The following is a 42,503-nucleotide window of genomic DNA, read 5'->3' on the forward strand; positions in this document are numbered from 1 at the left end:
GCCCCGGTCCGTGAAAGCGCGCCGGACGCCGGGGCCGCCTCGGCCAACGTCAGCGCCACGGTCCCGGCCGCGCCGCCGGCGGTAAGCGCCCCGGCTATCGCCGAACCGGCGCCGCTGGTCGTCCCGCCGCCGGCCGCTCCGGCCCCGGCTACGACCGAACCGTCGGCCCCGATGTAATCTCCCCTCTCCTCCCGAGAGGTCTCAAGAAGAAGGGCGGCTCCGCGAGGGGCCGCCCTTTTCTAGATCACCACCATTTTTCGGCCTTCGCCGTAAAGCCCGCGGCCTTTTCGACCGCGCCGGCGACCGAGAACACCGTCCCCTCGTCGAGGGGCTTGCCGATGATCTGCAGGCCCAGCGGCAGGCCGTTGGCGTCGAGGCCGGCCGGCAAGGACAGGCCCGGCAGACCCGCCAGGTTCGTCGTCACCGTGAAGACGTCGTTCAGGTACATGGCGATCGGGTCGTTGCTGTTCTCGCCCAGGCCGAACGCCGCCGACGGCGCGGTCGGGGTCAGGATCGCGTCGCACTTGGTCCAGGCGTTGTCGAAGTCCTCGGCGATGCGGCGACGCACCTTCAAGGCCTTCAGATAGTAGGCGTCGTAATAGCCGGCCGACAGCACATAGGTGCCGATCAGGATGCGGCGCTTGACCTCGTCGCCGAAGCCCGACGCGCGGGTCTTCTCGTAGATCTCGGTCAGGTTGGCGCCGTCCTCGCGCAGGCCGTAGCGCATGCCGTCGTAGCGGGCCAGGTTCGAGGACGCCTCGGCCGGGGCCACGATGTAGTAGGCCGGCAGGGCGTATTTGGTGTGCGGCAGGCTGATGTCGACGATCTCGCAGCCGGCGTCCTTCAGCCAGGCCACGCCGTCGGCCCACAGCTTCTCGATCTCGGCCGGCATGTTGTCGACGCGGTATTCCTTGGGAATGCCGATCCGCAGGCCCTTCACCGACTTGCCGACGAACTGGGTGAAGTCTGGAACGGCGATATCGAGGCTGGTCGAGTCCTTGGGGTCGTGACCCGACATCGCGGTCAACAGCAGGGCCGCGTCCTCGACGGTCTTGGCGATCGGGCCAGCCTGGTCCAGCGAACTGGCGAAGGCCACGACGCCCCAGCGCGAGCAGCGGCCGTAGGTCGGCTTGATGCCGACGGTGCCGGTGAAGGCGGCCGGCTGGCGGATCGAGCCGCCGGTGTCGGTGGCCGTCGCGCCCAGGCATAGGTCCGCCGCGACCGCCGCGGCCGAACCGCCGGACGAGCCGCCCGGGGTCAGGGCCTTGTTCGAGCTCGTCGAGCGCCACGGGTTGGTGACCGGGCCGAAGTAGCTGGTCTCGTTCGACGAGCCCATGGCGAACTGGTCGAGGTTCAGCTTGCCCAGCATCACCGCGCCGTCGCGCCACAGCTGGCTGGTCACAGTCGACTCGTAGGTCGGCACGAAGTTCTCGAGGATCTTCGAGCAGGCCGTGGTGCGCACGCCGTCGGTGCAGAACAGGTCCTTGACGCCCAGCGGCGCGCCTTCCAGCGGCCCGGCCTCGCCCAGCGCCCGGCGGGCGTCGGACTTGGCGGCCATGTCCAGCGCCTTGTCCGGCGTCTCCAGGATGTAGGCATTCAGGCCGCGCGCGGCCTCGATGGCCTCGATGTGGGCCTGGGTGAGTTCGACCGAGGTGAACTCGCGAGCGGCCAGCCCGTCGAGGGCGGCCTTCAGGGTCAGCTTCGTCAGGCTGCTCATTATTCCACGACCTTCGGCACGACGAAGAAGTTGTTGATCGACTTGGGCGCGTTGCTGGTCACCCGGGCCGGATCGCCGCCCATGGTGACGACGTCGTCGCGCAGCGGCAGGCCGGCGCCGACGACGCTGGTCAGCGGCTCGACACCGTCGGTGTCGACCTCGGCCAGCTGTTCGATCCAGGTCATGATCCCGTTGAGCTCCTGGGCCAGGGCCTCGATGCGCTCTTCGGGTTCGGCGATGCGGGCGAGCCGGGCGACCTTCCGCACGGTGGCGGCGTCAATGGCCATGGGGATCTCCTGAAATTCGAGTGCGTGGGTTAGCGGTCCCGAGACGAGGTTTCAAGCACGCCGGCTCCTGATATGGAGAGCCATGCCCGTTCTCGACATCGCAGACTTCGCCGCCGCCCTCCCCCAGCACGCCCCCGTGGTGGGCCTGGATCCTGGCGAGAAGACCCTCGGGGTGGCCGTCTCCGACGTCACCCGCACGGTCGCCAGCCCGCTGGCCCTGATCGAAAAGACCAAGTTCACCCAGGACGCCGAAGCGCTGTTCAAGCTGATGGACAGCCGCGGCGCGGTCGGGATCGTCATTGGCTTGCCGATGAACATGGACGGCACCGAAGGCGTCCGCTGCCAGTCCAACCGGGCTTTGGCGCGCAACCTGCTGCGCCTGAAGCCCGACCTGCCGATCACCTTCTGGGACGAGCGCCTGTCGACGGCGGCGGTGACCCGCGTGCTGATCGAGGAGCATGACGTGAACCGCAAGCGCCGGGCCGAGGTCGTCGACAAGATGGCCGCCGGCTGGATCCTGCAGGGCGCGCTGGAGCGGATGCGGGGGCTGTAGACCCAAATCCTCCCCCCAGCGGGGGAGGTGTCGGCGCAGCCGACGGAGGGGGAAGTTCTCTCCGTCGTTCAGCCTTACTTCCCCTCCGGCGCTTCGCGCCACCTCCCCCGATAGGGGGAGGACGCAAAGGGCTGAACGCTCGTGCCGCATCATCCCTCTCTCTTTGAGAGAGGGAGGGGCCCATGCGCAGCATGGGAGGGTGAGTGGTTACACCGTTCACCGGCAAACCCACAGATAATCAGTAGCTTGCGCGAAATCCCCAACCGGCTTCGCCTAACCTCTCACCCTCCCACGCCTGCGGCGCGGGCCCCTCCCTCTCTCAAAGAGAGAGGGGTTTGTCCCCGCACCCCGACGAGTGCTTCCCTTCCCCGCCAAAGCCGCCTATGACGCGGGCTCATGACGGCTTCAGCCCATGACCCCGCCCGCGCGGCCATCGATGCGATCCGCGCCCGCGTCTTCGCCTTCCCAAAACGCCATTTCCTGTCCGCTGGCGACCTGAACGCCCCACAGGCGACGGATCTGCTGGACCTGGCCGAGGCCTTCGTCGCCTTCAACCGTCAGACGTCCAAGAGCCTGGACCTGCTGCACGGCCGCACGCTGATGAACCTGTTCTTCGAGAACAGCACCCGGACCCAGAGCTCGTTCGAGCTGGCCGGCAAGCGGCTGGGCGCCGACGTCGTCAACATGAACCCCAAGACCTCGTCGGTGGCCAAGGGCGAGACCCTGATCGACACGGCGGTCACCCTGAACGCCATGCGGCCCGACCTGCTGGTCGTGCGCCACGCCTCGTCGGGCGCGGCGTCGCTGCTCAGCCAGAAGGTCAGCGGCCACGTGGTCAACGCCGGCGACGGCCAGCACGAGCATCCGACCCAGGCCCTGCTGGACGCCCTGTCGATCCGCCGCGCCTTCGGCCGGGTCTCGGGCCTGACCGTGGCGATCTGCGGCGACGTGCTGCACAGCCGCGTGGCCCGCTCGAACGTCGCCCTGCTGCACACCCTGGGCGCCAGCGTCCGCCTGGTCGGACCGCCGACCCTGATGCCAGCCCAGGCCGAGCGCTGGGGCGTCACGGTCCACCACGACATGAAGTCGGGCCTGGCCGGGGCCGACGTGGTGATGATGCTGCGCCTGCAGCTGGAGCGGATGCAGGGCGCCTTCGTGCCCTCGACCCGCGAATATTTCCGCTTCTATGGCCTGGATCGCGAAAAGCTGGCCCGCGCCGCCCCCGGCGCCAAGGTCATGCATCCGGGCCCGATGAACCGAGGCGTCGAGATCGACAGCGATGTCGCCGACGATCCGGCCGTCAGCCTGATCCAGGACCAGGTCGAGATGGGCGTCGCCGCGCGGATGGCGGTGCTGACCAGCCTGGCCGCGCGGATCGACGAGGCGGGACGATGAGCTTCATGTCCTCCGACTTCCTCAGCCTTCCCCGGCAAGATCGGATGTTTGTGTTCGGTTCGCGAGACCTTCAACCATGACGTCCGCCCAGCCCCTCGCCCTCGTCAACGCCCGCCTGGTCGATCCCGAAAGCGGCTATGACGGCCCCGGCGGCGTCATCGTCTCGGAAGGCGTCATTGCCGACGTCGCCAAGGGCCGCGAGTTCGGAAAACTCTCGAAGGCTGTCCGCGTCGTCGACTGCGGCGGCGCCCTGCTGGCCCCCGGCCTGATCGACCTGCGCGTCCGCACCGGCGAGCCCGGGGCCGAGACCAAGGAGACCCTGGCCTCGGCGGCGCGCGCCGCGGCGGCCGGCGGCGTCACCTCGTTCGTGGTCCAGCCCGACACCGCGCCCGCCATCGACGATCCTAGCGTGGTCGACTTCATCCTGCGCCGCGCGCGCGACATCGACAGCGCCCGCATCCTGGTGGCCGGCGCGGCGACCAAGGGCCTGCACGGCGAGCAGATGGCCGAGATCGGCCTGATGCGCGAGGCTGGCTGCGTCTACATCACCGACGCGGGCAAGCCGATCGTCGACAGCAAGGTCATGCAGCGCGTCCTGACCTACGCCAAGGGCTTCGACGCCCTGCTGGCGCACCGTCCGATGGATCCGTGGCTGGCCAAGGGCGGCGCGGCGACCGGCGGCGAGTTCGCCGGCCGCATGGGCCTGCCGTCGATCTCGCCGATGGCCGAGCGGATCATGCTGGAGCGCGACGTCGCTCTGCTGGAGGCGACCGGCGGCAAGCTGCTGGTCGACCAGATCACCTCGGCCCAAGCGTTGGAGACGCTTCAGCGCGCCAAGAAAAAAGGCCTGCGGATCAGCGCCTCGGTGTCGATCAACCACCTGTCGTTCAACGAGCTGGACATCGGCGACTATCGCACCTTCGCCAAGCTGAACCCGCCCCTGCGCGGCGAGGACGACCGCCAGGCTCTGATCGAGGCTTTGGCCTCGGGCCTGATCGACATCGTCGTCTCGTCGCACAGCCCCGCCCCGGCCGAGGACAAGCGCCTACCGTTCGACGAGGCCGCGCCGGGCGCTGTGGGCCTGGAAACCCTGCTGCCGGCCCTGCTGAGCCTGTATCACGACGAGCGCATCGCCCTCGTGGACCTGATCCGCGCCGTCACCCTGGCCCCGGCCGAGCTCTTGGGCCTGCGCGGCGGCCGCATCGCCCCCGGCGCCCCGGCCGACCTCGTTTTGTGCGACATCGACGCCCCGATCATCGTCGACGCCGCGCGCCTGCTGTCGAAATCCAAGAACTCGCCGTTCGACGGCCGCCGGCTGCAGGGCCAGGTGCTGATGACGGTGGTGGATGGGCGGGTGGTGCATCGGGCGGAGGGGTGACCCTTCTGCTCCCCCGCGATGCGGGGGAGCTGTCGCGGAGCGACTGAGGGGGCCAAYKCGGCCTCGATCCAGCTTGCCCCCTCCGGCCCTYCGGGCCACCTCCCCCGCATCGCGGGGGAGGAGATTTGGACACAGTCCGAGTCTGCACTAAACCTACCTTCACAACTCTCGCTTGCGCAGCGGTTGAATTCGCGCGCAACTCGCCTTAGGGTCGAAACGTGCAAGATCTCGCCGCCACCGTCTATCTGACCCTCGCGATCGCCGTCGTCGGCGGCTACCTGCTGGGGTCGATCCCGTTCGGGTTGATCGCCACGCGGCTGGGCGGGGCCGGCGACATTCGCCAGATCGGCTCGGGCAATATCGGCGCGACCAACGTGCTGCGCTCTGGGCGCAAGGACCTGGCGGCCATCACCCTGATCGGCGACGCCGGCAAGGGCGCGGTGGCGGTGCTGCTGGCCCGCTGGCTGACCCACGACACCGCCGCCATCGTCGCCCTGGCCGGCGGCGCGGCGTTCCTGGGCCACCTGTTCCCGGTCTGGCTGAAGTTCAAGGGCGGCAAGGGCGTGGCCACCTTCTACGGCGTGCTGCTGAGCGCCTGCTGGCCCGTGGGCATCCTGGCCGGGGCCACCTGGCTGGCCATGGCCGCCGTCTTCCGGATCAGCTCGCTGGCCGCCCTGACCGCCGCCGTGCTGGCCGCGCCGTTCGCCCTGGCCACCGACCAGCCCTACCCGATGCTGGCCCTGTGCCTGTTCATGGCCGTGCTGATCTTCATCCGCCACCGCGAGAACATCGCCCGCCTGCTGAAGGGCCAGGAGCCCCGGATCGGCAAGAAGAAGAGCGCGGAGGACACGCCTCCCGTTATCGACGCGCCGTGACGCCGGGCCGCCTTTCGGACATCCAGCGCTTCGCCTGGCTGCGCCTGGCGCGCACCGAGACGGTCGGCCCCGTCGCCTTCGACCATCTGCTGACCCGCTACGGCACGCCGGAACGGGCGCTGTCGGCCCTGCCCGACCTCTCCAGACGCGGCGGCCGCGCCGCGCCCCTGTCCCTCGCTTCGCGGGACGAGATCGAGCAGGAGCTGGAGGCGGGCGCGAAACTCGGCGCGCGGCTGATCTGCGGCTGCGAACCCGACTTTCCGCCGCGCCTGGCGGCGCTGGATCCGCCGCCGCCGGTGCTGTGGGCCTTGGGCCGCGCCGAGCTGCTGTCCGAGCCCAGCCTGGCCATCGTCGGGGCCCGCATCGCCTCGGCCGCCGGCCAGCGCTTCGCCCGCCAGCTGGCCACCGACCTGGGGACCTCCGGCTATGTCGTGGTCTCGGGCATGGCGCGCGGCATCGACGGCGCGGCGCACGAGGGTTCGCTGACCACCGGGGCGGTGGCCGTGCTGGGCGGCGGGGTCGGCGACGTCTATCCGCCCGAGCACGGCAAGCTGCACGCCCGCTTGGCCGCCGAGGGCTGCATCGTGTCCGAGAGCGCCCCCGACCGCCGCGCCCAGGCCAAGGACTTCCCACGCCGCAACCGGATCATCTCGGGCCTGTCCTTGGGCGTGGTGGTGGTCGAGGCCGAGCTGAAGTCCGGCTCGCTGATCACCGCCCGCCTGGCCGCCGAGCAGGGCCGCGACGTCTTCGCCGTGCCCGGCTCGCCGCTGGATCCGCGCTCGAAGGGCACGAACGACCTGATCCGCCAGGGCGCGATCCTGTGCGAAGGGGCCGAGGACGTCCTGCGCTCGCTGTCGGGCCAGGCGCATCTGCGCGAACGCGACCGGGGCTACGAGTCCCAGCCGGATCTGGACATCGACCACGACGCCCTGCGCGAAAAGGTCGCCGCCTTGCTGTCGCCCACCCCCGTCTCGCGCAACGACCTGGTCCGCGCCGCCGGCGCCCCGGCCTCGGCGGTGATGGCGGCGCTGGTCGAGCTCAGCCTGGCGGGTCGGGCGGAACTGCTGGACGGCGGCATGGCCGCCGGCGTGTAACCTTCCCCCCGTGTTGTGCGAAGCTCTCCGAGTCGCCGACCCGGAGGAGCATCGATGGACATCCAGGCCGTGGAAGACATGCTGGCCGTCGCCGTGGCGGCCAGCGACGAAGGCCGCTTGGACGACGCCGAAACCGCCTTCCGCGCCGTCCTGGCCCTCAGCCCCGGCCACGGCGACGCCCTGTTCGGCCTTGGCCTGAACCTGATGATGACGCGTCGGTTCCAGGAGGCCGCCGAAACCCTGGCTCTGGCCGCCGAGGCGCCGGACGCCGAGCCGGTCCGCCACCAATGCCTGGCTCACGCCCTGTTCATGACCGGCGCTTTCGCCCGAGCCGCCGAGACCTTCGCGGCCGCCGACACGATGGCTCCCCTGCCCGAGGGCGCGTGCCTGACCTGGGCCCGCGCCGCCGCCTACGCCGCCCTCGACCGATCCTCGGCCGAGGCGGCGCTGGACCTCTACACCCGCGTCGCTGGCGCGTTGGCCGAGCCGTTGGAGACCGTGGCCCGCGAGGGATTCGCCATCCTGGTCGCCTTCCAGCGCCTCGACGCCGCCCGCCGCCTCGGCGCCTGGCTGGAGACGCGCAATCCGGGGGACGCGATCCGAGCGCATGAACTGCGGGTGTTGACCGAGCCGGGTATCGACCGGGCTCCGCCCGGCTATGTCGAGGCCTTGTTCGACGACTTCGCCGAGCGGTTCGACCACCAACTGGTCGAGATGCTGGACTACCAGGCCCCAGCCCTGCTGGCCGAGCTGGTCACCGGTCAGCACGAACGCTTCGAACACATCCTCGACCTGGGCTGCGGCACGGGCCTGGCCGCGCCGCACCTGCGCCCGTTCGGCGGACGCCTGACAGGGGTCGACCTCTCCGCCGGCATGCTGGCCAAGGCGGCCGAGCGCGGCGGCTACGCCAGTCTGGTCCAAGGCGAGGCCGTGGACTTTCTTCTCGCCCATCCCGGCGGCTTCGATCTCGTGTTCGCCGCCGACACCCTGATCTATTTCGGCGACCTCGCTCCGCTGTTCGCCGCCGCGGCATTCGCGCTGCGCCCCGGCGGGCTGCTGGCCATGAGCACCGAACTGGGCGAACACGGCTGGCGGCTGCTGCCAACCGCGCGCTACGCCCACAGCGACGACTATGTGCGCGAGGTCTCCGCGCCCGGGTTCCGGATCGTCGCGCGCCAGGAGATCCCGCTACGCCGCGAGACGACGTCCGTGACCCTCGGCTGTCTCTACGTGTTGACGCGGCTCTAGCCCCCGCGCCGCGCGCCCTTGGCGAACAGCAGGTCCGACCATTTCCAGCGGCCGCCGCCCAGGGCGAAGCGGGCCGAGCGGGGGCCGTCGTTCAAGGAGATCAGGACCAGGCCGCGCATCGGCTCGGCCCGGCAGGCGGCGGGGGCGAAAGCGACCTCCATCATGATCATCTCGCGCAGGCCGGCCAGGCCGTCGCCCTCCTCGCCGATGACACGGGCCCAGTCGCCGCTCCAGACCAGGGGCGCGCGGCCGGCGCCGACCGTCTCGCCGTGGGCCCGCATCAGCGAGGCCCGGGCGCGGGGGTTCTTGCGCAGGCCTTCCTGCAGCAGGCGGACCATGTCGCACCCCTCCCCGCCTCCGCCGCCGCCAGACCCCGAGCCGGCGGTCGCCGCGCCCATGAGTTCGGACTCGCCCAAGCCCAGCACGGGACTGGGCCCGGGGTTTCGGCTGGCGGGGAGCGGCGTCACGTCCTTGGGGGGCGGACGCTTCGACACCCGCAAGGGAGAACGCGGCGCGGCCTTGGGCGCCGCCTTGGGTTTCTCGGGCGACGGCGGCTGTTTCGGCGCCTTCACCGGCGACTTGGGCGCGTCATGGGGCGCTGGCGGCGGCGGAGGGGGTGGCGGCGGAGGCGGAGGCGGCGGCGGCGGATCGACCAGCGAGACCATGACCGACGGCGGTTCTGGCGTCGGCGGCGTCACATGGGCGGCGAGCAGGACCACCAAGGCCGCCACATGCGCGCCGATGCTCACGGCCAGGGCCGCGCCCTTCGCGCCGCGTCGTCTCCAGTGCGACATTAATCCGCCGTGCCACGGGCCGAAGCGCCGACCCAGGGACTCAAGCAAACACGCCCCCGCGTCAGGAACGTGGCGATTGGTGAAGCTTGCCTAGGAAGGCGACTTTGGGGTGGGAAGCGAACCGAGCCTAGACGCTCAGGTCGACCAGCAGGCCCGTACCGGCGGCAGGGGCGGCGCGCACGGCCTGCTTCAGCCGATCGGCGATCTCCGCCCGTTCGGCATTCGAAGTCACGGCCTTGATCGGTTGGATCGGCGAGACGTGGGCCTCGGTGGCGATCCGATTGACGGTCATGTCCATCAGCGGTCACTGCGGTCGAAAAAATAGCCTTCGCACTGTCGCGCAAGGGTCTTAACAACCGCCTACTCGGCGCCCAAGCGATACTGTTTATAGGGGGCCGCGTTGACAGACCCCTATACAAGCCCCCACTTTCCCGGCGCTCGCCTCCAGGGCGATCCGCTTTCCAGCCCAGAGTCATAATGAACGTCGTCGTCGTCGAGAGCCCGGCCAAGGCCAAGACCATCAACAAGTACCTCGGGTCCGACTACACGGTTCTCGCCTCGTACGGCCATATCCGCGATCTGCCGTCCAAGGACGGCTCGGTGGAGCCCGACAACGACTTCGCCATGAGCTGGGAGGTCGACGCCAAGGCCTCCAAGCGGGTGGCCGACATCGTCGACGCCCTGAAGAAGGCCGACCGCCTGATCCTAGCCACCGACCCGGATCGCGAAGGCGAGGCGATCAGCTGGCACGTGCTGGAGGTCCTGAACAAGAAGAAGGCGCTGAAGGACAAGACCGTCCAGCGCGTCACCTTCAACGCCATCACCAAGACCTCGGTGCTCGAGGCGATGGCCAATCCACGCGACGTGGACATGGAGCTGGTCGAGGCCTATCTGGCCCGCCGCGCCCTCGACTACCTCGTCGGCTTCACCCTCTCGCCGGTGCTGTGGCGCAAGCTGCCGGGCAGCCGCTCGGCCGGCCGCGTTCAGTCGGTCTGCCTGCGGCTGATCGTCGAGCGCGAGATGGAGATCGAGCGCTTCAAGACCCAGGAATACTGGACCGTCGACGCCGACGTCTCGGCCGGCGCCGATCCGTTCCTGGCCCGCCTGGTCAAGCACGAGGGCAAGAAGCTCACCAAATTCGACCTCGGCAACGAGGGCTCGGCCCTGGCCGCCAAGGCCGCGGTGGCCAGCGCCGTGTTCAAGGTCGCCGCCGTCGAGAAGAAGCCCGGCAGGCGCTCGCCCGCCCCGCCCTTCACCACCTCGACCCTGCAGCAGGAAGCGTCGCGCAAGCTGGGCTTCTCGGCCCAGCGCACCATGCAGGCCGCCCAGAAGCTGTATGAGGGCATCGACATCGGCGGCGAGACCGTCGGCCTGATCACCTACATGCGGACCGACGGCGTGTCGGTCGAGCCGGAAGGCATCGCCGAGGCGCGCAGCGTGATCGGCAACGTCTACGGCGCGCCCTATGTCCCCGAGAGCCCGCGCTACTACAAGGCCAAGGCCAAGAACGCCCAGGAGGCGCACGAAGCCATCCGCCCGACCAGCCTGGGCCGTAACCCCGGCTCGCTGCGCCTGGAGCCGGACCTGGGTCGCCTGTACGAGCTGATCTGGAAGCGGATGATCGCTTCCCAGATGGAAAGCGCCCGCATCGAGCGCACCACGGTCGACCTGGAAAGCGCCGACGGCCAGACCGGCATGCGCGCCACGGGCCAGGTCGTGCTCTTCCCCGGCTATCTGGCCGTCTACGAGGAAGGCCGCGACGACGAGGGCGACGAAGACAGCGCCCGCCTGCCCATGGTCGAGGAAGGCGCGGCCGCCAAGGTCATCGAGGCCCGCGCCGACCAGCACTTCACCGAACCGCCCCCGCGCTATTCGGAAGCCAGCCTGGTCAAGAAGATGGAAGAGCTGGGGATCGGCCGTCCGTCGACCTACGCCTCGGTCCTGACCGTGCTGCGCGACCGCGAATACGTGAAGATGGAGAAGCAGCGCTTCGTCCCCGAGGACAAGGGCCGCCTGGTCACGGCGTTCCTGGAGCAGTTCTTCAAGCGCTATGTCGAGTATGACTTTACGGCCGCCCTGGAAGAGCAGCTGGACCTGGTGTCCGACGGCAAGCTGGACTGGAAGCAGTTCCTCCGCGACTTCTGGAAGGACTTCCACGCGGCTGTCGGCGAGATCGCCGAGCTGCGCACGACCAATGTCCTGGACGCCCTGAACGAGGCCCTGGGCCCGCACATCTTCCCGGACAAGGGCGACGGCTCCAATCCGCGCCTGTGCCCGACCTGCGGCAGCGGCCAGCTGTCGCTGAAGACCGGCAAGTTCGGGGCCTTCATCGGCTGCTCGAACTATCCGGAGTGCCGCTACACCCGCCAGCTGGGCGTATCGGAAGGCGACGGCGACGCCGAGAACGCCGACAAGGAACTGGGCGTCAATCCCGCGACCGACCGGGCCGTGTGGCTGAAGAATGGACGCTTTGGCCCCTATGTCGAGGAGCTGGCGGCCGCCGACAGCACCGACAAGCCCAAGCGCTCGTCCCTGCCCAAGGGCTGGATCGCCTCGGCCATGGACCTGGAGAAGGCCCTGCGCCTGCTCTCCCTGCCGCGCGAAGTCGGCAAGCATCCGGACGACGGCAAGGTCATCACCGCCGGCCTGGGACGCTTCGGGCCGTTCGTGCTGCACGACGGCACCTACGCCAATCTCGAAAATGCCGACGAGGTGTTCGACGTCGGCCTGAACCGCGCCGTCGCCATCCTGGCCGACAAGCGCGCCGGCGGCGGACGTCCGCAGCGGGCGTCCGCGGCGGCCCTGGCCGAGCTGGGCGCCCACCCCGAGGACGGCAAGCCGGTGCGCGTGCTGTCGGGGCGCTTTGGCCCCTACATCAAGCACGGCGACACCAACGCCAACGTGCCCAAGGGCAAGGATCCGGCGTCCATAACCATGGACGAGGCCGTGGCCCTGATCGCTGAACGCGCCGGCAAGGGCGGCGGCAAGAAGCCGGCCAAGAAGGCCGCCGCACCGAAAAAGGCGGCGACCAAGGCTGAAGGCGACGCTCCGGCCAAGAAGACGGCCGCGAAGAAGCCGGCGGCCAAGAAGCCCGCCGCCAAGAAGGTGGCGCCCAAGGCCAAGGCCGCGGTCGCCGCGTCTTCGGACGACGGCGCCACGCCCTGGGACGACGACACCTAAGCTGTTCAGTCGGCTGATCTTTTCAGTCGAGCGGGAGGGGAGTAAACTTCGAGCATGACGACGCTGGAACGTCCCCTGCCCCTGCATGTCGTGGTGTCCGCGCTGATCCTATGCTGCGTGGGCGGCTTCGCTATGGGCCTGACCAACGCGATGAAGATCGATCGCGGCGGGCCCGAGACCTCCAAGCAGCCGCTAGCCGAGGTTTCCGGCGTCCCCGTCAAGGACGCCGCCCCGGCCCTGGCCTACGAACCGCCGCCGGTCGAGAAACCCAAGCCCAAGGCCGTCGAGGTCCAGACGGTCGAGCAGGAAGCCCCGCTCGCGCCGATGATCGAGGCGCCGCCGACGACCCCGGCCCCGCCGGTGGAAGCCGCGCCCAGGCCCGCTGACCCGCCGCCGCCGAAGTCGATCGAGGATCTGTACTAGGACCTAGGAACGCCCCCTCCGTCACGATGCTACGCATCGCGCCACCTCCCCCGTTTCACGGGTGAGGAGGATGCGGCTCATCCTCCCTCGTGAAACGGGGGAGGTGGATCGGCGCGGATACGCGACGAGACGGAGGGGGCGCTCTCCCCCCAAACCTTGCGCCGCCCGGCGCGTTTCCCTTGGCCATCCGCCCCTCGAACGGGTTAAGGCAGGACATGGCTAAACCTCGCCCGCCCCATACGCCCAAGGCAAAGACCTTCAAACCCAAGCCCGCCGCGGGTCTGCCCGACCGCGAGACGCTGCTGGCGTTCCTGCGCGACGCGGGCGAGACGGGGAAGGCCGACATCGCCCGCCACTTCGGCCTGAAGGGCGGCGACCGTCGGGCGCTGCGCGAGATGATCCGCGAGCTGGAAGCCCAGGGCGCCCTGGCCAAGCGCGGCCGCAAGGGCTTCGCGGAGTCTGGCTCTCTGCCGCCGGTGGGTGTGGCCGACGTCGTCGAGCGCGACGCCGACGGCGACCTCTATGTGAAGCTGACCAAGTCCGACGACGACGTCCCCAACGTCCGCCTGGCCCCCGGCAAGGACGAGGCCGCGGCCGGCGCGCCGGGCCTGGGCGACCGCCTGCTGGTCCGCTTCGAGCGGCTGGAGACCGGCGAGTTCGAAGCCAAGCTGATCAAGCGGCTGGGCCAGAGCGCCCACAAGATTCTGGGCGTCATCCGCAAGCTGCGCCGCGAGATCCGCGTCGAGCCGGTCGACCGCAAGTCCAAGGACAGTCTGATCCTCGACCCCAGCGTCGCCCACGACCTGAAGGATGGCGATCTGGTCGTCGCCCAGGTCGGCACGCACGGTGGCCGCTATGGCCCCAAGCCCGGCAAGGTGCTGGAGGTGGTCGGCAACGAGAACGACCCGCGCGCCGCCTCGCTGATCGCCATCCACAGCCACGGCATCCCGACCGGCTTCTCGGAAGAGGCCGAGCGCGAGGCCAAGGCCGCCGTCGAGCCGACCCTGGCGGGCCGCGAGGACCTGCGCGACCTGCCTTTCGTGACCATCGACCCGGTGGACGCCCGCGACCACGACGACGCCGTCTATGCCCATCCCGACGAGGACGACACTAACAAGGGCGGCTGGGTGGTCTGGGTGGCCATCGCCGATGTGGCCGGCTATGTGCGCCCTGGCTCGGCCCTGGACCGCGACGCCCGCGAGAAGGGCAACAGCGTCTACTTCCCCGACCGGGTGGAGCCGATGCTGCCCGAGACCCTGTCCAACGGCCTGTGCAGCCTGCGTGAGAGCGAGAACCGCGCCACGCTGGCCGTGCGGATGGTGTTCGACAAGTCGGGCCGCAAGAAGGGCCACAAGTTCGTGCGCGGCCTGATGCGCTCGGCCGCCAAGCTCTCGTACGAACAAGCCCAGTCGGCGATCGACGGCCAACCCGACGACAAGAGCGGCCCGTTGCTGGAGCCGATCCTGCAACCCTTGTGGGAAGCCTATCGGACGATGAAGATCGGCCGCGACGCACGGTCTCCGCTGGCCATCGAGAGCGACGAGCGGCGGATCATCATCCGCGAGGGCGAGATCCTCTCGATCACCAAGCGCCCCAGCCTGGRAGCCCACAAGCTGATCGAGGAGATGATGGTGCAGGCCAATGTCTGCGCCGCCGAGAGCCTGGAGGCCAAGCGCTCGCCCCTGATCTACCGGGTGCACGACACCCCCAGCCTGGAGAAGGTCCAGAACCTGGCCGACTTCCTGCAGACGCTGGAGATCCGCTGGGACAAGGGCCAGGCGCCGCAGACGTCGCGCTTCAACAAGCTGCTGGACGAGACCCGCGAGGGGCCCAACGCCACGATCATCAACGAGGTGGTCCTGCGCACCCAGATGCAGGCCCACTACAGCGCCGACAACATCGGCCACTTCGGGCTGAACCTGGCCAAGTACGCCCACTTCACCAGCCCGATCCGCCGCTATGCCGACCTGATCGTGCACCGGGGCCTGATCCGCGCCCTGGGGCTGGGAACCGACGGCCTGACCGACCAGGACATCGCCCAGATCAAGGACACGGCCGAGGTCATCACCCACGCCGAGCGCCGAGCCATGGCCGCCGAGCGCGACGCCACCGACCGCTACATCGCCGCCTTCCTGGCCGACCGGGTGGGCGCGACCTTCGCGGGCCGGATCACCGGCGTCACGCGCTTTGGCCTGTTCGTCAAGCTGGCCGACACCGGGGCCGACGGCCTGGTGCCGGTCTCGACCCTGGGGGCCGAGTTCTTCGTCCACGACGACCGGATGCACGCCCTGGTTGGCGAGCGGACCGGCAAGCGCTGGCCGCTGGGCATGAGCGTCGAGGTCAAGCTGGTCGAGGCCACGCCGGTCACCGGCGGCCTGCTGTTCGAAATGCTCAGCGAGCCGGTCGCGCCCGATCCGAACGCGCCGCGTCCTCGCCTGGGGGCTAGGCGGCAGGCGGCGGTCAAGCCGCGCGGCGGACTGCCGAAGGGCGTTCGGCGGGGGAAGCGGCGCTAGTTCGCGCGGATCGCCGCCTCCAGCCGATCCGCCATCATCTTCTGATCCGCCACCGACGGGTGCCAGTGGCACGCGCCGCGGTCCATGTTGGTGATCCGCACCGCCGTCGCGCCCGCGCGGCCAGCGACCTCGGCGACGTCGTCCGCGAAGGTGTCGCCGGCGATCAGGAAAAAGCGCGCGCCGGAGCGGTCAAGCTTCAGCCCCTGGATGAAGCCGACATAGCTGTCGCGATAGTCCTTGCGCAGCGTCGCCGCGTCGGCCCAGGCCTCGCCGGCGTGTAGCGGCGTCGAGAAGTCGTTGGTCCCCAGGCCGATGACCACGATGTCGGGCCGCCAAGGATCGTTGGCGGCGACGCGCGGCTCGGCCTGGCCCGGGATCAGGCGGGGAAACAGCGCCGGCAGCGGCTCGCCGGCCGCCACGCCGTTGTAGTTCCTGACCACGCCGCGCCCCGAGAAGGCGACGATGCGGTAGTCGGCGTCTAGCCGCGCCGCCAGGATCGGCCCGAAGGCCAGGCTGGTGTCGGTCAGGTCGTGGACCTGCTGCTCGGTGCAGTCGTGGCTGGCCGAGCGGACGCCGTAGCCGGCCGTGTGGGAGTCGCCGATGAACTCGATCCGGCGGGGGCGGGAGGGCGGGGCCAGCGGCTTGCCTTGAGGGCCGACGAAGAAGCCTTCGAACCGCGACGATCCCGTTTGGCTCTCGGTCAGCTTGTCCAGCCGCACGACGTGCTCGCCCGGACCCAGGTGGTCGAGCTTCAGGCGCGTTTCGCCGGACTTGGTCAGCTCGGCCTTGCGGACGCCGTCGAGGCTGACGGCCAGGTGTTCAGCGCCGGTGTCGACCGCAACCTCGACCGACGGCCCCGTGAAGCGTCCCTCGAAATACACGCCCGGCCAGCCGAAGTCGTAGGCGCCGCCCGCCGCCGGCGCGACACGGCCGCCGATGTTCAGCGGTAGGGCCGTCTGGGCCAGGGCGGGCGTGGCGAGGGCCAGGGCGGCGAAGAGAGTCAGCAGGCGCATGACCCCCTTCTCATCCGGGATGCGCGGCGCGTCAAACCCAGCTAAGCAACGGCCATGCGCGCCGAGATCGAACCCTTCCACGCCATCGCCATCAGCCGTCTGGCCCACCAGCTGAAGATGGACGGCGCCTCGATCATCCACATGGAGTTCGGCCAGCCCTCGACCGGCGCGCCCAGCAAGGCGATCGCCAAGGCCCACGAAATCCTCGACGCCGAGGCCATGGGCTATTGGGAGAGCCCGCTGCTGCGCCAGCGGATCGCCGAGCGCTACCAGACCCTCTACGGCGTCACCGTCGAGCCCGAGCGGATCGTCCTGACCTGCGGCGCCTCGCCGGCCCTGGTCCTGGCGCTGTCCAGCGTGTTCCAGCCCGGCGACCGCATCGCCGTCGCCCGCCCCGGCTACGTCGCCTATCGCAACAGCCTGAAGGCCCTGCACCTCGAACCAGTCGAGATCGCCTGCGGGCCGGAAGACCGCTTCCAGCTGACGGCCGCGCACCTGGCCGCGCTGGATCCCGCCCCGGCCGGCGTCATCGTCGCCAGCCCGGCCAATCCGACCGGCACGATCATCGCGCCCGAGGAGCTGGAGGCCATCGCCCGCGTCTGCCGCGAGCGCGGGATCCGCATTATCAGCGACGAGATCTATCACGGCCTCAGCTACACGGGCCGCACGCCCTCGATGCTGGAGTTCGCCCCCGACGCCCTGATCGTCAACAGCTTTTCCAAGTACTTCAGCATGGCCGGCTGGCGGCTGGGCTGGCTGCTGACGCCGCCGGGCGAGGACCTGGAGCGGGCGCGGGCCTATGTCGGCAACCTGTTCCTGACCGCGCCGTCGCTGAGCCAGCACGCCGGCCTGGCGGCCATGGACTGCCTCGACGAGCTGGAAGGCCACATCGACGTCTATCGCGCCAACCGCCAACGGATGCTGGACGCCCTGCCCGCCCTGGGCCTGCGCAAGATCGCACCGCCGGACGGGGCCTTCTACATCTGGGCCGACATCGGCCACCTGACCGACGACTCGCTCGGCTTCTGCCAGCAGCTGCTGCGCGACACCGGCGTGGCGACCGCGCCGGGCGTCGACTTCGACCCGGTCGAGGGCCACCACTTCATCCGCTTCAGTTTCGCGGTCTCGACGGCCGAGGTCGAGGAGGCCCTGCGGCGGATGACGCCGTGGTTCGAACGGCAAGCTCGGCAGGCCCCCACCTGACCTCGCTATGCGAGGTCGTCCGCCCCCGGAGGGGGCAGAAGGTGCTCCTTCTTCCCCCTCCGGGGGAGGAGCGCCGCAGGCGCGGAGGGGGCAAGTGACCCCTACTTCTTCTCCAGATAATCCAGCGCCATGAACACCTCGGCCTTCACGCCGGTCTCCAGCACCGCTTCGTCGATGTCGAAGAACGGTGAGTGGTTGGCCGGGGCGGTGGCGGCCGGGACGTCGGCCTTGCGGCCGCCCAGCTGGACAAACACCGCCGGAACCTTCTGGGCGTACATCGAGAAGTCCTCGGCCCCGGTCACCAGCGGCGCGTTGTCGTCGACCTTGCCGGGCGAGGCCTTCTCCAGGCTGGCCTTCACCCACTTGGACAGGTCCGGATTGTTGTAGGTCACCGGATAGGGCTGGGTGAACACCGCCTCGGCCTTGGCGCCGTAGCGGTCGCCGATCGCGGCCACCGTCTTCTGGACCCGGGCGATCAGGTCCTCGCGGCGCGCGGTCGAGAAGGTGCGCATCGTGCCGCCCATCACCAGGTCCTCGGGGATGATGTTCTGGCGCATGCCCATGTTGATCACGGCGATCGTCACCACCGAGGGCGAGGCGCCGACATCGACCTGGCGGGCGGCGATCTGGTTCATGGCCTGGATGATGTCGGCGGCGACGCTGGCCATGTCGACGCCAGCCCAGGGCCGCGCGCCGTGGGTCTGCTTGCCCTTCACCGTGATCGTCAGCCGGTCGGACGAGGCGTAGAAGCCCTCGGGCCGGTAGTTCAGCAGGTGGGCGTCGGCCGGGCCGATATGGACGCCGAAGATCGCGTCGACCTTGGGCTGATCCAGCGCCCCGTCGCGGATCATCAGCTTGGCGCCGCCCTCCTCGCCCGCCTGCGGGCCTTCCTCGGCGGGCTGGAAGATCAGGACCACCGTGCCCTTGATGTCCTTCTTCATGCCGGCCAGCACCGTGGCGGTCCCCAGCAGCATGGCCACGTGGGTGTCGTGACCGCAGGCGTGCATGACCGGCACGGTGCGCCCTTCCCACGTTGCCTTGACCTTGGAGGCGAACGGCAGGCCAGTCTTTTCCTCGACCGGCAGGGCGTCCATGTCGGCGCGCAGGGCGACGACCTTGCCGGGCTTGCCGCCCTTCAGGATCCCGACCACGCCGGTCTTGCCGACGTTCTCGCGCACGTCGAAGCCCAGGGCCTTAAGCTCCTTGGCGATCAGGGCCGAGGTGCGGACCTCCTGGTTGCCCAGTTCCGGATGCTCGTGGATGTCGCGCCGCCAGGCGATCACCTTGGGCTGCGCCGCCTTGGCGGCGGCGGCCACCTGGGCCTGCGAGGGCGCGGCTAACGCAGGTGCGCCCACAGCCAGGCCGGCGACCAGCGCCAGCGTCGAAACCCGTCCGAACATCCGATATCCCCTCATAAAAGCGGCGCGAGCTTGGGGCGCGTCGCGCGGCGCGGTCAAGCATGCGGCGGCTGACGCCGCGTCCCCCTAGGCAGACGACGGAATGAGGCTACCCTTCCGCCATGAGCCTGCCGCCGATCGACGCGAAATTCGACACGATCAACGACGGCGCCGTGCGCGAGACCGGCGCGGCGTTGAAGCCCAAGCACGCGGCGACCGTGATCATCGTCCGCACCGACGGCCCCGCCCCGCGCCTGCTGATGGGCCGCAGGAACGGCGGCCACGCCTTCATGCCCGACAAGTGGGTGTTCCCTGGTGGCCGGGTCGATCGCACCGACTACGACGCCCCCAGCGCCAGCGAACTCATCCCCGAGGTCGCCGCGCGCCTCGGCCTGGAGTCCCGCCACCCCAGGCCCGCGCGTCTGGCCCGCGCCCTGGCCCTGGCGGCCGTGCGCGAGACCTTCGAGGAGACGGGCCTGCTGCTGGCTCGGGAAGCCCCTGAGCGGCCCGGCGCGGGGCCCTGGCGGCCGTTCCTGGCCCAGGGCGCCCTACCCGACCTGGCGCCGCTCGGCTTCGTGGCTAGAGCCATCACCCCGCCCTACCGCCCGCGCCGCTTCGACGCCCGTTTCTTCATGGCCTCCGCCGAGGCGCTGCTGTCCCTGGAGCGCCGCCCCGACTGTGGCGAGCTGGATGAGATCGCCTGGGTCGACTTCCAGGAGGCCATGGCCCTGGACCTGCCCAACATCACCCGCTTCGTGCTGCACGAAGTGGGACAAAGACTCGCCGACACTGGACGCCCCGCCCCCTTCATGCGTTTCCTGAATGGCAAGCGGCATCTGACCCACCTCTAGGCGGGTCTCCCTCCTTTCTCGAGGGAACTGGGGAGGAGATTCGCATGATCGGTTCCATTCTGGCCTTGGCCCTGGCCGCGACGCCGCCGGCGGCGGTTCCGTCCGAGATCGACAAGCTGGGCTTCATCGGCGGCTGCTGGACCCTGACCCGGCCCAACGGCACGAAGATCGAGGAACAATGGCTGGCCCCGGCCGGCGGCGCGATGATCGGCATGAGCCGCAGCGTCCGCGACGGCAAGCTGCGCGAGTTCGAGTTCATGCGCATCGTTCCCGGCGACGACGGCAAGCTGCGTTACGTGGCGATTCCCTCCGGACAGCCCGAGGCGACCTTCCCGGTGAAGGCGATCGCCGACGGCGCGGTGACCTTCGAGAACCCCGAGCACGATTTTCCCCAGCGGATTCTCTACCGGCTGGTCGACAAGGACACCCTGGTGGCCCGGATCGAGGGCTCCGTCGGCGGCCAGGCCCGTTCGGCGGATTTTCCTTATAAACGGTGCCCCACTGGCAACTGAACTCGAGCAATTGACTTTGAGCTGCCGATCAGTATGTTCCGCGCCTCTCATTTCCAACGCGCGGGAACCTGCGCGACCACCGCAGGGATTCGACCATGGCCAAACCGGCTTCCATTAAGATCCGCCTGAATTCGACGGCGGACACCGGCTTCTTCTACGTCACCAAGAAGAACGCCCGCACCAAGACCGAAAAGATGGTGCTGAAGAAGTACGATCCGGTCATCCGCAAGCACGTCGAATTCCGCGAAGGCAAGATCAAGTAGGATCGCCTTTAGCGCTACGACATCAAGACGCCCGGCTAGCGATAGCCGGGCGTTTTTGATTCTGGGGTCAATGTTGCTCCCCCGCGATGCGGGGGAGCTGTCGCGAAGCGACTGAGGGGGCTAGCTGGGAAAAGCCGCATTGGCCCCCTCCGGCCCTCTGGGCCACCTCCCCCGCTGCACGAGGGAGGATTACGGGATCATTCCCGCCCGCCGCTCCACAGCCAGCGGAAGAAGGCGAAGCCGCCCCACAGTACGGTGATCACCAGCAGGACCGGCCCGACGCAGACGGCGACGAAGGCCGCCAGGATCGCGACGATGGACAGTCCGCCGGACAACTGGTCGGCGGCCAGGCCACCCATCCAGAACAAGATCCCGCAGGTCAAAAGCCCCAGCATGAACAAGCCGGCTGGAAACGACCGCTGCTTGACGCCCACTCTTGATCTCATCGCCACGCCCTCCCGCATAGGATGTATGCAAGAGGATGCTCGGGAGAAGTGTCGAGAAGCTTAAGAAGGCGCCCTAACTGTTGTTAGCAATGCTGGCCGTAGACCAGCGGCCGGCACACGCCGTCCACGTCGGCCGGCGGCGTGACGCCGGTGACGGCGGCCAGGGTCGGGGCGATGTCGACCGTATCCAGCGGCAGGACACGCTCGTGCGGGGTCGCGCCCTTCCACCAGAACAGGATCGGCACCCGGCGGTCATAGTCCCAGGGGCTGCCGTGGGTGGAGACATAGGTCGCCCCCGCCGTGGCCGGTACGCGATTGGGCTTGAACGCCACGACGATGTCGCCGACTCGGCCTGGATAGACGCTGCGGCGCAGGCGCTCGGTCACCGACAGCTCCTCGGGCGAAGTGTCGGCGGGCGCGGCCGCCATCGTCAGCAGGACGTTGGAATCGACGGCCTCGGCCACGGCCGGGTCCTTGTCGATCAAGGCGAGGGCCGCGGCCGTGACGCGGGCGCGGTCAGCGGGCGACGGAGCCTTGCGATCAGGACCGACGACATAGATCTGGTCGATGCCGCCATCAGCGATCAGCGGGTCCCAGGAAAGGCCCAGATCGCCGCGCAGTTGGGCGTTCAGCTTGGCGATCCACGGCTTGCCGATCACGCGCTCGGTTCCGTAACCTTCGCCGGCCAAGCGCTCGGCGAAGTCGGCGCCGCCGTGGTCGGCGGCCAGCACCACCAGGACGCCGCCCTTGACCTTGTCCAGGCTCTTCAGGAACGCGCCCAGGCGCTCGTCGAGACGGGCGATCTGGTCGCACATCTCGGGCCCGCGCGTGCCGTAGCGGTGACCGATGAAGTCGGTGGCCGACAGGCTGACGGTCAGCACGTCGACCTGCGGCCCGTCGCCCAGGCCATAGGTCTCGCGCAGGCTCTGGGCCAGCTCCAAGGTCACTTGGTCGGTATAGGGGCTGGCATAGAGGTCGCGCTGCTGGCCGGCCTCATCGGCGACGGCCGGGATCGGCAGGGCCGAGCGCCATTGGCGGCCGCCGGTCTCGTAGTCGGCCTCCAGCGTCTTGCAGCGCTTGGCCGAGGCCTTGTCGTAGTCCCAGGTAAACGGATGCTTGGTCAGCTCTGCCGCCAGCTTGGCGTTGAACGCGGCCACCGGCTTGAGGCGCTCCGCCGCCGTCTGCCCGTCGCGCACGAAGGTCGTGAAGCCGAAGCCGGGCTGGTACCAGAAGGCGCCGTCGGCCTGGTGGCCCGACATGGTGATCGCGCCCCGGTCCTTGCCCGAGACGCCGAACACCCGGCTCTTGGGCGAGACGGTCTTCAGCCAGTCGCCATAGGTGGTGGCGACCATGTTGGCCGGGCTGACCGCCCTGCCCTTCGGATCGTCGGCCAAGGTCACGGTCGGATCGGCCAGGCAGTAAACCGTCTTGCCCGTGGCGAGGTCGTACCAGTCGTTGGCGCTGATGCCGGTCTTGTTGGGATGCTTGCCCGTCAGCAGGGTCGAATGGCCCGGGCACGTCTCGGTGAAGGCGTGCGACTGGTAGCCGTTCGGATAGACCACCCCCTGACTCAAGGTCGCCAGGCCGCCGACGAATTCGCCCCGGTGCTGCGCGTAGAGATTGGCGCTGAACTGGTCGACTGAGATCACCACGACCAACTTCGGTTCGGGCTTGGCCGCTATGGTCGACGCCTGGACGGCAAAACCGGTCGAAAGGGCGGCGGCGAGGACACCGCAAGTAAGCATCTTCTTCATCCGGGCGATTTCACCCGAACGGCTCGTCTCTGCAAGGAAGGAACGGTTTCAGCGCTGAAATGTAGAGCTTGAAGCCGTTCGAGGCCTCAATTTCAGGCGGCCTTGCCGACCACCGCGTTACGGCCCGAGGCCTTGGCCTGGTAGACGCCCTCGTCGGCCCGCTTCAGCAGGGCTTCGGGGCTGTCGTTCTCCCCGGCCGTGGCCGAGACGCCGATCGAGATGGTCACGGTCAGCATTTCCTGACCCTGGGCCACCTTGAAGGGCGAGCCGGCGACGTGGTTGCGGATCCGCTCGGCGATGCGCAGGGCGTCGGCCAGGGCGGTGTCGGGCATGATCACCACGAACTCCTCGCCGCCGTAGCGGCACGGCAGGTCGATGGCCCGGACGTTGGAGGCCAGGCGCAGGGCGAACTCGCGCAGCACCTCGTCGCCCACGTCGTGGCCGAAGGTGTCGTTGATCTTCTTGAAGTGGTCGATGTCGATCAGCAGGGCCGAGACCGGGTCGCCGCCCAGGCCCGCGCGCTTGACCAGCGAGTCGAGCTGGCCGGTCATGTAGCGGCGGTTGTGCAGGCCGGTGAGCTGGTCGGTGACGGCCAGCTCCAGCGAATGATCGAGGTTGTTGCGCAGATAGTCGGTATAGCGCTTGCGCTGGATCTGGGTCTTGACGCGAGCGGCCAATTCCTGCGGGTCGATCGGACGCGGCAGGATGTCGTTCACGCCGATTTCCAGCGCCTTGACCATGCGGCCGCGGTCATCGGGATCGACCATGGCCAGGACCGGCAGCTGGCGGGTGCGCTCTTCCGACCGCAGCGAGGCGGTGAAGCGCAGGCCGTCGAAGCTCTTGGCCACGGCGTTGACGATGACCAGGTCGACCGGACCGCCGGCGCTGATCTTGGCCTTCTCGGGATCGCTCTCGATCACCGGGCGGTGCTCGACGCCCAGCTCGGCGGCGAGGCGCTGGGCCTGGCGTTCGTTGTCGTCGACGATCAGCACCCGGCCGCCCAGGCCGTCCAGGCGGGCGGCGGCGCCGGCGATCACGCCGATGCGACGGCCCGAGGCCTCGCGCTGGCGCAGTTCGTCGATCACCAACTTGAAGCGGGTCAGGCTGCGCACGCGGGCGAACAGCATGACGTCGTCGATCGGCTTGGTCAGGAAGTCCGAGGCGCCCGATTCCAGGCCCTGGATGCGATCGCCGCGCCCGTCGAGCGCCGTGATCAGCACCACCGGGATGTGACGGGTGGTGGGGTCTTCCTTCAGCTTGCGGCAGACGGTGAAGCCGTCCATGCCGGGCATCATGACGTCCAGCAGGATGATGTCGGGCAGGTCGCGCGCGGCCATGGCCAGGGCCGTCGGGCCGTCCATGGCGGCCGAGACCTCGTAATACTCGGCCGTCAGCTTGGCCTCGAGCAGGCGGACATTGGCCTCGATGTCGTCGACGACCAGGATCCGGGCGCTCATGCGGCGGGGACCTTGTCCAGCAGGCGCTTGATGGTCTCCAGGAAGTGAACCACCGAGATCGGCTTGGAGATGTAAGCCTCGCAGCCGCCCTCGCGAATCCGCTCCTCGTCGCCCTTCATGGCGAAGGCCGTCACGGCCACGACCGGGATGTGCGCCAGCTCGTCGTCTTCCTTGAGCCACTTGGTGACTTCCAGGCCCGAGATCTCGGGCAGCTGGATGTCCATCAGGATCAGGTCAGGCTTGTTGTCACGGGCAATAGACAGCGCAGACAGACCCTCGCGGGTCTGCAGGGTCTCGTAACCCTGGGCTTCGAGCAGATCATGAAAGAGCTTCATGTTCAGCTCGTTATCCTCCACGATGAGGACCTTCTTCGTCATCCTTACCCCGACCAAACGGTCACGTGGCGACGCCTAGGGATTCGCGCCGTCTTCCAGAACCTGATGACACGAATATCCTTAAGCCCGCGCTAATCGCGTTAAGACCCAACGATCCGAGATCATGGAACCGCGTTACTCCGACCTTCAGGCCTGCGCCATCTCGCCCGCCGCGCCGCTGGTCATCGTCGATGTCGACGAGGTGCTGGCCCAGTTCATGCGTGGCTTCGGCGCCTTCATCGAACGCCATGGCTTCGAGCTGAGGGTTGATCGTTTCGCCTTGTTCCAGAACATTTATCGCCCTGGGGAGACGGAACACCTCGATCTGATCGCGGGCAAGGCCCTGTTCGACGATTTCTTCCGCGACGGGGCCGACGACCTGGTTCCGGCGATCGGCGCGGCCGACGCCCTGGCCGATCTTTCGACCCGCGCCGAGGTCGTGATCCTGACCAACGCGCCCGAACACGGACGGCTGGCGCGGATCAAGTGGTTGAAAACCCACGGCTTCGACTATCCGCTGATCATCAATAGCGGCCCCAAGGGCCCGCCGGCGGCGGAGCTGGCCGCCCGCACCTCCGGTCCCGCCGTCTTCATCGACGACCTTTTGCCGCAGCTCGAATCGGTGGCGGAGAAAGCTCCGCATGTCGGCCGGTTCCAGATGGTCAGCGACGAGCGCCTGCGCCCGTTCGCGCCCTGCGCCCCGGACCGTCACGTCCGCATAGACGAGTGGCCCGCCCTGAAGGCCGCCATAGAGGAGCGCCTGTTCATATGATCCGGTTCGGCATCGACTTCGGCGGCACCAAGATCGAGGCGGCGGCCCTCAACGCGGCGGGTGAGTTCGTCGCGCGGGTGCGCAAGCCCAACCCGGGCAGCTACGAGGCGGCGCTGGACGTGGTGGCCGGCCTGGTGGCCGACGCCGAAGCCATGGCCGGCGCGACGTGCGCGCGGCTGGGCGTGGGTCTGCCCGGCTCGATCTCGCCCCGGAGCGGCCTGATCCGTGGCGCCAACAGCGTCTATCTGAACGGCCAGCGCTTCGGCGAGGACCTGGAAAAGCACCTGGTCCGCCCCGTGCGCCTGGCCAATGACGCCAACTGCCTGGCCTTGTCGGAAGCCGCCGACGGCGCGGGGGCCGGCGAGCGCGTCGTGTTCGCCGCCATCCTGGGCACCGGCTGCGGCGGCGGGGTGGTCGTCGACGGCCAGATCGTCGAGGGCCGCAACGGCGTGGCCGGCGAGTGGGGCCACTTCTCCCTGCCCTGGCCCAAGCCCGAGGAATATCCCGGCCCCGACTGCTGGTGCGGCCGCAAGGGTTGCCTGGAGACCTGGATCGCCGGCCCCAGCTTCTCGCGCGACGCCGGGTATACGGACGGCCACGCCACGATGGAGGCGGTCGCCGCCGGAGATCCCGCGGCCCTGGCGGCGCTGGATCGCTATGTGGACCGCCTGAGCCGGTCGCTGGCCGTGGTCTGCGACCTGATCGATCCGGACGTCATCGTGCTGGGCGGCGGCATGTCCAACGTCGAGGCCCTGTACGATCGCCTGCCCGCCGCCATCGCCCCGCACGTGTTCTCCGACATGTTCGAGACGCCGGTGAAGAAGGCCGTCCACGGCGACAGCTCCGGCGTGCGCGGCGCGGTCTGGCTGTGGCCGCCGGAAGGCTAAGAGCGATCCCATGAAGTCCCTGTGCCGCGACTGCGGATGGACGGGCGAGGCCAAGGCCGCGCGCTGCCCGTCCTGCCGTTCGCCGCGCACGCTCTTTCATGAAGAGCTGGGCACGCTGTCGATCGCCCACCTGGACTGCGACGCCTTCTACGCCTCGGTGGAGAAGCGCGACGATCCATCCCTGCGCGACAAGCCGGTCATCGTGGGCGGCGGCAAGCGCGGCGTGGTCACCACCGCCTGCTACATCGCCCGGATGAGCGGTCCCCGCTCGGCCATGCCGATGTACAAGGCGCTGAAGCTGTGCCCCGACGCGGTGGTCATCAAGCCGAACTTCGCCAAGTACAAGGAAGAGAGCCGGCGCATCCACGAGAAGCTCGACAAGCTGACGCCGCTGATCCAGCCGCTGTCGCTGGACGAGGCCTGGATCGACCTGACCGGCACCGAGCGCCTGCACGGCGCGACGCCGGCGCAGATGCTGGCCCGGCTGCAGGCCGAGATCGAGCGCGACATCGGCCTGACCGTCTCGATCGGCCTGGCCCCCAATAAGTTCCTGGCCAAGATCGCGTCGGAGCTGGACAAGCCGCGCGGCTTCTCGGCGATCGGACGGGCCGAGGCTCAGACCTTCCTCTCCGGCAAGCCCGTGAGCATCCTGCCGGGCGTGGGTCCAGCCACGGTGTCGTCGTTGGCGGAAATCGGCCTGCGCACCGTTGGCGACATCGCCGCGGCCGACCTAAAGCTGCTGGCCAACCGCCTGGGTTCCGGCGGCCTGCGCCTGCACCGCCTGGCCCACGGCCAGGACAGCCGCCTGGTCGACCCGGACCAGTCGCGCAAGACGATCAGCGCCGAAACCACGTTCAATGACGACCTGCACAAGCGCGACGCATTGGAGGATGAGCTGTGGCCGCTCTGCGAGAAGGTCGCCAAGCAGGCCCGCAAGGAGGGCGTCGCCGGCCGGGTGGCGACGCTGAAGCTGCGCACCCCCGACTTCAAGATCCACACCCGCCGCCGCACCCTGGCCGTGCCGACCCAGACGGCCCGCACCCYGTTCCAGGTGGCGCGCGAGCTGCTGGCCGCCGAGCCGAAAGGCCTCTCCTACCGCCTGATCGGCGCGGGCCTGACCGAGTTCGTCGACGCTGAGACCGCGGGCTCGGACATGTTCGCCGACGACGAGCGCCGCACCCTGAAGAACGAGACGGCCATCGACGCCCTGCGCGGCAAGTTCGGCGCGGGGGCCGTGGTCAGCGGGCGCGCGCTGAAGGGGCGCTGAGCTCAGGTCGCCGAGCGCCGGACGGTTGACCGAAAGTTCTTATTATGTTCCCATCACGACATTCGAGGGAACCGTTCGCCATGCCCGCGCTGCGCATTATCATCCCGGCCGTCGTGGCGGCCGCGCTGGCGGCTGCTGCTCCTGTCGCCGCTTCACCCATCGCCGAGCAGACCGCCATGCACCACGCCAAGGGCTCCTTCGACGTCAGCACCAAGCCGGTCGAGCAAGACAAGGCCGAGGGCTCGATCCTGGGCCGCTTCTCCCTGGACAAGGTCTATCACGGCGCCCTGGACGCCACCGGCAAGGGCGAGATGCTGACGGTCGGCACGGACGTCCCGGGCTCGGCCGCCTATGTCGCCACCGAACGGGTGGTCGGGACGCTCGACGGCAAGGCGGGGAGTTTCGCGCTCGTCCATCGCGGCGCGATGCGCGGCAAGGACGTCAGCATGGTCATCGACATCGTCCCGGACTCCGGCTCGGGCGCCCTGAAAGGCATCACCGGCCGCCTGATCATCACGGTGGTCGAGGGCAAGCACCAGTACGCGCTGGAATACGCGTTGCCGGAGTAGGCGCCAGCCTCGCCCGTCTTCGAGATCGCCGAAACGGGCGCGCTTCGTGAGGCGCCACCGCCCCTCTTGCGCGGCGCCATGATGGTTACCATTTGGGCCTCTCGCCCCGATCCAGTCGTCCCGTCCGCGGGATGACCGGGTCCCAACCCCTAGAATTCAGAGCGTGGCTGGCGCCAAAATCGCCTACGATTTTCGGCCGCCATGCTCTGGGAACCGTTCGCGCGCGGTCTTCGCTCTCCCAAACGTGAAGCCGATTTCCGAGGCGCCCCTGTGTTAAAGCGGCGCAGCGGCGCATCGGCCTCTTCCAATGCCGGCGCGTTTCCATATCTAATTCAAGTAGGCGGGTGATTTGCTCGCCAGGAGAGAACAAGTCGATGGCCGAGCGGAAGCAAGGCGGACAAAGCAACGGCGCTGGGTCGTCGGTCGTCACGGAAGTGAAGCCGAAGACACAGAAGCCTTCGCTTTATCGAGTTCTGATTCTCAACGACGACTACACTCCGATGGAATTCGTCGTCTACGTTCTCGAACGGTTCTTCAACAAATCGCGTGAAGACGCTACGCGTATCATGCTCCACGTCCATCAGAACGGCGTGGGGGTGTGCGGAGTCTACACTTACGAAGTCGCAGAAACCAAAGTCGCCCAAGTCATCGACTCGGCGCGGCGCCATCAGCACCCCCTGCAGTGCACCATGGAAAAGGACTGAGGAGCCCACATTGCCCTCTTTTTCGCGCCCCCTGGAAGAATCCCTGCATCGCGCCGTCGCTTACGCGAACCAGCGTAAGCACGAGTACGCGACGCTCGAGCATCTCCTGCTTTCCCTGACCGACGACGAGGACGCCGCCGGAGTTATGCGCGCGTGCGACGTCGATCTCACCGCGCTGAAGAAGAGCCTCGCCAACTATCTCGACGTCGAACTGGCCTCGCTGGTCGTCGACGACGACGAGGACGCCAAGCCGACCGCCGGCTTCCAGCGCGTGATCCAGCGCGCGGTGATCCACGTCCAGTCGTCGGGTCGTGAAGAAGTGACTGGCGCCAATGTGCTGGTCGCCATCTTCTCCGAACGCGAGAGCCACGCCGCCTACTTCCTGCAAGAGCAGGACATGACGCGGTACGACGCGGTGAACTTCATCGCCCACGGCATCGCCAAGAAGGCCGGCGCCTCGGAAGCCAAGAGCGTCAAGGGCGCCAGCGCCGGCTCGAACGCCACCGAGGAAGACGGCGAAAAGCCCAACACCAAGACCGGCGGCGAGGCCCTCGAGGCCTACTGCGTCGACCTCAACGAGAAGGCCCGCCAGGGCAAGGTCGACCCGCTGATCGGGCGCGCGAACGAAGTGGAACGCGCGATCCAGATCCTGTGCCGCCGGACCAAGAACAACCCGCTGCTCGTGGGGGATCCCGGCGTCGGCAAGACCGCCATCGCCGAGGGCCTGGCCCGCAAGATCGTCACGCACCAGGTCCCCGAGGTCCTGGAGGGCGCCACCATCTACTCGCTCGACATGGGCGCGCTGCTGGCCGGCACCCGCTATCGCGGCGACTTCGAGGAACGCGTCAAGCAGGTGGTCAAGGAACTGGAGAGCCACCCCAACGCGGTGCTGTTCATCGACGAGATCCACACGGTGATCGGCGCCGGCGCGACCAGCGGCGGGGCGATGGACGCCTCCAACCTGCTGAAGCCGGCCCTGGCCTCGGGCACCCTGCGCTGCATGGGCTCGACCACCTACAAGGAGTTCCGCCAGCACTTCGAGAAGGATCGGGCCCTGGTCCGTCGCTTCCAGAAGATCGACGTGAACGAGCCGACGGTGGAAGACACCATCAAGATTCTCAAGGGCCTGAAGACCTATTACGAGGACTTCCACAAGCTGAAGTACACGGCCGAGGCCCTGAAGGTCGCGGTCGAGCTGTCGGCCAAGTACATCACCGACCGCAAGCTGCCCGACAAGGCGATCGACGTGATCGACGAGGCGGGCGCCTCGCAGATGCTGCTGCCGGAAAGCCGCCGCAAGAAGACCATCGGCGTCAAGGAGATCGAGACGGTCGTCGCCAAGATCGCTCGCATTCCGCCGAAGTCGGTCAGCAAGTCGGACACCGAGGCCCTCAAGGAACTCGAGACCGACCTGAAGCGCGCGGTGTTCGGCCAGGAAGAGGCCCTGGGGCAACTGTCGGCCGCCATGAAGCTGGCCCGCGCCGGCCTGCGTGAACCGAACAAGCCGATCGGCTCGTACCTGTTCAGCGGCCCGACCGGCGTCGGCAAGACCGAAGCCGCCAAGCAGCTGGCCCAGACCCTGGGCATCGAGATGCTGCGGTTCGACATGTCGGAATACATGGAACGCCATACCGTGAGCCGCCTGATCGGCGCTCCTCCCGGCTATGTCGGCTTCGACCAGGGCGGTCAGCTGACCGACGCGGTCGACCAGCACCCGCACGCCGTCGTCCTGCTCGACGAAATCGAGAAGGCGCACGGGGATGTCTACAACATCCTGCTGCAGGTGATGGACAACGGCACCCTGACCGACAGCAACGGCAAGAAGGTCGACTTCCGCAACGTGGTCCTGATCATGACCACCAATGCGGGGGCCTCGGACGCCCAGCGCAACTCGATCGGCTTCGGCCGCTCGAAGATCGAAGGCGAGGAAGAGGCCGCTCTCAAGCGCCTGTTCACGCCGGAGTTCCGCAACCGTCTGGACGCCGTCGTGGCCTTCAAGCCGCTGACGCCGGAGATCATCCGCCTGGTCGTGCAGAAGTTCGTGATGCAGCTGGAGGCCCAACTGGCCGACCGCAACATCACGATCGAGCTCAGCGACGACGCGGCCGATTGGCTGGCCAAGAATGGCTTCGACGAGCTCTACGGCGCCCGTCCGCTGGCCCGGGTCATCCAGGAGCACATCAAGAAGCCCCTGGCCGACGACATCCTGTTCGGACGCCTGGTGCGCGGCGGCCACGTCAAGGTGGTGCTGGAGAACGGCAAGATCGAGTTCTCGATCGACAGCAATGCCGATCCGAAGGCTCCCAAGGCCGACGAAGCCGAACCGGTCCTGGCCGAATAGGCGCTCGACACAGACTAGCGAAGGGCCCGGAGCGATCCGGGCCCTTTTCGTTCGGGCGCACGCGAAAATTGTGGACGAAACGGGAACAAACGGTTACCGTGTGCTCATGGCCGCGATCGCTTTCGACACGCTAAATGCTTCAAAACGGCTTCGCGAAGCCGGGATGGACCAACCGATGGCCGAAGCGATCGTCGAACTGGTGCAGCAGACAACCATGCTTCCAGATATCAGCGGATTGGCTACCAAAACTGACCTTAGTGACTTGGCGTCCAAGGTCAGTGACTTGGCGTCCAAGGTCGAGCTCGGCGCAACCAAGGCGGAGCTCAAGAGCGAGACCGCCTTGGTGCGCGCCGACATGGCCTTGATGGAAAGCCGCCTCCGCGCTGACCTCAGCGAAAAGATCCGTCTGCAGGGCTGGGCGATCCTGAGCGGCGTCGCGGTCTTGATGACCATCTCCACCGCTCTGATCAAGCTGGTCCCCTAGGCCCGTCGCTCCGCGTCCCGCGCTTGGCGGATCAGAACAACTTCCCGCCAGATGCGGAACAGGAACTCCACCGTGGCTGCCGTGGCGAAGAAGCTCAGGGAGTAGCCGAACGACGTCAGCACACCCGCCAGGCTCTCCAGCGGAATGCCCGCCCAGGAATAGCCGGCATTGATGTTGCGCATGACCAGCGACAGGGCGGTCAGGAGTTCACCGACCATGTGGATCAGCCCAGCGGCGATCGCCAGCCGGGTCACCGGGTGCAGCGTCTTCAGTTGCGCCCAGGAGCGGCGCGAGACATCGGCGACCTGATCGCCGGCCGACAGACTGGGATCGGACATCTCTAGGCCCCTGCCCTTGAAGAGTTGCATTGCCGCAGATGCGCCAGCACGCGCGCCATCGCCTCGATCCAGAAGGCCGAGACCAGCACGGCGACCCCGTAGGCCAGCCGCTTGATGGCCGGGGCCTCGCCGCCGGCGAAGATGCCGAGGCGATCGGCCACCGGCAGACGTAGCACGCTGGCATCAGCCGTGAGGGCGAACGCGCCGAGGCCGTACAGCCACAGCGCCTCGCCCGCGAAGATCAGAAACGCTGCCAGCAGCATCAGCTGGGTGACTGGATGAAGACGCAAAGCTTGCCCCTCGACGGCCGCAACCTAACGTCACCCACCTTCGCGCCGCAATCGAAACTTGACCGCTACAACGCCGCCGAGATCCTCGCCGCCAGCGCTTTCAAATCCTCCACATCGGCCATACCGCCCTCGCCGTGACGCCCTAGGGCCTCGCCCTCGTAGCGGGGGATCACGTGGAAATGCAGGTGGAAGATCGTCTGGCCGGCGGGGGCGCCGTTGAACTGGGTGACGACCACGCCATCCGGCTTCAAGGCCGCGACCACGGCGCGGGTCAGCGTCTGCGCAGCGGCGGCCAATTCGGATAAAACCTCGGGCTCGACATCGAGCAGGTTGCGCGCCTGGCTGACCTTGGAGATCACCAGGGCATGGCCGCGCGATTGCGGGAACACGTCCATGAAGGCCAGGACCCGATCGTTCTCGAACACCTTTACGCTGGGGATCTCGCCCCGGATGATCTTGGCGAAGATGTTGTCGGCGTCGTACCGTCCGTCGAGGCTCATGACCGTCTCCTTCTGACGAACCGGTCGTAGCAAACGGGAAGGCTCACGCAAATGTCGACGAGACGGGGATGGTCCCGCCGCGCCGTGCTGGCCGCCGCGCCGGCCCTGATGGCGGGCGCCGCGCGCGCCGACGGCCTGACCCGAATCGAGCTGTTCACGACCACCAACGACGGCGTCCGCATCCATGTGCGCGAGGTCACGCCGCCGGCGCCGCGCGGCCCGCCGCTGATCCTGGTCCATGGCGCGCGGGCGCCGGGGATCGCCTCGTTCGACCTGGCCGTCCCCGGCGGCTCCCTGGCCGCCGACCTGGCCCGACGCCTGAACCGGCGCGTCTACCTACCCGACGCGCGCGGCTATGGCGGTTCGCAACGCCCCGCCGCCATGGACCTGCCGCCCGAGCAAAGCCGCCCCTTGTCCCGCGCCCACGAGGTGGTCCGTGACCTGGACGCGGTCGCCAGGCTGGCGTCGAAGCGCAACGGCGGCGCGCGCGTCGGCCTGCTCGGCTGGGCCACTGGCGGCCTGTGGGCAAGCTGGTACGCCGCCCTGCGCCCGGAAGCCATCGCGAGCCTGGTGACCCTGAACGCCCTCTATGGCGGCTCGGACGTCCACCCGATGCTCGGCCCCGGCTCGGCCTTCGCCCAGCCCGGCCAGCCGCGCCGTTTCGATCCGGCCACGGGCGGCTACGCCCTCTATCCCGGGACCTCGCTGCTGGACCGCTGGAACACGAACATTCCGATCGCCGACAAGGACGCCTGGCGCGATCCCGCCGTGGCGCAAGCGCTAGCGGCCGCGGCCCTGGCCAGCGACCCGACGGCCGCCGCCCTCCCCCCGCCCCGCTTCCGCGCGCCGCTGGGGGCGCTGGAGGACAGCTTCCACCAGGCTTGCGGTCGCCGCCTCTACGACGCGGGCTCGATCACCGCGCCGGTTCTGTTACTGCGGTCGGGCGCCGACTTCTGGAGCCGCCCGGCCGATCTGGCCGCCTTCGCCGCCGACGCCGAGCGCAGCCCCCGGGTCACGACCGTCGAGATCCCCGACGCCACCCATTTCGTCCATCTGGACCGGCCCGTGCGTGGCCGCGACCGCCTGCTCGACGCCCTGGTCCGGCACTTCGAAGGAACATCCGCATGAGCCAAGGCCTCACCGAACGCCAACAGAAGTGGTTCGCCTCGGTCCAGGCCAGCCTGGAGCGCGACACCGGCAAGACCATCGACCAGTGGGTCGAGATCGTCCGTACGGAGTGCCCTGAGACCAAGCCCAAGGCCCGCGCCGATTGGCTGAAGGCGACCTATGGCGTCGGCCAGAACCGCGCCGCCCACATCTTCGCCGTCGCCTATCCGCAAGCCGGCGGCTGGGACGACGCCGACACCCTGCGCCAGGCGCTGTGGACCGACCCCGCCTCGACCGCGATCCTGGAAACGATCGAGGCCGCCGTCGCCGATTTCCCGGGCCTGGTGACCGGTCAGCGCAAGGCCTTCACCGCCTGGTCCAACAAGGTGCAATTCGCGGCCGCCAAGCCGGTCAAGGGCGGCGCGGTTTCTCTGGGCCTGGCCTTGACGCCCGACGCTTCGCCGCGGCTGTCGGAGCCCAAGAACGAAAGCTGGTCCGAGCGCCTGAAGGCCAAGCTCACCCTCGCCTCGCCAGCCGAGGTCGACCACGAGGTCAGGGCGCTGCTGAAGGCGGCGTGGGAGCGGTCGTGAGGGACGGAGCTGCGCCCTAGGAACGCACGCCTCCAGCCGCCGTTGGACCTTGGCGAGTAAGGAGACTTAGCGATGTCCAAGGAAGCCGATCTGGCCGCCAAGTTCTGGAAGGCCCTCAAGTCCGACCGCACCGTGATGCTGGGCCTGCCCGACGTCGAGGGCGGCCGCGCCCAGCCGATGACCGCCTTGATCGAGGGCGACCATTCCGGCCCGGTCTGGATCTTCACCTCATCGGAAACCGACCTGGCCCACGCCCTCGACGTCGAGGGCCGCGACGCCTTCATCCACTTCGCCGACAAGGGCCACCACCTGTTCGCGGCGGTCGAAGGCCATCTGCGGATCGACAACGACTACGAGACCATCAACCGTCTCTGGAACCCCTTCATCGCCGCCTGGTACGAGGGCAAGGACGATCCCAAGCTGCGCCTGCTGCGCTTCGAGCCGGCCGACGCACAGATCTGGCTGAACGAGAACAGCCTGTTCGCCGGCGTGCGCATGATGCTCGGGGCCGACCCGAAGAAGACCTACAAGGACAAGGTGGGCGAAGTGCGGCTGCACTAGCGGCCTTTAAAACTGTCATCCCCGCCGCAGCGAAGCGAAGAGCCGGGACCGCAACAAGCTCCGAGCTTGCCGCAGTCCCGGATCTGCGCGCTACGCGCTTGTCCGGGATGACAGTCTTTGTGGCCTACCGCTCCTCCCGGAACGGCGAATACTCCTCCGCCAGCATCGCCATGTCGCTCTCCACCGCCTCGCGCTCACGCTCGAGATAGCGGGCGACTGGATCGCGCAGGGCCGGATCGGCGATCCAGTGAGCGGAGTAGACGGCGCTGGGCAGGTAGCCACGAGCGATCTTGTGCTGACCCTGCGCCCCGGCCTCCACGCGCGGCAGGCCCAGTCGGATGGCATGCTCGATGGCCTGGTAGTAGCAGAGCTCGAAATGCAGGAACGGTACGTCCTCGGTGCAGCCCCAATGGCGGCCGTACAGGCAGTCGCGGCCCAGCAGGTTCAACGCCCCGGCGATCCACGGCCCACCCGGCCGGCGCGCCAGGATCAGCAGCACCTTGTCGGCCATCCGCTCTTGCAGCAGCGAGAAGAAGCGGCGGTTGAGATAGGGCCGGCCCCACTTGCGGCTGCCCGTGTCCATGTAGAAGGCGAAAAAGGCGTCCCAGTGGGCTTCGGTCAGGTCGTCGCCGGTCAGCGCGACGATCTCCAGTCCCGCCTGAGCGTCGCGGCGCTCGCGGCGGATGGTCTTGCGACGGTTGGCCGACAGCGCCGCCAGGAAGTCATCGAAGGTGGCGTAGCCGTGGTTTTCCCAATGATACTGCTGATCTTGGCGCAGCAGCATTCCGCGCTCGCCCATCCAGCGCCACTCGTCCTGCACTGGAAAGGTCACGTGCAGCGACGAGGCGCCCATGCGCTCGCACAGGGTCAGGGCCCCGCCCAGCAGGGCCGAGCGCCCCTCGTCCGGGTCGATGTCCGGCCGCAGGATCAGCCGCGAGCCGGTCACCGGCGAGAAGGGCGACGAGCCCTGGAGCTTCGGATAGTAGCGCCCGCCGGCCCGCTCGTAGGCGTCGGCCCAGGCGTGGTCGAAGACGTATTCGCCCTGGCTGTGGGACTTCAGATAGAGCGGCATGACGCCCGCCACCTCGCCGGTCTCGTCCAGCACCGACAGGTGCTGCGGCGCCCAGCCGGTGCGAGAGCCGACACAGCCGCTCTCTTCCAGGATCGACAGGAAGTCATAGCCGACGAACGGATCGCCAGTTGGCGCGGCGCAGGCGTCCCACGCGTCCTTGCCGAGCTCGGCGATGGCGCGATGGACGCGCACCGCCGATTGGACCCCCGGTCCACTTGGCTTCACGCCGTGAAGCCCTCGAAGATCAGATTGTCGCAATGGTCGCGCACGCCTTCCCACTGGTCGGGCGACCGGATCGTCCAAGCGATGATCGGCATGCCCTTGGCGCGATATAGGTCGGCGCGCGGGCTGGGCAACATGTCCAGGCCCAGGGCCAGGAAATCAGGGCGCGCGATCTCGACCTGCTCCAGGGCCGCCAGCGACTTGCGCATTTCGGGAGCAAGCTTGCGGGCGCCCTCGTCGTTCCAGGTGTAGCTGTCCAGGCCGCGCAGGATCTGCGGGTGGTGGTCGGCGAACCAGGCGTGGGAGTACGGGTTGAAGCCGATCACGGCGGTCGGGCCGTTGTGGTCGACCAGCACCTCGGTCACCCGCTTCTCCAGCGGGCCGACATCGCCGAAGGGCGTCTTCAGTTCGATGAACACCATAGCGCGGTGCCCGACCATGGTCAGGGTGTCGGCCAGGGTGGGGATGGTCTCCTCGGTGTCCTTGAGGGTCATGGTCCCCAGGTCGGCGGCGGTATGGTCGCGCACGCGCCCTTCCTGTCCGGTCATCCGCTCCAGGCGTTCGTCATGGAAGACCACGGCCTCGCCGTCGGCGGTCAGCTGGACGTCCAGCTCGATGCCATAGCCGCCGGCGCAGGCGGCCTGGAAGGCGGCCAGGGAGTTCTCCGGCGCGCCGTCAGGAGTCCAGAGGCCGCGATGGGCCACCGGCGGGTCGAACAGGCGCTCCCACGCCTCGCCGAAGACATCGGTCGAGGGGCGTTCGCGCGAGCGCATCAGGCGATCTCCACCACCGCGTCGACCTCGACCGCGAAGCCGAGGGGCAGCTTGTAGACGCCCACCGCCGAGCGAGCGTGGCGGCCCTTGTCGCCCAGCGCCTCGACCATCAGGTCCGAGCAACCATTGATGACCTTGGGAATATCGATGAAGTCGGGGCCGGCCTGGACGAAGCCGCCCAGCTTGACGACCCGGACCACGCGATCGAGGTCGCCGTCGCAGGCGGCCTTCATCTGCGCCAGCAGGTTGATCCCGCAGATCCGCGCGGCCTTCTGGGCGGTCTCCAGGTCGACGTCGACGCCCACCGTGCCCTTGACGCCGCCGTCAGCGTCCAGGGAGATCTGGCCGGAGATGTGCACGAGGTTGCCGGTCCGAACGAAGGTCACGTAATTGGCCACCGGCGCCACCGGCTGGGGCAGCTCGACACCAATCGCCTTCAGACGTTCCTCGACCTTCGACATGCACGCGCTCCAACCGAACTCAGTGGGGGCCATGCTTAACGCGCCCCGCTGGAGCGCAAAAGAAAAAAGGCCCGGACCTCGCGGTCCGGACCCTTAAGGCTGGGCTTGAGTGGGTCCGTCCGCAGACGGCCCCAAAACCCGAAGCTGCTCTTAGCGAGCGGCTTGGAACTTCTCGACGGCGGCGGTCATGCGCTCGTTCAGCGGCTTGACCGAGTCCTTGATCGAGGCCGAGACGATCTCCGAGGCCTTGCTGACCTGAGCGATGTAGGCTTCCAGGGCGGTCTTGGCCCAGGCGGTCTGCAGCTCGACAGCTTCTTGGACGCTCTTGGCGGAGGCCAGCGACTTGGCGGCGGCGACTTGATCCTCGGCGGCCTTCTTCGAATAGGCGAAGGTCTGGGCGCCCAGGGCTTCGGCGCCCTTGGTGGCGGCGGTCACCGAAGCGACGACGGCTTCCAGGTTCTTCTTCGAATGGGTGTTGGCTTCGGCCAGAGCGGCCAGCGACTTCTCGACGCCATCCTTGAACGCTTGGTTCGAGGCGGTGCTGAATTGTTCGACAGAGGTCTTGATGGTTTCGGCGGCGGCCATGGGAAGTCTCCTGGGGAGGGTCGGAGGCGGGGCGGATGGATCGGCTGCAACCGTCCATTGCGCTTGGAACAACGCCGGTTTGCCATGTTGCAGTGCAGCAGTCAACAAAATTGTGCAGCGCACCATGACGCAAGGACAGCCGCCCAAGCTGCAGCATTGGAACCACGCGCCCGATTTTTTCGCGCCTGCGGCAAGATCGCTCACCAGTTGTTTACTTTAGCGAAAGGCCGCTTCCATCATGTTACGGTTCACGCGTGTGGCGGTGCGAAACCGCTTCAGTTCCTAGTGACGGACGCTGCTCGATGTTCGCCAAGCTTACCTCTGCCCGTTCCCTGCTCGCCGCCGCCGGCCTGGCGCTGTCGTGCCTGTTCGGCGCCGCCGCGCCGACCACGGCCTCGGCGGCCATACCCTATCTGCAGCTGAACGCTTCCGAGCCCAAGTACGCGGCGATCGTGATCGACGCCAATTCGGGCGAAGTCCTTTACGACAAACGGGCCGACAGCCCGCGCTATCCGGCCTCGGTCACCAAGGTCATGACGCTGTACCTGACCTTCGAGGCGCTCAGCGAAGGTCGCCTGAAGCTGACCGACCGCATCACCATGTCGCCCCGCGCGGCCGCCCAGGCGCCGACCAAGATCGGCCTGCCGCCCGGCGAAAGCCTGACCGTCGATGAGGCGATCAAGGCGATGACCGTCAAGTCGGCCAATGACGTCGCCGTGGCCATGGCCGAGCGACTCGCCGGCAGTGAATCGCGCTTCTCGGCCCTGATGACCCTGCGCGGCCAGGAACTGGGCATGCGCAACAGCCGCTTCGTGAACGCCTCGGGCCTGCCCGACAGCCGCCAGATCTCGACGGCCCGCGACCTCGCCATCTTGTCGCGCGCCACCATGCGCGACTTCCCGCAGTACTACAGCTACTTCTCGGTGAAGGGCTTCTACTTCCGGGGCAACTACGTCAAAGGCCACAACCGCCTGCTGGACAGCATGGACGGTTTCGACGGCCTCAAGACCGGCTACACCACCGCTTCGGGCTTCAATCTCGCCGGCTCGGCCGTGCGCGACGGCCGTCGCCTGATCGCCGTGGTCCTGGGCGGCCCCTCGACCGCCTGGCGCGACAACAACATGGAAGACCTGCTGCTGACCGGCTTCGACGTGATGAAGCGCCGGTCGCGCGGTGAGCGCACCAGCATCGCCGCCAACATCTACGAAGAAGAGCCGAGGGGCCCGATCGAGCGTCCCTCGGTCGAACAGGGCGACGGCGACCAGGCCGGCCTGCGGATCGTCCTGACCGAGAACCCGCGCACCCCGGCGCCGGTGAAGGTCTCCCCCACCCTGCGCGGCGCTCAAGAGTCGGCCAAGGCGGCCAAGGTGACCGCCAAAAAGCCGAAGGGCGAATGGAGCGTCCAGGTCGGCGCGTTCAAGTCCAAGTCCCTGGCCAACGATCAGCTGAAGCTGGTGCGCGGTCGCTTCGCCAAGGTGGTTTCGGACGCGGAAGCCGCGGTCGAGGGCGCCGGCGGCACGTTCCGCGCCCAGTTCCAAGGCATGACCTCGGACGCCGCCCGCGGCGCCTGCTCGGCCCTGAAGGCCAAGCGCGTGCCATGCATGGTGCTGTCGCCGCGGTAAGCGGCTCCTCTTAAGCTGTCATCCCGGACAAGCGCGTAGCGCGCCGATCCGGGACCGCCGGAAGCTCTGAGCTTGCCGCGGTCCCGGCTCTCCGCTTCGCTGCGGCCGGGATGACAGGTCCTATTGGCCCGCCATCACCTTGGCGATCAACCGCGCCAACCGCCCCACGCCCTCTTCGATCTGCGCGTCCGTCGGCAGTGAATAGCTCAGCCGGATGGCGTTGGTCGTCGGGACTTCGGCGAAGAACGGCGCGCCCGGCACGAAGGCCACGCGCTCCTCCTCGATCGCCCGCGCCAGCAGCGCCGCGCCGTCGATCCCTTCCGGCAGGTCCACCCAGACGAACATGCCGCCTTCCGGATGCGACCAGGTCACACCCGCGGGCATCAGCCGCTCGAGAGCCGCCAGGATCACCCGCGCCTTGCCGCCATAGGCCCCGCGCAGGCGGTGCAGATGCTGGTCATAGCCTTCGCAGACGGCGCGGTGGGCGACCATCTGGTTGATCGTCGAGACGTGCAGGTCCGCGCCCTGCTTCAGCAGGACCAGCTTCTCGATCACGGGCTTGGGCCCGCAGACCCAGCCGATGCGCAAGGCCGGCGACAGGGTCTTGGACAGGGTGCCCAGGAACAGGGTGCGCGCCTGATCGACGCCGCCCGCCCGGGCGATATCCAGCGCCAGCAGGGTCGGGGTCGGCTCACCGCTGAAGCGCAGCTCGCGATAGGCCGCGTCCTCGACCAGAGTCATGTCCAAGCGATCGGCCAGGGCCAGCAGCGCCTCGCGCTCCTCGCCGGTCAGGCTGACGCCGGTCGGGTTGGCGAAGTCGGGCACGAAATAGCCCAGCGGACGCGGCGCCCGGCCGGCCATCAGGGCGTCCGCGTCGACACCCAGGCTCAGCGCCGTCTCCGGAAGGTCCAGATAGGCCGGTTCGTAGCCGTTGAAGGCTTGCAGCGCGCCCAGATAGGTCGGACGCGCGACCATCACCGTGGAGTCCTTGCTGATGAACAGCTTGCCGATCAGGTCCAGCGCCTGCTGCGAGCCGGCGGTCAGCATGATGTTGTGCGGCTCGCACGGCATGCCGTCGCGGGTCATGCGCTCGGCGATCCATTGGCGCAGCGGCAGGTAGCCCTCGCTGACCGAGTACTGCAGCGCCTGCCGCGACTGCACGGGATCGGCCAGGATGGTGTCGTAGCCGGCCTGGATCCGGTCGGCCGGGAACAGGCCAGGATCGGGAATGCCGCCGGCGAACGACAGGATGTCGGGCTGGTCCAGCAGCTTGAGCAGCTCGCGGATTTCGCTGGCGCGGACGCGGGCCATGCGGTCGCTGAAGCGCGCGGCCCAGTCTTGGCCGCGGTCGGTATCTTGGGTGGTCATGGGATGATCGAAGTCCGAACTGAAAATGACGCCTGGAGCCGCGCGAAACGGCTCGTCCTGAACGAGGTCAGGGCGTCATACCGAGCAGGTTTGGCCCCCATTTTTCAGGATCAAGAATGGGCGGCGGCGCCAGAAGCGTTCGCGATTGATCATGCCCCTGTCCTAGCTCAGCCGCGCCGCTTGATCAAACGATCCCGCGCGGCGTTCAGCTGGGCGGCCAGGCCCTCGGTGCCGCCTTTGTCGGGATGGGCCATCTGGATCAAGCGGGTATAGGCCGCCTTGACCTCGGCCAGGCTGGCGTCGGGGCCGACGCCCAGGATCGCGCGAGCCTCGGGCAGGCTAAGCTCGGACTTGGGCGGCTGGACCATCTCGCGACGGATGACCGGCCTGCGGCGGGCCTCCGTGACGCTCCACAGGCCGATGACGCCCAGGACGATGCCCGTACCCCACGAGCCGCGGATCGTGGCGTAGGCGGCCCCGGCGAAGGCGGCGATCGAAGCCGCGCCCGCCCCGACCCGCCAGCCGTCGCCCTTCAGCAGCGAGCGGCCGCGCGGCCAGAGCAGGAAAACCAGGATGGCCGCGCCCAGCAGCAGGTACAGCATCGAAACTCCAGACAAAGAACGGGCGGCAAGGTCACCCCGGCCGCCCGCCTCGTCACGAACTTAGACGAGCGCCTACTGCGCCGCCAGCAGGGTCTCGCCGGAATAGGCCGCCAGGCCCAGGCTGTGCATCAGGGCGCGCAGTTCCTGGCGGGCGGCCAGGTGCTGCAGCGACACGGGCACCGGCCGCACCTGCGGCGACAGGTCGGCGATGGTCAGGCCGAACGGGAACAGCTCGCGATAGATGACGCGGTCGCGCAGGCCGGGGCCGATGCGGAAGCCGACGCGCTTGGCCAGTGCGGTCAGGCGGTCCTCGAGGCGCTTGCGGTTGCGGGCCTCGGTGGTGGCCAGGCGGTTGCGCAGCACCACCCAATCCATCGCCTGGCGCTGGCCCGAGAGGGCGCGCTGCTTGCGGCCTTCCCAGACGGTCAGGGAGTAAAGGCTGGGCTTGGTCAGCTCCAGGGTCACCGGATCGACGGTGCCCAGCATGTCGAAATCGACGAAGCTGTCGTTCATCGGCGTCACGACCAGATCCGCGCGGCCGTGGGCCAGGCGGGTGATGGCGCTGTCGCCGCCGGGGGTGTCGATCAGCACGAAGTCGCACTCGGCCAGGCCGCGCGCGAAGGCGGCCTCGAAACCGGCGACCTGTTCGTCGTCTCCCTTT

Annotated in this window: 43 protein-coding genes and 2 pseudogenes; 25 read left to right on the plus strand and 20 right to left on the minus strand. The window is 68.5% G+C overall.

The features are described from left to right. Positions 1 to 244: 244 nt before the first annotated feature. Both gatA and gatC read right to left on the minus strand, forming a co-directional pair. Positions 245 to 1,717, minus strand: a complete 1,473-nt coding sequence (gene gatA, locus AC1DSO_RS14025; protein WP_477069403.1) for an Asp-tRNA(Asn)/Glu-tRNA(Gln) amidotransferase subunit GatA — start codon at positions 1,715 to 1,717, stop codon at positions 245 to 247. After that, positions 1,717 to 2,004 carry an Asp-tRNA(Asn)/Glu-tRNA(Gln) amidotransferase subunit GatC gene (gene gatC / locus AC1DSO_RS14030; RefSeq protein WP_056045688.1) on the minus strand — a complete coding sequence of 96 codons (288 nt, stop codon included), beginning with the start codon at positions 2,002 to 2,004 and terminating at the stop codon, positions 1,717 to 1,719. The genes gatA and gatC overlap by 1 nt, the downstream gene beginning before the upstream one ends. Positions 2,005 to 2,086: 82 nt before the next feature. Between gatC and ruvX the strand changes: the two genes are divergently transcribed. The 6 genes from ruvX (at position 2,087) to AC1DSO_RS14060 (ending at position 8,547) form a co-directional block, all read left to right on the plus strand. Next, positions 2,087 to 2,557 (plus strand): Holliday junction resolvase RuvX, encoded by a 471-nt coding sequence (gene ruvX, locus AC1DSO_RS14035; protein WP_477069404.1) that lies wholly within the window; start codon positions 2,087 to 2,089, stop codon positions 2,555 to 2,557. Positions 2,558 to 2,953: 396 nt separating this feature from the next. After that, positions 2,954 to 3,952, plus strand: a complete 999-nt coding sequence (locus tag AC1DSO_RS14040; RefSeq protein WP_047412871.1) for an aspartate carbamoyltransferase catalytic subunit — start codon at positions 2,954 to 2,956, stop codon at positions 3,950 to 3,952. A gap of 76 nt (positions 3,953 to 4,028) precedes the next feature. After that, the gene (gene pyrC / locus AC1DSO_RS14045; protein WP_477069405.1) at positions 4,029 to 5,330 is read left to right on the plus strand and encodes a dihydroorotase; all 1,302 of its coding nucleotides are present in this window, start codon (positions 4,029 to 4,031) and stop codon (positions 5,328 to 5,330) included. A 218-nt stretch (positions 5,331 to 5,548) separates the two neighbouring features. Further along, entirely contained in the window at positions 5,549 to 6,205 is a 657-nt protein-coding gene (plsY, locus tag AC1DSO_RS14050) for a glycerol-3-phosphate 1-O-acyltransferase PlsY (RefSeq protein WP_477069406.1), read from the plus strand. After that, complete coding sequence (dprA, locus tag AC1DSO_RS14055; RefSeq protein ID WP_477069407.1) at positions 6,202 to 7,299, plus strand: DNA-processing protein DprA; 1,098 nt, start codon at positions 6,202 to 6,204, stop codon at positions 7,297 to 7,299. Before plsY ends, dprA begins: the two co-directional genes overlap by 4 nt. 54 nt (positions 7,300 to 7,353) lie before the next feature. After that, complete coding sequence (locus tag AC1DSO_RS14060) at positions 7,354 to 8,547, plus strand: class I SAM-dependent DNA methyltransferase (RefSeq protein WP_477069408.1); 1,194 nt, start codon at positions 7,354 to 7,356, stop codon at positions 8,545 to 8,547. On the opposite strand, the gene AC1DSO_RS14065 is transcribed toward AC1DSO_RS14060, so the two are convergent. Together AC1DSO_RS14065 and AC1DSO_RS14070 are read right to left on the minus strand one after the other, a co-directional pair. Continuing rightward, a complete protein-coding gene (locus AC1DSO_RS14065) occupies positions 8,544 to 9,341 on the minus strand; it encodes a hypothetical protein (RefSeq protein ID WP_477069409.1) in 798 nt (265 codons plus the stop codon). The genes AC1DSO_RS14060 and AC1DSO_RS14065 overlap by 4 nt on opposite strands. A gap of 127 nt (positions 9,342 to 9,468) precedes the next feature. Beyond that, on the minus strand, positions 9,469 to 9,639 hold the full coding sequence (locus AC1DSO_RS14070; RefSeq protein ID WP_156136875.1) for a hypothetical protein: 171 nt from the start codon (positions 9,637 to 9,639) through the stop codon (positions 9,469 to 9,471). Between the two features lie 179 nt (positions 9,640 to 9,818). Between AC1DSO_RS14070 and topA the strand changes: the two genes are divergently transcribed. The 3 genes from topA to rnr all read left to right on the plus strand — a co-directional run bounded on the left by topA (position 9,819) and on the right by rnr (position 15,457). Next, positions 9,819 to 12,521 carry a type I DNA topoisomerase gene (gene topA, locus AC1DSO_RS14075; protein WP_477069410.1) on the plus strand — a complete coding sequence of 901 codons (2,703 nt, stop codon included), beginning with the start codon at positions 9,819 to 9,821 and terminating at the stop codon, positions 12,519 to 12,521. A 54-nt stretch (positions 12,522 to 12,575) separates the two neighbouring features. Further along, positions 12,576 to 12,944: a hypothetical protein gene (locus tag AC1DSO_RS14080; RefSeq protein WP_477069411.1), complete on the plus strand. Its 369-nt coding sequence runs from the start codon at positions 12,576 to 12,578 to the stop codon at positions 12,942 to 12,944. A 215-nt stretch (positions 12,945 to 13,159) separates the two neighbouring features. Continuing rightward, positions 13,160 to 15,457 carry a ribonuclease R gene (gene rnr / locus AC1DSO_RS14085; protein WP_477069412.1) on the plus strand — a complete coding sequence of 766 codons (2,298 nt, stop codon included), beginning with the start codon at positions 13,160 to 13,162 and terminating at the stop codon, positions 15,455 to 15,457. On the opposite strand, the gene AC1DSO_RS14090 is transcribed toward rnr, so the two are convergent. After that, positions 15,454 to 16,470 carry an SGNH/GDSL hydrolase family protein gene (locus tag AC1DSO_RS14090; protein WP_477069413.1) on the minus strand — a complete coding sequence of 339 codons (1,017 nt, stop codon included), beginning with the start codon at positions 16,468 to 16,470 and terminating at the stop codon, positions 15,454 to 15,456. The genes rnr and AC1DSO_RS14090 overlap by 4 nt on opposite strands. Positions 16,471 to 16,524: 54 nt before the next feature. Here AC1DSO_RS14090 and AC1DSO_RS14095 point away from each other — a divergent pair, with 54 nt between their 5' ends. After that, positions 16,525 to 17,673: a pyridoxal phosphate-dependent aminotransferase gene (locus AC1DSO_RS14095; RefSeq protein WP_477069414.1), complete on the plus strand. Its 1,149-nt coding sequence runs from the start codon at positions 16,525 to 16,527 to the stop codon at positions 17,671 to 17,673. 101 nt (positions 17,674 to 17,774) lie between these two features. On the opposite strand, the gene AC1DSO_RS14100 is transcribed toward AC1DSO_RS14095, so the two are convergent. Further along, the gene (locus AC1DSO_RS14100) at positions 17,775 to 19,073 is read right to left on the minus strand and encodes an amidohydrolase (RefSeq protein ID WP_477069415.1); all 1,299 of its coding nucleotides are present in this window, start codon (positions 19,071 to 19,073) and stop codon (positions 17,775 to 17,777) included. A 119-nt stretch (positions 19,074 to 19,192) separates the two neighbouring features. On the opposite strand from AC1DSO_RS14100, the gene AC1DSO_RS14105 reads away from it, so the two are divergent. From AC1DSO_RS14105 to rpmG, 3 genes are all read left to right on the plus strand, one after another. Continuing rightward, positions 19,193 to 19,921 carry an NUDIX hydrolase gene (locus AC1DSO_RS14105; RefSeq protein ID WP_477069416.1) on the plus strand — a complete coding sequence of 243 codons (729 nt, stop codon included), beginning with the start codon at positions 19,193 to 19,195 and terminating at the stop codon, positions 19,919 to 19,921. Positions 19,922 to 19,980: 59 nt separating this feature from the next. Beyond that, on the plus strand, positions 19,981 to 20,433 hold the full coding sequence (locus AC1DSO_RS14110) for a DUF6265 family protein (RefSeq protein ID WP_477069438.1): 453 nt from the start codon (positions 19,981 to 19,983) through the stop codon (positions 20,431 to 20,433). A 95-nt stretch (positions 20,434 to 20,528) separates the two neighbouring features. Beyond that, positions 20,529 to 20,696: a 50S ribosomal protein L33 gene (gene rpmG / locus AC1DSO_RS14115; RefSeq protein WP_010920317.1), complete on the plus strand. Its 168-nt coding sequence runs from the start codon at positions 20,529 to 20,531 to the stop codon at positions 20,694 to 20,696. 197 nt (positions 20,697 to 20,893) lie between these two features. Here rpmG and AC1DSO_RS14120 read toward each other — a convergent pair whose 3' ends face one another. The 4 genes from AC1DSO_RS14120 to divK all read right to left on the minus strand — a co-directional run bounded on the left by AC1DSO_RS14120 (position 20,894) and on the right by divK (position 24,730). Beyond that, positions 20,894 to 21,130 carry a hypothetical protein gene (locus AC1DSO_RS14120; protein ID WP_477069417.1) on the minus strand — a complete coding sequence of 79 codons (237 nt, stop codon included), beginning with the start codon at positions 21,128 to 21,130 and terminating at the stop codon, positions 20,894 to 20,896. A gap of 95 nt (positions 21,131 to 21,225) precedes the next feature. Next, the gene (gene phoY, locus AC1DSO_RS14125; RefSeq protein WP_477069439.1) at positions 21,226 to 22,887 is read right to left on the minus strand and encodes an alkaline phosphatase PhoY; all 1,662 of its coding nucleotides are present in this window, start codon (positions 22,885 to 22,887) and stop codon (positions 21,226 to 21,228) included. Positions 22,888 to 22,988: 101 nt separating this feature from the next. Then, positions 22,989 to 24,353, minus strand: a complete 1,365-nt coding sequence (locus AC1DSO_RS14130) for a PleD family two-component system response regulator (protein ID WP_477069418.1) — start codon at positions 24,351 to 24,353, stop codon at positions 22,989 to 22,991. Continuing rightward, entirely contained in the window at positions 24,350 to 24,730 is a 381-nt protein-coding gene (divK, locus tag AC1DSO_RS14135; protein ID WP_047412827.1) for a cell-cycle response regulator DivK, read from the minus strand. The genes AC1DSO_RS14130 and divK overlap by 4 nt, the downstream gene beginning before the upstream one ends. Positions 24,731 to 24,851: 121 nt before the next feature. On the opposite strand from divK, the gene AC1DSO_RS14140 reads away from it, so the two are divergent. The 8 genes and pseudogenes from AC1DSO_RS14140 (at position 24,852) to AC1DSO_RS14175 (ending at position 31,751) form a co-directional block, all read left to right on the plus strand. Then, positions 24,852 to 25,499 carry a hypothetical protein gene (locus AC1DSO_RS14140; RefSeq protein WP_477069419.1) on the plus strand — a complete coding sequence of 216 codons (648 nt, stop codon included), beginning with the start codon at positions 24,852 to 24,854 and terminating at the stop codon, positions 25,497 to 25,499. Next, a complete protein-coding gene (locus tag AC1DSO_RS14145) occupies positions 25,496 to 26,386 on the plus strand; it encodes an ROK family protein (protein WP_477069420.1) in 891 nt (296 codons plus the stop codon). The genes AC1DSO_RS14140 and AC1DSO_RS14145 overlap by 4 nt, the downstream gene beginning before the upstream one ends. A gap of 10 nt (positions 26,387 to 26,396) precedes the next feature. After that, positions 26,397 to 27,653, plus strand: a complete 1,257-nt coding sequence (locus AC1DSO_RS14150) for a DNA polymerase IV (protein ID WP_477069421.1) — start codon at positions 26,397 to 26,399, stop codon at positions 27,651 to 27,653. An 80-nt stretch (positions 27,654 to 27,733) separates the two neighbouring features. Then, the gene (locus tag AC1DSO_RS14155) at positions 27,734 to 28,222 is read left to right on the plus strand and encodes a DUF3224 domain-containing protein (protein WP_477069422.1); all 489 of its coding nucleotides are present in this window, start codon (positions 27,734 to 27,736) and stop codon (positions 28,220 to 28,222) included. 210 nt (positions 28,223 to 28,432) lie between these two features. After that, a pseudogene (locus tag AC1DSO_RS14160) lies at positions 28,433 to 28,570 on the plus strand (hypothetical protein); the annotation flags it as partial. A 26-nt stretch (positions 28,571 to 28,596) separates the two neighbouring features. Then, positions 28,597 to 28,926 carry an ATP-dependent Clp protease adapter ClpS gene (gene clpS / locus AC1DSO_RS14165; RefSeq protein WP_013079900.1) on the plus strand — a complete coding sequence of 110 codons (330 nt, stop codon included), beginning with the start codon at positions 28,597 to 28,599 and terminating at the stop codon, positions 28,924 to 28,926. Positions 28,927 to 28,936: 10 nt separating this feature from the next. Further along, entirely contained in the window at positions 28,937 to 31,267 is a 2,331-nt protein-coding gene (clpA, locus tag AC1DSO_RS14170; protein ID WP_477069423.1) for an ATP-dependent Clp protease ATP-binding subunit ClpA, read from the plus strand. Positions 31,268 to 31,373: 106 nt separating this feature from the next. After that, a complete protein-coding gene (locus tag AC1DSO_RS14175) occupies positions 31,374 to 31,751 on the plus strand; it encodes a CCDC90 family protein (protein ID WP_477069424.1) in 378 nt (125 codons plus the stop codon). Here the strand turns inward: AC1DSO_RS14175 and AC1DSO_RS14180 are convergent. The 3 genes from AC1DSO_RS14180 to AC1DSO_RS14190 all read right to left on the minus strand — a co-directional run bounded on the left by AC1DSO_RS14180 (position 31,748) and on the right by AC1DSO_RS14190 (position 32,879). Next, on the minus strand, positions 31,748 to 32,089 hold the full coding sequence (locus AC1DSO_RS14180; protein ID WP_477069425.1) for a hypothetical protein: 342 nt from the start codon (positions 32,087 to 32,089) through the stop codon (positions 31,748 to 31,750). The two genes, AC1DSO_RS14175 and AC1DSO_RS14180, sit on opposite strands and share 4 nt — an antisense overlap. Before the next feature lie 2 nt (positions 32,090 to 32,091). Beyond that, positions 32,092 to 32,379 carry a hypothetical protein gene (locus AC1DSO_RS14185; protein ID WP_477069426.1) on the minus strand — a complete coding sequence of 96 codons (288 nt, stop codon included), beginning with the start codon at positions 32,377 to 32,379 and terminating at the stop codon, positions 32,092 to 32,094. A gap of 65 nt (positions 32,380 to 32,444) precedes the next feature. Continuing rightward, a complete protein-coding gene (locus AC1DSO_RS14190) occupies positions 32,445 to 32,879 on the minus strand; it encodes an HIT family protein (RefSeq protein ID WP_477069427.1) in 435 nt (144 codons plus the stop codon). 51 nt (positions 32,880 to 32,930) lie between these two features. On the opposite strand from AC1DSO_RS14190, the gene AC1DSO_RS14195 reads away from it, so the two are divergent. The 3 genes from AC1DSO_RS14195 (at position 32,931) to AC1DSO_RS14205 (ending at position 35,137) form a co-directional block, all read left to right on the plus strand. Beyond that, positions 32,931 to 34,007 carry an alpha/beta hydrolase gene (locus tag AC1DSO_RS14195; protein ID WP_477069428.1) on the plus strand — a complete coding sequence of 359 codons (1,077 nt, stop codon included), beginning with the start codon at positions 32,931 to 32,933 and terminating at the stop codon, positions 34,005 to 34,007. Continuing rightward, complete coding sequence (locus tag AC1DSO_RS14200) at positions 34,004 to 34,576, plus strand: DUF4287 domain-containing protein (RefSeq protein WP_477069429.1); 573 nt, start codon at positions 34,004 to 34,006, stop codon at positions 34,574 to 34,576. The genes AC1DSO_RS14195 and AC1DSO_RS14200 overlap by 4 nt, the downstream gene beginning before the upstream one ends. A 72-nt stretch (positions 34,577 to 34,648) precedes the next feature. Further along, positions 34,649 to 35,137 (plus strand): pyridoxamine 5'-phosphate oxidase family protein, encoded by a 489-nt coding sequence (locus AC1DSO_RS14205; protein WP_477069430.1) that lies wholly within the window; start codon positions 34,649 to 34,651, stop codon positions 35,135 to 35,137. Between the two features lie 124 nt (positions 35,138 to 35,261). Here the strand turns inward: AC1DSO_RS14205 and AC1DSO_RS14210 are convergent, their stop codons facing one another. The 4 genes from AC1DSO_RS14210 to AC1DSO_RS14225 all read right to left on the minus strand — a co-directional run bounded on the left by AC1DSO_RS14210 (position 35,262) and on the right by AC1DSO_RS14225 (position 38,250). Then, positions 35,262 to 36,434, minus strand: coding sequence for a GNAT family N-acetyltransferase (locus AC1DSO_RS14210; RefSeq protein ID WP_477069431.1), 1,173 nt, complete (start codon positions 36,432 to 36,434; stop codon positions 35,262 to 35,264). After that, the gene (locus tag AC1DSO_RS14215) at positions 36,431 to 37,204 is read right to left on the minus strand and encodes a glycerophosphodiester phosphodiesterase (RefSeq protein ID WP_477069432.1); all 774 of its coding nucleotides are present in this window, start codon (positions 37,202 to 37,204) and stop codon (positions 36,431 to 36,433) included. The genes AC1DSO_RS14210 and AC1DSO_RS14215 overlap by 4 nt, the downstream gene beginning before the upstream one ends. After that, complete coding sequence (locus tag AC1DSO_RS14220; protein WP_477069433.1) at positions 37,204 to 37,698, minus strand: RidA family protein; 495 nt, start codon at positions 37,696 to 37,698, stop codon at positions 37,204 to 37,206. The genes AC1DSO_RS14215 and AC1DSO_RS14220 overlap by 1 nt, the downstream gene beginning before the upstream one ends. A gap of 117 nt (positions 37,699 to 37,815) precedes the next feature. Beyond that, positions 37,816 to 38,250 carry a phasin family protein gene (locus AC1DSO_RS14225; RefSeq protein WP_477069434.1) on the minus strand — a complete coding sequence of 145 codons (435 nt, stop codon included), beginning with the start codon at positions 38,248 to 38,250 and terminating at the stop codon, positions 37,816 to 37,818. A 302-nt stretch (positions 38,251 to 38,552) separates the two neighbouring features. Here AC1DSO_RS14225 and AC1DSO_RS14230 point away from each other — a divergent pair, with 302 nt between their 5' ends. Next, positions 38,553 to 39,872 carry a D-alanyl-D-alanine carboxypeptidase gene (locus tag AC1DSO_RS14230; RefSeq protein ID WP_477069435.1) on the plus strand — a complete coding sequence of 440 codons (1,320 nt, stop codon included), beginning with the start codon at positions 38,553 to 38,555 and terminating at the stop codon, positions 39,870 to 39,872. Between the two features lie 120 nt (positions 39,873 to 39,992). Here AC1DSO_RS14230 and AC1DSO_RS14235 read toward each other — a convergent pair. The 3 genes and pseudogenes from AC1DSO_RS14235 to mipZ form a co-directional block, all read right to left on the minus strand. Then, positions 39,993 to 41,311: pseudogene (locus AC1DSO_RS14235) on the minus strand (aminotransferase-like domain-containing protein). A 96-nt stretch (positions 41,312 to 41,407) separates the two neighbouring features. Beyond that, complete coding sequence (locus AC1DSO_RS14240; RefSeq protein WP_477069436.1) at positions 41,408 to 41,842, minus strand: J domain-containing protein; 435 nt, start codon at positions 41,840 to 41,842, stop codon at positions 41,408 to 41,410. A gap of 72 nt (positions 41,843 to 41,914) precedes the next feature. Continuing rightward, positions 41,915 to 42,503: division plane-positioning ATPase MipZ (mipZ, locus tag AC1DSO_RS14245; protein ID WP_477069437.1), on the minus strand; the 589-nt coding region annotated here is incomplete at its 5' end.

The sequence above is a fragment of the Caulobacter sp. P4_E5 genome (assembly GCF_056401555.1).

Coding starts and splice junctions, on each gene's coding strand:
- AC1DSO_RS14230 (WP_477069435.1), top strand. CDS start 38,553: ATGTTCGCCAAGCTTACCTCTGCCCGTTCCCTGCTCGCCGCCGCCGGC.
- topA (WP_477069410.1), top strand. CDS start 9,819: ATGAACGTCGTCGTCGTCGAGAGCCCGGCCAAGGCCAAGACCATCAAC.
- gatA (WP_477069403.1), bottom strand. CDS start 1,717: ATGAGCAGCCTGACGAAGCTGACCCTGAAGGCCGCCCTCGACGGGCTG.
- AC1DSO_RS14105 (WP_477069416.1), top strand. CDS start 19,193: ATGAGCCTGCCGCCGATCGACGCGAAATTCGACACGATCAACGACGGC.
- gatC (WP_056045688.1), bottom strand. CDS start 2,004: ATGGCCATTGACGCCGCCACCGTGCGGAAGGTCGCCCGGCTCGCCCGC.
- clpS (WP_013079900.1), top strand. CDS start 28,597: ATGGCCGAGCGGAAGCAAGGCGGACAAAGCAACGGCGCTGGGTCGTCG.
- AC1DSO_RS14190 (WP_477069427.1), bottom strand. CDS start 32,879: ATGAGCCTCGACGGACGGTACGACGCCGACAACATCTTCGCCAAGATC.
- AC1DSO_RS14180 (WP_477069425.1), bottom strand. CDS start 32,089: ATGTCCGATCCCAGTCTGTCGGCCGGCGATCAGGTCGCCGATGTCTCG.
- AC1DSO_RS14215 (WP_477069432.1), bottom strand. CDS start 37,204: ATGCGCTCGCGCGAACGCCCCTCGACCGATGTCTTCGGCGAGGCGTGG.
- rpmG (WP_010920317.1), top strand. CDS start 20,529: ATGGCCAAACCGGCTTCCATTAAGATCCGCCTGAATTCGACGGCGGAC.
- AC1DSO_RS14090 (WP_477069413.1), bottom strand. CDS start 16,470: ATGCGCCTGCTGACTCTCTTCGCCGCCCTGGCCCTCGCCACGCCCGCC.
- AC1DSO_RS14200 (WP_477069429.1), top strand. CDS start 34,004: ATGAGCCAAGGCCTCACCGAACGCCAACAGAAGTGGTTCGCCTCGGTC.
- AC1DSO_RS14060 (WP_477069408.1), top strand. CDS start 7,354: ATGGACATCCAGGCCGTGGAAGACATGCTGGCCGTCGCCGTGGCGGCC.
- phoY (WP_477069439.1), bottom strand. CDS start 22,887: ATGCTTACTTGCGGTGTCCTCGCCGCCGCCCTTTCGACCGGTTTTGCC.
- AC1DSO_RS14040 (WP_047412871.1), top strand. CDS start 2,954: ATGACGGCTTCAGCCCATGACCCCGCCCGCGCGGCCATCGATGCGATC.
- ruvX (WP_477069404.1), top strand. CDS start 2,087: ATGCCCGTTCTCGACATCGCAGACTTCGCCGCCGCCCTCCCCCAGCAC.
- AC1DSO_RS14225 (WP_477069434.1), bottom strand. CDS start 38,250: ATGGCCGCCGCCGAAACCATCAAGACCTCTGTCGAACAATTCAGCACC.
- AC1DSO_RS14140 (WP_477069419.1), top strand. CDS start 24,852: ATGGAACCGCGTTACTCCGACCTTCAGGCCTGCGCCATCTCGCCCGCC.
- AC1DSO_RS14065 (WP_477069409.1), bottom strand. CDS start 9,341: ATGTCGCACTGGAGACGACGCGGCGCGAAGGGCGCGGCCCTGGCCGTG.
- AC1DSO_RS14240 (WP_477069436.1), bottom strand. CDS start 41,842: ATGCTGTACCTGCTGCTGGGCGCGGCCATCCTGGTTTTCCTGCTCTGG.
- AC1DSO_RS14195 (WP_477069428.1), top strand. CDS start 32,931: ATGTCGACGAGACGGGGATGGTCCCGCCGCGCCGTGCTGGCCGCCGCG.
- AC1DSO_RS14175 (WP_477069424.1), top strand. CDS start 31,374: ATGGCCGCGATCGCTTTCGACACGCTAAATGCTTCAAAACGGCTTCGC.
- AC1DSO_RS14145 (WP_477069420.1), top strand. CDS start 25,496: ATGATCCGGTTCGGCATCGACTTCGGCGGCACCAAGATCGAGGCGGCG.
- AC1DSO_RS14155 (WP_477069422.1), top strand. CDS start 27,734: ATGCCCGCGCTGCGCATTATCATCCCGGCCGTCGTGGCGGCCGCGCTG.
- divK (WP_047412827.1), bottom strand. CDS start 24,730: ATGACGAAGAAGGTCCTCATCGTGGAGGATAACGAGCTGAACATGAAG.
- AC1DSO_RS14220 (WP_477069433.1), bottom strand. CDS start 37,698: ATGGCCCCCACTGAGTTCGGTTGGAGCGCGTGCATGTCGAAGGTCGAG.
- AC1DSO_RS14130 (WP_477069418.1), bottom strand. CDS start 24,353: ATGAGCGCCCGGATCCTGGTCGTCGACGACATCGAGGCCAATGTCCGC.
- AC1DSO_RS14100 (WP_477069415.1), bottom strand. CDS start 19,073: ATGTTCGGACGGGTTTCGACGCTGGCGCTGGTCGCCGGCCTGGCTGTG.
- AC1DSO_RS14095 (WP_477069414.1), top strand. CDS start 16,525: ATGCGCGCCGAGATCGAACCCTTCCACGCCATCGCCATCAGCCGTCTG.
- AC1DSO_RS14205 (WP_477069430.1), top strand. CDS start 34,649: ATGTCCAAGGAAGCCGATCTGGCCGCCAAGTTCTGGAAGGCCCTCAAG.
- AC1DSO_RS14070 (WP_156136875.1), bottom strand. CDS start 9,639: ATGGACATGACCGTCAATCGGATCGCCACCGAGGCCCACGTCTCGCCG.
- pyrC (WP_477069405.1), top strand. CDS start 4,029: ATGACGTCCGCCCAGCCCCTCGCCCTCGTCAACGCCCGCCTGGTCGAT.
- AC1DSO_RS14080 (WP_477069411.1), top strand. CDS start 12,576: ATGACGACGCTGGAACGTCCCCTGCCCCTGCATGTCGTGGTGTCCGCG.